This window comes from Planococcus notacanthi (assembly GCF_030407825.1).
GTDB lineage: Bacteria > Bacillota > Bacilli > Bacillales_A > Planococcaceae > Planococcus > Planococcus notacanthi.
Window position 1 is genome coordinate 115,343 of record NZ_JASDCQ010000001.1, and the last position, 57,671, is coordinate 173,013.

General features: G+C 44.6%; 50 protein-coding genes (2 of these 50 running past the window's edge). 43 read left to right on the top strand and 7 right to left on the bottom strand.

Annotated features, from left to right (window positions below; all coding sequences use genetic code 11):
* The 6 genes from QMA01_RS00485 to QMA01_RS00510 form a co-directional block, all read left to right on the top strand.
* Positions 1 to 278, top strand: the 3' portion of a protein-coding gene (locus QMA01_RS00485; RefSeq protein ID WP_290214076.1) for a VanZ family protein. Its footprint begins 208 nt before the window's first position; only the last 278 of its 486 coding nucleotides appear in the window; its start codon lies beyond the left edge, outside the window; the stop codon is at positions 276 to 278.
* 176 nt (positions 279 to 454) lie between these two features.
* A complete protein-coding gene (locus QMA01_RS00490) occupies positions 455 to 727 on the top strand; it encodes a hypothetical protein (RefSeq protein ID WP_290214077.1) in 273 nt (90 codons plus the stop codon).
* Between the two features lie 135 nt (positions 728 to 862).
* The gene (locus QMA01_RS00495) at positions 863 to 1,993 is read left to right on the top strand and encodes a right-handed parallel beta-helix repeat-containing protein (RefSeq protein ID WP_290214078.1); all 1,131 of its coding nucleotides are present in this window, start codon (positions 863 to 865) and stop codon (positions 1,991 to 1,993) included.
* Positions 1,994 to 2,247: 254 nt separating this feature from the next.
* Positions 2,248 to 3,213 carry a UDP-glucose 4-epimerase GalE gene (gene galE, locus QMA01_RS00500; RefSeq protein ID WP_290214079.1) on the top strand — a complete coding sequence of 322 codons (966 nt, stop codon included), beginning with the start codon at positions 2,248 to 2,250 and terminating at the stop codon, positions 3,211 to 3,213.
* A gap of 302 nt (positions 3,214 to 3,515) precedes the next feature.
* On the top strand, positions 3,516 to 4,481 hold the full coding sequence (locus QMA01_RS00505) for a glycosyltransferase family 2 protein (RefSeq protein WP_290214080.1): 966 nt from the start codon (positions 3,516 to 3,518) through the stop codon (positions 4,479 to 4,481).
* Between the two features lie 40 nt (positions 4,482 to 4,521).
* Positions 4,522 to 5,991 carry a lipopolysaccharide biosynthesis protein gene (locus QMA01_RS00510; RefSeq protein WP_290214081.1) on the top strand — a complete coding sequence of 490 codons (1,470 nt, stop codon included), beginning with the start codon at positions 4,522 to 4,524 and terminating at the stop codon, positions 5,989 to 5,991.
* A 6-nt stretch (positions 5,992 to 5,997) separates the two neighbouring features.
* Here the strand turns inward: QMA01_RS00510 and QMA01_RS00515 are convergent, their stop codons facing one another.
* Positions 5,998 to 7,005 carry a GNAT family N-acetyltransferase gene (locus QMA01_RS00515; protein WP_290214082.1) on the bottom strand — a complete coding sequence of 336 codons (1,008 nt, stop codon included), beginning with the start codon at positions 7,003 to 7,005 and terminating at the stop codon, positions 5,998 to 6,000.
* Positions 7,006 to 7,387: 382 nt separating this feature from the next.
* Here QMA01_RS00515 and QMA01_RS00520 point away from each other — a divergent pair, with 382 nt between their 5' ends.
* The 21 genes from QMA01_RS00520 to QMA01_RS00620 all read left to right on the top strand — a co-directional run bounded on the left by QMA01_RS00520 (position 7,388) and on the right by QMA01_RS00620 (position 33,547).
* The gene (locus QMA01_RS00520) at positions 7,388 to 8,515 is read left to right on the top strand and encodes a right-handed parallel beta-helix repeat-containing protein (RefSeq protein ID WP_225218313.1); all 1,128 of its coding nucleotides are present in this window, start codon (positions 7,388 to 7,390) and stop codon (positions 8,513 to 8,515) included.
* 199 nt (positions 8,516 to 8,714) lie between these two features.
* A complete protein-coding gene (locus QMA01_RS00525) occupies positions 8,715 to 9,626 on the top strand; it encodes a glycosyltransferase family 2 protein (RefSeq protein ID WP_191713707.1) in 912 nt (303 codons plus the stop codon).
* A gap of 621 nt (positions 9,627 to 10,247) precedes the next feature.
* On the top strand, positions 10,248 to 11,726 hold the full coding sequence (locus QMA01_RS00530) for a lipopolysaccharide biosynthesis protein (protein ID WP_191713708.1): 1,479 nt from the start codon (positions 10,248 to 10,250) through the stop codon (positions 11,724 to 11,726).
* Positions 11,727 to 11,764: 38 nt separating this feature from the next.
* A complete protein-coding gene (locus QMA01_RS00535) occupies positions 11,765 to 12,916 on the top strand; it encodes a DegT/DnrJ/EryC1/StrS family aminotransferase (RefSeq protein ID WP_290214083.1) in 1,152 nt (383 codons plus the stop codon).
* 17 nt (positions 12,917 to 12,933) lie between these two features.
* Positions 12,934 to 13,824 (top strand): glucose-1-phosphate thymidylyltransferase RfbA, encoded by an 891-nt coding sequence (rfbA, locus tag QMA01_RS00540; protein WP_191714472.1) that lies wholly within the window; start codon positions 12,934 to 12,936, stop codon positions 13,822 to 13,824.
* A gap of 12 nt (positions 13,825 to 13,836) precedes the next feature.
* On the top strand, positions 13,837 to 14,853 hold the full coding sequence (rfbB, locus tag QMA01_RS00545; protein ID WP_290214084.1) for a dTDP-glucose 4,6-dehydratase: 1,017 nt from the start codon (positions 13,837 to 13,839) through the stop codon (positions 14,851 to 14,853).
* 48 nt (positions 14,854 to 14,901) lie between these two features.
* The gene (locus QMA01_RS00550; RefSeq protein WP_290214085.1) at positions 14,902 to 17,016 is read left to right on the top strand and encodes a protein kinase family protein; all 2,115 of its coding nucleotides are present in this window, start codon (positions 14,902 to 14,904) and stop codon (positions 17,014 to 17,016) included.
* Positions 17,017 to 17,037: 21 nt separating this feature from the next.
* Positions 17,038 to 18,513, top strand: coding sequence for an MOP flippase family protein (locus QMA01_RS00555; protein ID WP_290214086.1), 1,476 nt, complete (start codon positions 17,038 to 17,040; stop codon positions 18,511 to 18,513).
* Between the two features lie 297 nt (positions 18,514 to 18,810).
* Entirely contained in the window at positions 18,811 to 19,761 is a 951-nt protein-coding gene (gene fcl / locus QMA01_RS00560; RefSeq protein ID WP_290184211.1) for a GDP-L-fucose synthase, read from the top strand.
* A gap of 11 nt (positions 19,762 to 19,772) precedes the next feature.
* Entirely contained in the window at positions 19,773 to 20,837 is a 1,065-nt protein-coding gene (gene gmd / locus QMA01_RS00565) for a GDP-mannose 4,6-dehydratase (RefSeq protein ID WP_191713714.1), read from the top strand.
* 36 nt (positions 20,838 to 20,873) lie between these two features.
* Positions 20,874 to 21,845, top strand: a complete 972-nt coding sequence (locus QMA01_RS00570) for a glycosyltransferase family 2 protein (protein ID WP_290184213.1) — start codon at positions 20,874 to 20,876, stop codon at positions 21,843 to 21,845.
* A gap of 70 nt (positions 21,846 to 21,915) precedes the next feature.
* Positions 21,916 to 23,295 (top strand): hypothetical protein, encoded by a 1,380-nt coding sequence (locus QMA01_RS00575; RefSeq protein WP_290184215.1) that lies wholly within the window; start codon positions 21,916 to 21,918, stop codon positions 23,293 to 23,295.
* A gap of 66 nt (positions 23,296 to 23,361) precedes the next feature.
* Positions 23,362 to 24,471 carry a glycosyltransferase family 4 protein gene (locus QMA01_RS00580; protein ID WP_290184217.1) on the top strand — a complete coding sequence of 370 codons (1,110 nt, stop codon included), beginning with the start codon at positions 23,362 to 23,364 and terminating at the stop codon, positions 24,469 to 24,471.
* Between the two features lie 50 nt (positions 24,472 to 24,521).
* Positions 24,522 to 25,829 (top strand): glycosyltransferase family 4 protein, encoded by a 1,308-nt coding sequence (locus tag QMA01_RS00585; protein ID WP_290214087.1) that lies wholly within the window; start codon positions 24,522 to 24,524, stop codon positions 25,827 to 25,829.
* A gap of 421 nt (positions 25,830 to 26,250) precedes the next feature.
* The gene (locus QMA01_RS00590; protein ID WP_203339193.1) at positions 26,251 to 27,636 is read left to right on the top strand and encodes a sugar phosphate nucleotidyltransferase; all 1,386 of its coding nucleotides are present in this window, start codon (positions 26,251 to 26,253) and stop codon (positions 27,634 to 27,636) included.
* Between the two features lie 54 nt (positions 27,637 to 27,690).
* A complete protein-coding gene (gene manA / locus QMA01_RS00595; RefSeq protein ID WP_191713720.1) occupies positions 27,691 to 28,644 on the top strand; it encodes a mannose-6-phosphate isomerase, class I in 954 nt (317 codons plus the stop codon).
* A 254-nt stretch (positions 28,645 to 28,898) separates the two neighbouring features.
* The gene (gene galU / locus QMA01_RS00600) at positions 28,899 to 29,789 is read left to right on the top strand and encodes a UTP--glucose-1-phosphate uridylyltransferase GalU (protein WP_290214088.1); all 891 of its coding nucleotides are present in this window, start codon (positions 28,899 to 28,901) and stop codon (positions 29,787 to 29,789) included.
* Positions 29,790 to 29,804: 15 nt separating this feature from the next.
* Positions 29,805 to 31,130 carry a UDP-glucose dehydrogenase family protein gene (locus QMA01_RS00605; protein WP_191713722.1) on the top strand — a complete coding sequence of 442 codons (1,326 nt, stop codon included), beginning with the start codon at positions 29,805 to 29,807 and terminating at the stop codon, positions 31,128 to 31,130.
* Between the two features lie 19 nt (positions 31,131 to 31,149).
* A complete protein-coding gene (locus tag QMA01_RS00610; RefSeq protein WP_301611061.1) occupies positions 31,150 to 31,863 on the top strand; it encodes a sugar transferase in 714 nt (237 codons plus the stop codon).
* Between the two features lie 249 nt (positions 31,864 to 32,112).
* Complete coding sequence (locus tag QMA01_RS00615; protein ID WP_290214089.1) at positions 32,113 to 32,838, top strand: YveK family protein; 726 nt, start codon at positions 32,113 to 32,115, stop codon at positions 32,836 to 32,838.
* Positions 32,839 to 32,842: 4 nt separating this feature from the next.
* On the top strand, positions 32,843 to 33,547 hold the full coding sequence (locus tag QMA01_RS00620) for a CpsD/CapB family tyrosine-protein kinase (protein WP_290184222.1): 705 nt from the start codon (positions 32,843 to 32,845) through the stop codon (positions 33,545 to 33,547).
* A gap of 59 nt (positions 33,548 to 33,606) precedes the next feature.
* Here QMA01_RS00620 and QMA01_RS00625 read toward each other — a convergent pair whose 3' ends face one another.
* The 3 genes from QMA01_RS00625 to QMA01_RS00635 form a co-directional block, all read right to left on the bottom strand.
* On the bottom strand, positions 33,607 to 34,053 hold the full coding sequence (locus QMA01_RS00625) for a GDYXXLXY domain-containing protein (protein ID WP_203339198.1): 447 nt from the start codon (positions 34,051 to 34,053) through the stop codon (positions 33,607 to 33,609).
* Positions 34,050 to 35,225: a DUF2157 domain-containing protein gene (locus QMA01_RS00630; RefSeq protein WP_290184225.1), complete on the bottom strand. Its 1,176-nt coding sequence runs from the start codon at positions 35,223 to 35,225 to the stop codon at positions 34,050 to 34,052. Before QMA01_RS00630 ends, QMA01_RS00625 begins: the two co-directional genes overlap by 4 nt.
* A 121-nt stretch (positions 35,226 to 35,346) precedes the next feature.
* A complete protein-coding gene (locus tag QMA01_RS00635; protein WP_290214090.1) occupies positions 35,347 to 36,879 on the bottom strand; it encodes a glucosyltransferase domain-containing protein in 1,533 nt (510 codons plus the stop codon).
* Positions 36,880 to 37,286: 407 nt separating this feature from the next.
* Between QMA01_RS00635 and QMA01_RS00640 the strand changes: the two genes are divergently transcribed.
* A complete protein-coding gene (locus QMA01_RS00640) occupies positions 37,287 to 37,931 on the top strand; it encodes a flavin reductase family protein (protein ID WP_191713729.1) in 645 nt (214 codons plus the stop codon).
* Positions 37,932 to 38,000: 69 nt separating this feature from the next.
* Entirely contained in the window at positions 38,001 to 38,546 is a 546-nt protein-coding gene (locus QMA01_RS00645) for a GNAT family N-acetyltransferase (RefSeq protein ID WP_203339201.1), read from the top strand.
* Positions 38,547 to 38,619: 73 nt separating this feature from the next.
* Here the strand turns inward: QMA01_RS00645 and QMA01_RS00650 are convergent, their stop codons facing one another.
* Positions 38,620 to 39,330: an MBL fold metallo-hydrolase gene (locus tag QMA01_RS00650; RefSeq protein WP_290214091.1), complete on the bottom strand. Its 711-nt coding sequence runs from the start codon at positions 39,328 to 39,330 to the stop codon at positions 38,620 to 38,622.
* Positions 39,331 to 39,635: 305 nt separating this feature from the next.
* Between QMA01_RS00650 and QMA01_RS00655 the strand changes: the two genes are divergently transcribed.
* The 7 genes from QMA01_RS00655 to QMA01_RS00685 all read left to right on the top strand — a co-directional run bounded on the left by QMA01_RS00655 (position 39,636) and on the right by QMA01_RS00685 (position 47,129).
* Entirely contained in the window at positions 39,636 to 39,911 is a 276-nt protein-coding gene (locus QMA01_RS00655) for a YciI family protein (protein WP_191714473.1), read from the top strand.
* A 33-nt stretch (positions 39,912 to 39,944) separates the two neighbouring features.
* The gene (locus tag QMA01_RS00660) at positions 39,945 to 40,490 is read left to right on the top strand and encodes a glycerol-3-phosphate responsive antiterminator (RefSeq protein WP_191713732.1); all 546 of its coding nucleotides are present in this window, start codon (positions 39,945 to 39,947) and stop codon (positions 40,488 to 40,490) included.
* Positions 40,491 to 40,667: 177 nt separating this feature from the next.
* Positions 40,668 to 41,501: an MIP/aquaporin family protein gene (locus tag QMA01_RS00665; protein ID WP_191713733.1), complete on the top strand. Its 834-nt coding sequence runs from the start codon at positions 40,668 to 40,670 to the stop codon at positions 41,499 to 41,501.
* An 18-nt stretch (positions 41,502 to 41,519) separates the two neighbouring features.
* Positions 41,520 to 43,022, top strand: a complete 1,503-nt coding sequence (gene glpK / locus QMA01_RS00670) for a glycerol kinase GlpK (RefSeq protein ID WP_290214092.1) — start codon at positions 41,520 to 41,522, stop codon at positions 43,020 to 43,022.
* A gap of 283 nt (positions 43,023 to 43,305) precedes the next feature.
* Complete coding sequence (locus tag QMA01_RS00675; protein WP_290214093.1) at positions 43,306 to 44,982, top strand: glycerol-3-phosphate dehydrogenase/oxidase; 1,677 nt, start codon at positions 43,306 to 43,308, stop codon at positions 44,980 to 44,982.
* Positions 44,983 to 45,136: 154 nt separating this feature from the next.
* A complete protein-coding gene (locus QMA01_RS00680; RefSeq protein ID WP_290214094.1) occupies positions 45,137 to 46,285 on the top strand; it encodes a S8 family peptidase in 1,149 nt (382 codons plus the stop codon).
* A 145-nt stretch (positions 46,286 to 46,430) separates the two neighbouring features.
* Positions 46,431 to 47,129 carry a DUF998 domain-containing protein gene (locus QMA01_RS00685; RefSeq protein WP_191713737.1) on the top strand — a complete coding sequence of 233 codons (699 nt, stop codon included), beginning with the start codon at positions 46,431 to 46,433 and terminating at the stop codon, positions 47,127 to 47,129.
* Positions 47,130 to 47,170: 41 nt separating this feature from the next.
* Here the strand turns inward: QMA01_RS00685 and QMA01_RS00690 are convergent, their stop codons facing one another.
* Together QMA01_RS00690 and QMA01_RS00695 are read right to left on the bottom strand one after the other, a co-directional pair.
* On the bottom strand, positions 47,171 to 47,605 hold the full coding sequence (locus tag QMA01_RS00690; protein ID WP_191713738.1) for a GtrA family protein: 435 nt from the start codon (positions 47,603 to 47,605) through the stop codon (positions 47,171 to 47,173).
* A 59-nt stretch (positions 47,606 to 47,664) separates the two neighbouring features.
* The gene (locus tag QMA01_RS00695; RefSeq protein WP_290214095.1) at positions 47,665 to 50,331 is read right to left on the bottom strand and encodes a YfhO family protein; all 2,667 of its coding nucleotides are present in this window, start codon (positions 50,329 to 50,331) and stop codon (positions 47,665 to 47,667) included.
* A 271-nt stretch (positions 50,332 to 50,602) separates the two neighbouring features.
* Between QMA01_RS00695 and QMA01_RS00700 the strand changes: the two genes are divergently transcribed.
* The 7 genes from QMA01_RS00700 to QMA01_RS00730 all read left to right on the top strand — a co-directional run.
* Complete coding sequence (locus QMA01_RS00700; protein ID WP_191713740.1) at positions 50,603 to 51,154, top strand: divergent PAP2 family protein; 552 nt, start codon at positions 50,603 to 50,605, stop codon at positions 51,152 to 51,154.
* A 327-nt stretch (positions 51,155 to 51,481) separates the two neighbouring features.
* Positions 51,482 to 51,883, top strand: coding sequence for a hypothetical protein (locus QMA01_RS00705; protein WP_191713741.1), 402 nt, complete (start codon positions 51,482 to 51,484; stop codon positions 51,881 to 51,883).
* Between the two features lie 335 nt (positions 51,884 to 52,218).
* Complete coding sequence (locus tag QMA01_RS00710; RefSeq protein WP_290214096.1) at positions 52,219 to 53,616, top strand: S1C family serine protease; 1,398 nt, start codon at positions 52,219 to 52,221, stop codon at positions 53,614 to 53,616.
* A 186-nt stretch (positions 53,617 to 53,802) separates the two neighbouring features.
* On the top strand, positions 53,803 to 54,816 hold the full coding sequence (gene galE, locus QMA01_RS00715) for a UDP-glucose 4-epimerase GalE (RefSeq protein ID WP_290214097.1): 1,014 nt from the start codon (positions 53,803 to 53,805) through the stop codon (positions 54,814 to 54,816).
* A gap of 37 nt (positions 54,817 to 54,853) precedes the next feature.
* Positions 54,854 to 55,645: an ABC transporter permease gene (locus QMA01_RS00720; protein WP_290214098.1), complete on the top strand. Its 792-nt coding sequence runs from the start codon at positions 54,854 to 54,856 to the stop codon at positions 55,643 to 55,645.
* A 26-nt stretch (positions 55,646 to 55,671) separates the two neighbouring features.
* Entirely contained in the window at positions 55,672 to 57,303 is a 1,632-nt protein-coding gene (locus QMA01_RS00725) for an ABC transporter ATP-binding protein (RefSeq protein WP_290214099.1), read from the top strand.
* A gap of 22 nt (positions 57,304 to 57,325) precedes the next feature.
* On the top strand, positions 57,326 to 57,671 hold the 5' portion of the coding sequence (locus QMA01_RS00730) for a glycosyltransferase (protein WP_290214100.1). It continues 830 nt past the right edge of the window; the window shows 346 of its 1,176 coding nt (coding positions 1-346); its start codon is at positions 57,326 to 57,328; the stop codon falls past the right edge of the window.

Genomic DNA, 57,671 nt, shown 5'->3' on the forward strand with positions numbered 1-57,671 from the left:
TGGCGTATTTGTTTTTGAGCTTGTTAAGTTTGAATGCTTGGAAAAGCAGTGGATATCGAGGTTGGAGACAATTGTTTTTGGGTTTTGGGATGTGTGTGTTGTTTGCAGCGACCGATGAAATCCACCAATTGTTTATCGAAGGGCGGAGCGGTGAAGTTAGAGATGTTCTAATTGATAGCACAGGTGCTGCGGTCGGAGTCGTGGTCTACATGATTGCTGCTAAAGTTGTGGGCTTATGGAAAAATAGCGATGATAAGCAGAAAAAAGCGGAATTGTAGTAATTGCCGCTGCCTGTCTTATGTCATTAGATTCATCGATATGCACCTTTCTGTGACAAATGAACCTAGTAAATGCCAAAAATTTATCGTAAGATGGTATAAATAAGAAAAGCTTTATACTTGTTTGGGAGCAGTTTTCACCAAACTAGTATTTTGAAAATCACAAGGAGTAGAGTATGAATGACATCAGCAAGGTTGGAACAAAAGAGGTGGATCGTATGTGGGCTTTAATTACCGGCGGCTTTTTGTTTGTCCTGGCCGTTGTCTTTTCTTTAGGAAAAGCGAGCTCGAAGAGAGAAGATGTGGCCCGTGGCCATCGTCAGGAATTGCTTGCACGAGGAAACGAAACCATGCAGGAAAGCATAGTGGAAACATCCCTGATTGAAGAAACTGAACCCACTAAACTTCATAAAGAGAGAAAAGCGCCACATCCATCAGAACAACTCTAATGGATGTGGTATTTTTTAGGGCTAATTTACTGAATAAATTATAAACATTGAATTTTCAGTTATATAACTGTGATTTTGCACCTATATTCTGTATGATAAGAAGGAAGGCTATTCTGCCTCAAGGAGGTGCATATCATGAAGAAAAACAAAAAAATAGGATCTGTTTTGCTGATGCTCTTAGGAGTTGTGGGACTCGGCTATTTCTTTTTGATGATTGAAAAGTTAACGCAAGGAAATGAAGAAGAGAATGGCCAGGAAAGTTATAGTGCCAATTTAGAAGAAGCAGTTGATAAAACGGTGGAACTTCAAACCGCCATTGATGAGACTCCAGCAGGAGGTACGCTGGAAATTCCGCCAGGCGTCTACAAACTCAGTAAAAACCCTGATAATTTAGCCGTTACTGAATATGGCGAAAGTTATTTTGCTCTAAAGATCTCAAAACCAATTACTATTTTAATGGAGGAAGTCATACTCCAAACAACGGCAGAGGAAGAATATGGGGTATTTTTGATCAATGAAACTGAGGATGTCCATTTAAAAGGCGGCGTTGTAATGGGAGAGCGTGAGCCGACAGAAGGAGAATTAACTTCCCATGTGGGAGTATTGTTTTTTTATACAAACGATAGCTCAATTGAAGGCACCTATCTGAAAAACTTTTCTCAAGGGGTCCACCTCAATCATTCAGATAATAATGTCGTCCGAAAAGTAACTTCAGAGTTCAATCATGGATCAGGCATTATCAGTTTCGACTCCAATAGAAATCTTATTGATTCTTGTGTGGTGAGGAATTCCGGTGACGGCCATTTATCTTTGTATGGAGGTGGCGAAGAGAACCATGTAGTCAATTGCATGGTTACTGAAGACCGCCCGGAATTTACCGATCAGCAGGGCATTACGGTAGAAAGTGAAAAAGGCAGTTTGATTGAAAACAACACCGTCAGCGGTTTTTATTACGGCATCGATGTTAAAAATGGATCGGAAGGGAACATTATCAAATCGAACATCGCTTACGATAATGAGTACAATATTGCTGTACGAGGCGGGGATGGCGGTGCAAATCTCCAACTGCCTAGTTACAACACGCAAATTTTGAACAATATGGTAGTCGATCCACGCGATAAATCTTCATACGGCATCTATGTCGGGGCGGGTGACGGGCATGTCGTGACTGGCAATACCTTGAACCCGGGCAATCTAATTCTGCCTGAGGAAGATTTAGAACTTTATGAAAGCCAAAATTATTTTGTGACGGAAGATGGAAGCTGAACACGTATCCTGTTGGGGCCAGCAATGGCATCAAGGGGAACGTGTTTTTTTATGGACAAAAAGGGGGGCGGCAAAAGAGTATGGAGGTGCGCTCTTTGGTTAGTGAGGTGCGGAAATCGGCTGTTGAGGTGCGCTTGGAGCCAGTTGAGGTGCGTTCAGCCAATTCTGATGGAAATACTTTCATGCAGATTTCCTTCAAATGGTATAATTGAGGCAATAAACATCTTTTATGAGGTAGAGGAGGAAAAAAATTTATGGCAATACTGGTTTGTGGAGGCGCCGGGTACATCGGCAGCCATACAGTGAAGGAATTGGTCGATACATATGAAGTGGTGGTGCTGGATAATTTGACCACCGGTTTTGAATCGTTAATTGATGAGCGGGCGACTTTTGTCAAAGGGGATTTAGGTGATGGCGCGGTGCTTGATCGCATTTTTACGGATCATGCGATCGATGCCGTATTCCATTTCGCGGCCAATAGCCTGGTAGGCGAATCGGTGGAAAATCCGTTGAAGTATTACCGCAATAATGTCAGCGCGACGCTCGTGTTGCTCGAGAAAATGATTGAACATAATGTTAAGCGCTTCATCTTTTCATCAACCGCTGCCACTTACGGAATTCCGGATACGGAGATGATCACGGAAGAAACCGCCAATAAGCCGATCAATCCATATGGCCGCTCTAAACTGATGGTGGAACAGGTTTTGGCTGACATTGCCCATGTCCACGATTTCCAATACGTTGTGCTCCGTTACTTTAATGCGGCAGGCGCGCATGAGTCAGGTACGATCGGTGAAAGCCATGACCCTGAATCGCATTTGATTCCGATCGTGCTTCAGCATCTTTTGGGCCAACGTGAAAAAATTTCAGTATTTGGAACGGACTACGACACGGCTGACGGCACTTGTGTCCGGGATTATATCCATGTCACCGATTTGGCGCGTGCGCATATCCTGTCCTATGAGGGAATGGCCAAAGGGGAAATTGCGAATGAAACGTATAACCTTGGCAACGGAGCAGGCTACTCGGTGAATGAAATCATTAAAGCTTGCGAAGCGATTGCAGAACGGAAAGCGACGATTGAGTATGCCGATCGGCGCGCAGGAGATCCGGCTACATTGGTCGCTTCCTCCACTAAAATTGCAGCGGCTTTGGGGTGGAAACCGGCATTCGATTTGGAAGCCATCATTTCCAGCGCCTGGGCATGGCATTCAAAGTAACAACTAGCAGTTAAAAGAATCCCTTGAGCAGCCAATCGCTCAAGGGATTTTTTGGGCACATAAACGGAGGGCAATTAAATACTTTTACTGATTAAAAGCATGAAAATTAAAATGACATAATTTATTTTCTAAATAGAGCGAATTATCTATATTTAAGACTAATGTTTGTGATAGAATAGGAAAAACAAAGCGAAACTGAGTATATAGTAACGGTTTCGGCTGTGTTCGCTTTCTCCATTTTTGAAATAGCTATTAACCCCCTTTCGCTCAATCCCCAAACTACATTAAGAGGAGAGAAACTTATGAACAAGAATCCGTTAGTCAGCATCGTCTGCACCAGCTATAATCACGGGGATTATATTGCCGAAGCGATCGACAGTTTTTTGATGCAGAAGACAAATTTTGATTTTGAAATTTTGATTTATGACGACGCCTCAACCGATCAAGGACCGCGTGTCATCCAAGAGTATGAAAATCGCTATCCTGATCTGATTAAGCCGATTTACCAAACTGAAAATCAATACTCTAAAGGAGTCCGTGTGGAAATGTTCAACCACAACCGGGCGAACGGAAAGTATATCGCTGTTTGTGAAGGGGACGATTATTGGACAGACCCTTATAAATTGCAGAAGCAGATCGATTATATGGAGGCACATCCGAATTGCAGCATGACTGTCCATGCGGCCGACCGGGTTTTATCGGATAAGAAAAAAATCCTTTCAACTGTGCGGCCCGAGAAGACCAATGCCATTTTATCCATGGAACGTGTAATAGAAGGCGGAGGAGACCTAGTGGCAACAAATTCGATGGTTTATTCAAAGGAAAAAATCACGGAATTGGCTCCGTTTTATTTAAATGCGACGGTAGGGGACTATCCGATGGTTATTTTGGCTGCGCTTCATGGGACGGTGGATTATTTGGATGACAATATGTCCGCTTACCGTGTCGGGGTGAAAGGTTCCTGGACAGAACGTGAGCTGGCCACCAGTATGAAACGCATCAATCATTATCACGACATGGAAAAAATGTTTGATGAGATCAATGAATATACGAATTTTCAATATAGCGATGCATTGGAAAAAGCGAAACGGGGATACCAATTTTCGCTTTTGGTGGAGCAGAGGAAATTCAAAGAAGCGAAAAGCGGCGAATTTCGGCAAATCTATTTGGAACTTGGCATAAAACAACGTGTCTTGATGGGGATGAAGCGCTATTTCCCGAATGTTACTGAAAGCATCCGCAAAGCAAAGTGGAAATTTGTCCAGTAAATAGAACGGCAAGAAGGACTGGGGGATAGGAGACCGTTAAATGGAACCACAACCATCGTTGAAGAAAAAAACAATTGGCGGTCTGATGTGGAGTTTTGGAGATCTGATAGGCAACCAAGGCATACAGTTCCTCATCCAGATTATTTTAGCGCGGTTGTTGTTGCCCGAACATTTTGGATTGATCGGTATGATTCTGGTATTTATCGCCTTGTCGAATTCATTGGTCGACAGTGGATTTACACAAGCTTTAATCCGCGAACGCCACGCCAACCAAACGGATTATTCGACCGTCTTTTATTTTAATCTGTTTGTGTCACTCTTGATTTATTTGATCTTGTTCATGGCTGCTCCGGCCATCAGCCGTTTCTTCGACGAACCGCAGCTGGTGGCATTGGTCCGGGTACTATCGATTGGAATCGTCATTAACGCATTTGCCGTCATTCCAAAAGCTATGTTCGCCAAAGAAGTAAACTTTAAAACGCAGGCCAAAATCAATTTAAGTTCCAGTATCTTGTCCGGTCTTTTTGCGGTGGGATTGGCATTGGCAGGCTACGGGGTTTGGAGTCTGGTGCTGCGGCAATTATCGATGAATGCCATCCAGTCTCTGTTGTTCTCGCTGACGAAAAAGTGGTTGCCTTCTTTGGTGTTCAGTATGTCTTCGTTCAAGCGTCTATTCGGATTTGGCTGGAAACTTCTCGTCTCAGGATTGATCGATACCTTCTATACGAATGTCTATTTCCTGATTATTGGCAGGCAATATTCAGCGGCACAGCTGGGCTATTATACCAATGCCTCCCGTTTCAGTGAAATCGTTTCGCAGAATTTGGCGGCGACTATTTTGCGGGTGACTTATCCGGTGCTCAGCAGCATCCAGGATGAACACGAACGCTTGAAACAATCCTATAAAAACATCACCAGGCTTGCCGCTTTCCTCATTTTCCCGGTAATGGTTGGCATGGCTGCAATAGGGGAACCTTTAGTATTGTTGGTGTTTGGCGAAAAATGGCTGCCGATGGTGCCTTATTTCCAATTGCTGTCCATCGCTGGGATGCTGTACCCCATTTTGGCGCTCGATTTGAGTATTCTGCAGGTGAAAGGGCGATCGGACCTATATTTATACTTAGAGATCATCAATAAACTTTCGTTGACGATTCTTTTGTTCCTTGCAGTATGGCTGGAATTGGGGGTCATTGGATTGATCGGAGCAGCTATTTTAAATACGTACTTGGAATTCTTCGTCAACAGCCATGTCTCTAAACGGGAAGTGGCTTATCCGGCTACGGAAAAATTAGGTGACCTCCTTCCGATTTATTTGATTTCGTTTGGGATGGGTGCTGTAGTGTGGCTGATCGGTCAGCAAGTTGAAGGGAATCTTCTTTTCCAAATGGTCTTGCAGGTAACTGCTGGAATCTTTATTTATATCGCCGTTTGCCGGATCGCAAACATTGGCGAACTGAGAACGGTTTATGGATTGATTAGTTCCGTTCTTGCTCAAAAAAACAAACGGTAAGCAGGATTATCTGCTTACCGTTTGTTTTTTGGGCCACCGATATGCTGGGAAAAGTTCGCTTTCTGTATCGGTATTTGTCAGCTGATTCAATTGCTCGTATATTTGTTCGTTCCAGATTTTATTGCCTACGTAATAGTCGAATTCGGTATTTTTACCAAATCTTTTTTTGAATACATAGAGGGAGTCGTCCGGACCGGGATGGACGCCGCCGCCGGAATGGATATATTCCACTCCATGTTCTTTTGCCCACTCGACGATGGCGTAGGTCATGACATAAACAGGGGATAAATGATTGAAGCCGTCCACAGTTCCTGATAGATGTGTATGGACAAACGCCCCCGTGTGAAAATGCATTTCTGCTCCAATCACTTGGGAGTCGTAGATGGCCTCAACTATTATCAGGTGTTCGCCTAGATTATCGATGATTTTGGAGAAGTACTGCTTGTCGAAAAAGTAGAAGTCTCCAGCGCCGACGCGCTTCATCGTCGTCAAGTAGATGTCCTGAAACTCGTCTAAATTAGAAGGATTTCTGGTGATCCGGTAAGTCACGCCGTCCTTTAACGCTTTACGGATTCTCTTTCGGGTTGAACCTGAAAACTCTTCCTGCACCGGATCTTCGAAACCTTTCAAAGTGACGCCGGTGGTGTGGCGTCTGAACAAAACGTTATAGCAGGATTTGAAATCCAAAGCATTGTCAATAAGCGGGTGGAAGCGGACAAATTCCGTAACAATCTTATGGCCATCGCAATAAACTTGAAAAGCCTGACAAAAATGTTTGACCAGTTCATCTTTGCGCGTGTCATCTTTCAGTTCCGTGATGACTGGCCCCCCATAACCGTAGGGGGTGAGCAGATCAAAGTATGGCCCGCCTTCCAGTTGGATAGGAATTTCCCGTTTAATGAATTGATGATAAACAGACCCCAAAGGATGTTCGAATTCGAAAACTTCACAAGTTCCTCCTTCGATATGCTCATACAACTGGGCATAATCTTTTATGAAAAATAAATCTCTCAAATCAAAACCTCATTTCTTCGTATATTTTGATGTGGATTCACGCCTTCACGAGTAGTGCAGACTGCAATCTAAGAGAAAATTCTGCTATGTCAGCAGCTGCATACTGAAGATGATTGATATTACTAAATTTTCAATTAAATTTAACTTCATACCGATTGTAACGAAAAAAATAGGTAAATGCTAGTGGTAATTTTGTTTTTGTCAAATTCATATAAGGAAAAGTAAGCAGTAAGAAAGGAAAAATTGTAATTTAAGTTTTTTATGAGGTATTAGTATTCAGAAAAATGTGCATTTTTAGAAAAAATATTCTATACTAAAGAATATGAAGTTCAGGGTGGATCGGCAATTTTAATCTTCAATTGCATATAAGAGGAGAATGTGAATGATTTCCAATAATAACTACAGCAAATGGCTCTTGTTTCTTTTGGGGATGATCGGAGTGGCACTCATTTTTTTTACCGGGAAACTTTTTTTACTGGAGGAAAACAGGATCGATGCAGGAGTACAATTTGAGGCGGAAGGTGACGGCGTGACGGATGATACAAGAGCGATACAGCGCGCGATTGATGAAACTCCGATTGGCGGGACGATGCATATTCCTCCTGGCATTTATAAATTGAGCAAAAATCCTGATTTCAAAGCAAGCACTGGATACGGAGACAGTTACTTTGCATTGAAGGTATCCAAACCTATTACGATTATCATGGAACAAGCGATATTCAAAACAGAATCCGAAGGCGAATACGGTGTATTTTGGATTACGGATACGGCGGATGTCCATTTGAAAGGCGGATTTTTGCTGGGGGATGAATTACCGAAGAGCGGGTCGTTGATTTCGAACATTGCCATTTTGCTTCAAGACAGCCAGAAAAGCTCGATAGAAAATGTGTATACAAAAAATTACTCTCAAGGCATCCACTTGCATCACGCCAATGACAATATCGTCCGGAACGTGACGAGCGAATTTAATTATGGTTCAGGCATCATTAATTTTGCGTCGGACTATAATACAATTGAATCTTGTGTTGTCAGAAATTCGGGAGATGGCCATCTTTCCTTATTCGGTGGTGGCAAACAAAATCTAGTCAAAGGCTGTGTAGTGACGGAAGACCGCGAAGGCTATACCGATCAGCAGGGGATTACGATTGAAAGCGAAAAGGAAAGTGTGATCGAAAAGAATTCAGTCAGTGGATTTTATTATGGCATCGATGTTAAAAATGGCGCGGATTCCAATATCATCGTCGGTAATCTGACGTACGACAATGAATTCAATATTGCGGTCAGACCCGGTGATGGAGGCAATAATTTGATGACCCCAAGCCACAACATACGCATTTTTAATAATTTGGCCATCAATCCTCGTGAAGATTCCGAGCGGGGCATCTATGTCAATGTTGGGAAGGGACACCAGATACAAGGAAACACGGTAGAAGAAAATAATTTAATCATTCGCGATGAGAAGTTGCGGAAAGTTTATAAAAAAGATAATTTTTTTGTGAAAGGCGAATAACCTGAAATAGGTTGCAAAATTGTTAAGTTATGGTTAATATTTCTGAATAATGCGTTTATTCAGTTAAGTTCATGTTAAGATGTAGTATGTATAAAAGTTTCAGAGGCATTCCATTCAGCTGAAGCAGGCACGTACTAGTGAACCGAGGCACTATAGCTGGTGACGGAAACTTACTTAAATGAAGAGGAGTCTGTGACTTATGGTAAACGAAATAATGGTGAGCGTTGAGTGCAACAGCTATAATCAGGAAGATTTCATAGCGGAAGCATTAGAGAGTATATTGATGCAGAAAACAAATTTCGCTTTTGAAATTCTAGTCCATGACGATGCATCGACTGATCGGACAGCTGATATCATTAGAAGTTATGAACAAAGATATCCGGATATCATCAAACCCATTTACCAGACGGAAAATCAGTATTCCAAAGATGTTCCGTTTGAGACGTTCAACGATGAACGGGCGCGAGGAAAATACTTGGCGATTTGTGAAGGTGATGATTATTGGACCGATCCGGAAAAGTTGCAGAGGCAAGTCGATTATATGGAGGCGCACCCTGAATGCAGCATGTGTGTCCATGCTGCAGAAAAGGTCTCTGCGGTAAGCAAGAAAAAAGTCGCGACTATACGGCCGAGCCATAAGGATAAACTCTTTTCAGTAGAAGAAGTGATTGAGGGTGGGGGAGACCTGTTCGCCACCAACTCGATTTTGTATTCTCGCGAAAAAATACCTAAGATGCCGGAGTTTTATTTGAATGCCACCATTGGCGATTATCCGTTGGTTATCTGGGGGGCATTGAGAGGTACTTTCTATTACATGGATCGAAATATGGCTGCTTACCGGGTAGAGGTCAAAGGTTCCTGGACGGATATGCAAGTCTCTGATGTTGCCGCAAAACAAAAACACCTCCAGGAAGTCGCCGTTTTGCTCGACGAAATCAATACTTTCACTAATTTCAAATATGATTACGTCATCAATCGCACGAAAAGACGAAACCGCTTTTATATCTTATTGAAACAATTAAAAATAAAAGAGACCTTGAAAAAAGGGTACCGGCAGTTCTACATGCAACCGGAATTTTTTAAGCGGGTCTTCAAACGGATTACGATCTGAAAAATGTCTGGATATAATCCTGAACAAATAAAAGGCGGTTCCTGAAAGTTGGCATGGCCAATTCTCAGGAATCGCCTTTTGCTATTAATTCTCATGCATTGGAATTAGTTTAAAGCGGCTATCTGGCGGGATCTCTAGAGAAGAATTTTAGACGCGAAATTTGATCAAATAGAAAGGGTTGGATGAACTTTAATCCGGCTCTTTTTTTAATGGGAAAGGCGAAAGCCGGTTTTAACAATTGGAATAATCTCCTTATTCAACTTTTCTAAAAAACAGGAAGGATATAACAGTTAAATGAAGAGTCTTACTTAGAAATTTGTAGAAATAGCTACGAAACTTTTAGTTTTCTAAAAGATAGTGGAATAATTTTCATATTAAAAATACAAAAATAATCTAAATTATCTGTTATTTATGACTTATAGTATGTTAGAATGAAATTCAAGAAGTGAAAATAAGCATAAAGTATTGTATCTAAAAAGGAGGTAAGTTCTTATTGGCGTAAAATAGATGTTATTTACCTACCTTTTATGATTAAATAATAGTTGAATTACAAATATCTGAACATTTAGGCACTTCGGATAACGTTCTATATCAAAAGTTTTCATTGATAGGAGCCGGCAGATGAAACAGGAAAAGTCATTAAAGAAAAAAACAATCAGCGGTCTGTTGTGGAGCTTCGGAGACATGTTAGGAAATCAAGGCGTGCAGTTTATTATTCAAATTATCCTGGCGCGGTTATTGGCTCCTGCCGATTTTGGGTTGATCGGAATGATTCTGGTGTTCGTTGCACTTTCGAATTCACTTGTCGACAGCGGCTTTACACAAGCATTGATACGGGATCAAAAAGCCAATCAAACCGATTATTCAACGGTGTTCTATTTCAACTTGGCTGTATCGATTTTTATTTATGCAGCGTTATTTGTCTCGGCGCCCCTGATCAGCAACTTCTTCGATCAAGATCAATTGACGTCGATTATCCGGGTACTGGCATTAGGTGTCATCGTGAATGCGTTCTCGATCATTCCTAGAGCGATGTTCACCAAAGAAGTGAATTTCAAGGTGCAGGCAAAAGTTAATATGGCAGCAAGTGTGCTGTCGGGCATTGTAGCAGTTGCCATGGCACTGACTGGTTTTGGTGTGTGGAGTTTGGTTATCCGGATGCTGGCTTTGAATCTTATTCAAGCGCTGTTGCTGGTTTTCTCCAGGAGATGGATGCCTTCACTGGTTTTCAGTGTAGAATCCTTCAAGCGGCTTTTTGGTTTCGGCTGGAAATTGCTTGTGTCAGGTTTGATTGATACAACCTATAACAACATTTACTACCTCATCATCGGCAAGCAATATACGCCCACTGCTTTAGGCCATTATACGAATGCTTCGAAATTCAGCGATGTCGCTACACAAGCGATGACGGCGACCATCCAGCGGGTAACTTACCCGGTATTGAGTGGGATCCAAGAGCAGCACGATAGGCTGAAGCAAAGTTTTAAGAAAATCATCAAACTTTCCGGATTTCTCATTTTTCCGGTTATGGTCGGTGTGGCGGCAGTCGCGGAGCCGCTGATTTTACTGGTTTTCGGCGAAAAGTGGAGAGAGATGATCCCTTACTTCCAGCTATTGTGCATCGCCGGAATGCTGTATCCGATACACGCATTGAACTTGAACATTCTTCAAGTGAAAGGGCGTTCGGATCTATTTCTGTATTTAGAAATCATTAAAACCATTGTACCGACAGTGCTGATATTTATTGTCTTCTGGATGGATTGGGGCATTACCGCCTTAGTGGCCACAGTGGTCATTGACTCGCACATTTCCTTATTCATCAATATCTATTTTTCTGGCCGCGAGATTTCATACAGCGTCAAAGAACAGATTCAGGACTTGTTTCCGATCTATGGCATTTCTTTGGCGATGGGCGCAGTAGTTTACGGCATCGGCGGATTTTTGCCCTTTTCCAATCTACCGACCTTGCTTTGCCAGATTGGAATTGGTGTAGTGCTCTATATCTCGATTAGCAAACTGTTTAAAATTCAGGAATTCGATACCGTTCTTGACTTATTGGTACCTGTCATAAAAAAGATTAAGCCCGCTAAGACGGGTTGATTGGCAGAAAGTGGATTTAAACCTTGGGAGGGAATGTAATGGCTAAAGCTTTTGAACAACCGATTTATGTGACACGGCCTTTGTTGCCGGATATCACCGATGTCACAGAACGGATAAAAAAGGTCTGGGACAGCAAACAATTGACGAATTTCGGTGCGCAACATGATGAATTGAGCCGACAGCTCGAAAATTATCTGGAGGCAGAACATATTTCCATGTTTTCAAATGGCACGATGGCTTTATTGCTCGGCTTGAAAGCGTTGAAACTGACGGGGGAAGTCATTACGACGCCGTTTACATTTCCGGCTACGGTACAAGCTTTGGACTGGAATAATTTAACGCCTGTGTTTTGTGACATCGATCCGGAGACCTTCAATATTGATGCCGATAAAATCGAAGCGTTGATCACCGAAAAAACAAGCGCCATTCTGGGTGTCCATGTTTTCGGAAATCCGTGCGATGTGGAAAAAATTCAAGCCATTGCCGATAAGCATAACCTGAAGGTCATCTATGATGGCGCCCATGCGTTCGGTTCCAAAATCAATGGGGAGCCGATCAGCAGTTTCGGCGATATGACGATGTTCAGTTTCCACGCCACCAAATTGTTCAATACGATCGAAGGCGGTGCCTTAACTTACAATGATCCAGAACTCGGCAGGCAGTTGGATTTGCTGAGAAACTTCGGGCTTGCCAATGCTGAAGAAGTGGTGTTATCGGGATTGAACGCCAAAATGAATGAAGTCCAGGCGGGTGTCGGGATTGAAGTGCTGCAAGTGGTTGAAGGCGAACGAAGAAAACGCCATACCATCAAAAAAGCCTATGAAGAGAATTTATCGGATATTGACGGCATCCGGATTTTAACGGGGCTTGAAGACGAATCCAGCAGCTACCAGTATTTTGTCATTGAAATAGACGAAGCGGTGTTCGGGCAGTCGAGGGATACTGTCCATCAGGAACTCCAAAAATACAAGGTCTTTGCCAGAAAGTATTTCTATCCTTTATGCAGCGATTTCGAGTGGTACAGCGAACTGCCATCCGCGCGACCTGAAAATCTGCCGAATGCGAAACGGGCGGTCCAACAGGTTCTTGCGATGCCTTATTACGGTGATTTGCCGATTGAATCAGTCAAAGCCATTTGTGAAATTATTCGGGAATTGCATGTTGCTCAGGAAAGTGTATCTCAACTATAAGAAATGAGGGATCGATGATGAAGGGAATTATTTTAGCTGGTGGAACGGGAACGCGCCTTTACCCGTTGACCAAATCAATTTCAAAACAAATGCTGCCTGTCTACGACAAACCGATGATCTATTATCCATTATCTGTGTTGATGCTGGCGGGAATCAAGGAAATCCTGATTATTTCAACGCCAAGAGATATCTCCGGCTTTTTGAGTTTGTTGGGCAATGGACAAAAACTGGGCATCAAATTGGAGTATGCGATTCAGGAAGAGCCGAATGGATTAGCTGAAGCCTTTACAATCGGTGAAAGTTTTATTGGAGATTCGCCTGTGGCACTGGTACTCGGCGACAATGTCTTTTACGGATCGGATTTCGGAAGCCGTCTGCAGGAATCAGCTGAACTGACGAATGGCAGCATCATTTTCGGCTGTCATGTAGCAGATCCGAGAGCTTACGGTGTAGTGGAAGTGGATGACGAGCTGAATGTCATTTCTATTGAGGAAAAGCCGGAGAAGCCGAAATCCTCTTATGCGATTCCTGGCCTTTATTTCTTCGACAATAAAGTCGTTGAGATTGCAAAAGGAGTCGCACCTTCCGCGCGTGGAGAAAAAGAAATCACTTCCGTTGTTGATGAGTACATGAAGCGCGGCGAATTGCAGGTCAATATTATGGGGCGCGGACTGGCTTGGCTCGATACCGGAACACATGAAGCTTTACTGGAAGCTTCCAATTTCGTAGAAGCTATCCAAAAGCGGCAAGGGCTGTATGTGGCATGCCTGGAAGAAATCGCATACCGGAAAGGCTATATCAATCAAGCGCAATTGATCGAGTTGGCGCAATCTTTGAAAAAAACGGATTATGGCCAGTACCTGCTGGATATTGCTTCTGAAAAATCATTATTACCGAATAACTCATAAAGGGGCGCCTCCATGGAAAATATACTAGTAACCGGCGGAGCGGGATTTATTGGAGGGAACTTTGTCCAATACATGGTCGAGAAATATCCGCAATACCATATTTATAATCTGGATTTGCTGACGTATGCAGGAGATCTGACAAAGCATCAGCAGATCGAAAACAAAGAAAACTACAGTTTTGTACACATCGATATCGCTGACCGACAGGCAGTGGGCGAATTATTCGAACGGGTGGATTTTACTTATGTCGTCCACTTTGCTGCTGAAAGCCATGTCGATCGGTCGATTACAGATCCGGAAGTATTTATCCGAACCAATGTGCTGGGCACGCAAGTGTTGCTGGACGCTGCTAAATCGGCGGAAGTCCGAAAGTTCGTCCATGTCTCGACTGATGAAGTATATGGCGAACTGAGCTTCGATCCCACAACATTCTTTACGGAAGAAACACCGATCCAGCCTAATAGCCCGTACAGTGCCAGCAAAGCATCTTCGGATCTATTGGTCCGGGCTTATCACGAAACGTATGGGCTGCCGGTCAATATTACGCGCTGCTCCAATAATTACGGCCCGTACCATTTTCCGGAAAAATTGATTCCATTGACGATTTCACGGGTGCTGAATGACCAAAAAGTTCCGGTTTACGGCGACGGCAAAAATGTCCGTGACTGGCTCCATGTGCTGGATCATTGCTCGGCGATCGATTTGGTGATGCATAGTGGAACGGTCGGCGAAGTGTATAATATCGGCGGCCACAATGAGATGACCAATCTTGAAGTGGTGCGCACCATCATTCGGGCTTTAGGGAAGACCGATGAGTTGATTGAATTTGTCGAAGACCGTTTAGGCCATGATAAACGATACGCCATCGATCCAACGAAAATCGAAGAATTGGGATGGCGACCGGTTTATGACTTTGAAACAGGCATTGCCCAAACCGTTGATTGGTTTCTTGAAAACAAGGAATGGTGGGAAAAAATCATCAGTGGAGAATACCAGCAATACTTCAATAGGCAATATGCACGCAAATAGAGAGATGGGCCAGATGTTGTATGCCGGTGGACAAGGGGGAAGAGCAGCTTGAGCAATCAGTCGACAATCAGTGAATATATAAGGAAATTGTATCCGGATAAACAGGCAGTGAAAGTCCTGGAATTCAATGCTGAAACCAGCGGCCTGAAAAAACAGTTGGCAGCTTCGGGTTATAAAAATTATTTGGGGATCTGTACAGGCGAGCCAATGGGCAGCCGGGATCCTGATCTGTATTACGCGAATGAAAAGACGTTGACCTATAAAAACAATGCAGAAGTATTAATCATCAACCGGGCTGATTTTATGGATCTGAAAAATGCATTTCATTCTTCTGCGGATGTGATCTTGTTTGTTCCGTCCAAAATCATTGACCGTGCCAGCTTCCTGCCGCTTTGGGCATATAAACTGGCCAGAAAGAAAAAATGGTCTTTTCATTTTGAAGCGTTTGCCGGCGGTGCAGGTGAAACCCGGACCGTTATCGTCTTCAAGCGCAATCACCGGAAAGAAAAGGCAGCTCGGCAATACCTATCTCCTGAATTGGGATTGGAAAATTTTTTCGATTTGTTGAATGAGCGGAAACTGGATTACGTCATTTTGCGCTGGTTTGATGAATTGCCTTTTTTGGATCTGGATGAAGACGTGGACTTGTTGGTTTCAGACACCCATATCGAAAAAGTCAGAGACTTGTTAAATGAAAAAGTCGGCATATTGCCGTTTGATATTTATAGTGCAGGCGGGTTGCCGGGAAGCAACTTCAATAATATCGCCTATTATCCGCCTTACATCGCGGAAACGATTCTGGATCAAAAAGAATTGTGGAACAGCAAGTATTTTATTCCGTCTAAACGGCATTATTTTCTTAGCCTCATGTACCATGCGGTTTACCACAAAGGCGAGAAATCAGGGATTCCAGCCAAGGCTGGAGGTGTCGTCAAAAAGATTCCGCAGGATCATGATTATCCGGGAGTCCTCCAGGACCTTGCTGTCCAAACGGATGACAGGCTGGAAGAAATCAGCCTGGAATATTTCCATCATTTTCTTGAAGAAGAAGGGTGGGCGCCGTCGACTGACACGATCCGGAAACTGATCGGCGTCAGTGGCAGCTGGCTCGAGTCGACCATCAAATCAAATGAGCACAATTTTGAAAAAGATGGGGAACTGATGGTATTTGTTGTGCGGGAATGGGCGGAAGAGCGGCAGTTGACCCATAAGATCATCGATTGGTTTGAGCGCAACGGCCTGTGCCTGATTCGGGCGGTCAAATTGGATGAAGAACAGAAAAGAAATGCCTCCCAAAGCATGCGCGGCGGTAATTGGGGGCAAGGTCCATGGCCAGTGAGCGGCGGCAAGCCGTCGACTTTGCTGGTCATGTATGATTACCACCCGAAACCGTTAAGTGCAAAGATGAAGAAAAAATACCCGCATGTCTCGAATGAACATTATTTGCTGAAAGAGCAGTTGCGTTCGGAAATCAATTTTTCCTTATCCAAAGATGAGCGGGCCAATCCGCTTCACAGCGCTGACGATGAAATTGAAGCTTTGGATTATATTTCTGCAGTCGCACCGGACCTCATTGGTGATATTGAAGCGATTGTCACTGAATGGGACAATGCTTACCGGACGCCGGAAAAAGTGATAGCGGACGTGTCTGAAAAAAAGCGGCGCGCCAAAGTGGAAGTCATTGAGTACCAAGGAGGAAAAGCGGTAAAGAAAACCTATAAAGCGGGCAAAGAACGGTTTTTGGAACGTGAAAAGTTTGTCTATGGCGAATTGAGCAAGGAATGTGATTTTATTCCGAAGCTGATCGACAGCGGCGAGAACTACATCATCGTTCCATACTTAAAGACCAATAAAGTGACAGAAAGCTGGCACATCAAAAAGCAGATTCTGAAGCGGAAGCATAAACAGGAGATTTTCAAGATCAATGAATTCTTCTACAACAAAGGGTACGCACTGATCGATTTCCATCCGGGCAATATCCTTTTGACATCTGAAGGGTTGAAACTCATCGATTTCGAATTTCTTTATCAATATGAAGAAAAGCCTTTGGATGTCCGTGAATCGTTCGACTTGAATGGGTTTCCGGAAGATTTTACGGAAGATAAGCCATACGGGATATTTCCAAAGCAACGCCGCAATATGTGGAAAAAGATATTATATTAAACGCGATTAGAGGAATGGCCTATGGCGTCTTTAAAAAACCAAGCGGTGAGCAGCGTCAAGCTCACTTCAATATCGATGCTCGCAACGAGTATCCTGCAGATCGGCCAGTTGCTGATTTTGGGGAGGGTGCTGGGGCCAGCTGTCTTTGGGCTGATCGCCATGGTGCAGATCGTCATCCAGTTTTCGCAATTGTTCCTGGAGATGGGCATCACGGATGCCATTATCCAAAAAGAAAAAATTTCTAAACTCGAACTGTCCAGTCTCTACTGGTTTTCCATTTTCGTCGGGCTGGTGCTGTTTCTCGTTTTATTGATAGCGGCGCCTGTTATTGCCCTGTTGTTTGATGAGCCTAGCCTGACACCAATGATTCAAGTAGTCGGCATCAGCTTTTTGATCTTGCCGTTCGGCCTGCAGTTCCAGACGCTTGCTACAAAAAAACTGGAGTTCACCCAAATCACCAAAAACGAAATCCTGGCGACGGCAATCGGTGTGCTGCTGACCATTTATTTGGCAGCCTTTACAACGCTTGGTGCGTGGTCACTGGTGTACGGACATATTGCCATGTCGCTGGTCAGAAGTGTCCCGTGGGTGGTCGGCGGTTACCGAAATCCGGAAACCAGGCCGCAGTTCGTATTTTCGTGGAATGCCATCAAAGGTTTCGTTTCATTCGGCATGTACCGGCTCGGATCAACGAGCATCAATTATTTCACTACAAAAATCGATCAGGTGATCATCGGCATCACATTGGGGTCGGTGGCACTGGGTTATTACAGTATGGCCATGAACCTGATCATGCAGCCTGTCCAGAAATTGAATTCGATGATCAATCGGGTAGCGTTTCCGGTATTTTCAAAAATTCAGCTGGACAGCGCCAAGTTGCGCAGAGCTTATCTGTTGATCACCAATATGCTGACTACTTTTAATGCCCCTCTGCTGGCAGGAGTGATTGTCTTGGCTCCTTATGCTGTGCCGCTTTTGCTTGGAGAAGAATGGCAACAAAGCATTTTGATCATTCAAATCCTTTGCCTCTATGCTTTGTTCAAGGCATTGGGAAATCCGAGCGGCAGCTTATTTATCGCCGTTGGAAAAGTAAGGTGGAGCTTTTACTGGCAGCTGGCTCAATTGGGGATCATACCCGCCGTCGTTTTCCTGTCCAGTTTATCCGGCAACATCTTCGTGGTGGCGTTGTCGGTTGGTTTGCTGAGGCTGGTACTGTTCTACGTCAGTTATTTTGTGCGAATCCGTCACATTATCGGTGAAAGCTTAGGTGAGTTGACGATGTCGATCGTCAAACCGATGGCCCACTCGGTTATTATGCTGGCTCCTTTATACGCCATCAACGCCCAGTTAACAGGAGTCGGACCAATCGCCATCATTGTTATTGACGCCTTGATCGGCATGCTGGTGTATGGTTTGTTGCTGATTTTCAATCAACGCGAATTGGTGGTGGAAATAAAGAGCTTTTTTCAAAAGCGGACAGCGGTTAAAGGGGCATAAGCACTCGTTGCAATAAACTTGCTTCATTAAAAATAAACAGATACTCGGTAATTGTATGGAAGTATCTGGTGCGGAAAAATAAAAATAATATTAATTATCAAATAATCAAAATAATCTGTAATATTTAGACTATTGTATGGTAGAATGGAAAAATAAAATCAATTAATAAGTATATAGTCTTGGGTATATTGATATCTTTTGATTTTTTATTTATTCATAGCTGTATATAAACATCAAAAAAGACACCAGCATCCATAAATTATCTATGGCATTCGCTGAGAAAAAGGTGGGGTAATTATGAATTTGGATTCAAAGATTTACGTGGCGGGGCATAGAGGCTTAGTGGGATCGGCGATTACAAGAAATTTGCAGGAAAATGGTTACACCAATCTTGTGTTCCGGACCAGTGGGCAACTGGATTTGACGAAGCGTGATCAGGTGGATGCATTCTTCGAAGAGGAACAGCCGGAATATGTGTTTCTGGCAGCAGCGAAAGTGGGAGGCATTGTAGCGAACAATGATTTTCCGGCAGACTTTATCCGGGATAATTTAATGATTCAAACCAACGTCATTGACGCAGCCCATCAGAACCATGTCAAAAAGCTGTTGTTCCTTGGCAGCACGTGCATCTATCCGAAGTTGGCGGCGCAGCCGATGCGGGAAGATTCACTATTGACCGGCGAACTCGAGCCGACCAATGAAGCTTATGCCATTGCGAAAATTGCGGGAATCAAAATGTGTCAGGCCTATAACCGGCAGCATGGGACAAATTTCATTTCCATCATGCCGACCAATCTATACGGACCAAATGATAACTTTGATTTGAACAGCTCCCATGTTTTGCCGGCACTGATCCGGAAATTCCATGAAGCTAAATTGAACAATGCGCCGACTGTTGAAGTGTGGGGAACCGGGACACCGAAACGTGAATTCCTCTATTCGGATGACTTGGCGGATGCTGCGATTTATTTGATGAATACGTACAATGGCAGTGATTTGGTCAATGTTGGGATGGGCAAAGACATTTCCATCAAAGAGCTCGCAGAGAAAATCGGAAAAACAGTCGGTTACTCCGGGGCAATCGTCTTTAATGCTTCCAAACCGGATGGCGCTCCACGAAAGCTGGTCGATGTCAATCGCCTGAAGGACCTTGGCTGGACAGCGAAAATCTCGTTGGATGAAGGATTGGAAATGGCCTATACATGGTTCTTGGAAAATATAGAAAAAAATACAATGATGACGAATTGAGGGGGAAAATCATGAAGAAAGCATTGATTACTGGAGTTAACGGGCAGGATGGATCGTTTCTATCGGATTTCTTATTGGAGAAGGGTTATGAGGTTCATGGCATTATTCGCCGCAGTTCAAGCTTCAACACCAGCCGCATCGAACATTTGTATATTGAAGAATTGAAGTCGAGTGAGAATTTTTATATCCATTATGGGGATATGACTGATACCTCGAATATCATCCGGTTGATCAGTGAAATCAAACCAGACGAAATCTACAACTTGGCAGCGATGTCTCATGTCAAAGTGTCGTTCGAAACGCCGGAATATACAGCAGACGTTGATGGTATTGGCACGTTGCGCATCCTGGAAGCGGTCCGCATCCTAGGTTTGGAGAAAAAGACGCGCATCTACCAGGCTTCGACTTCTGAACTATACGGCAAAGTGCAGGAGGTCCCACAAAGGGAAACCACGCCGTTTTACCCACGTTCACCTTATGGCGTAGCGAAGCTATACGGTTATTGGATTACAAAAAATTACCGGGAGTCATATGATATGTTCGCCGTGAATGGCATCCTCTTCAACCATGAATCGGAACGCCGTGGCGAAACGTTCGTAACGCGCAAAATCACGATGGCGGCTGCCCGCATCGCCCATGGCAAACAGGAAAAACTATTGTTGGGCAACCTGGACGCCAAACGCGACTGGGGCTATGCCAAAGATTACGTAGAATGCATGTGGCTGATTCTTCAGCATGAAACACCGGAAGATTTCGTGATTGCCACCGGGGAAATGCATACTGTCCGTGAATTTGCGACGCTGGCTTTTAAACATGCAGGGATTGAAGTGGAATGGCAAGGTGAAGGAATTGACGAAAAAGGCATTAATGTGAAAACGGGTGAAGTGGTGGTTGAAGTAAATCCTGACTACTTCCGTTTAGCAGAGGTCGAGTTGCTGTTGGGGGATCCTTCAAAAGCGAAAAAACTGCTTGGGTGGAACCCGACTTCCACATCGTTTGAAGAACTCGTGGAAATCATGGTGACACACGATTGCAATTTGTTGAAAGAAGAAAAAAGTGCCATCACTGAGTACTGATCTAAGCGGGTTCCTTATCGGGTGGGGGGAAATCTAATGGTGACCTTAAATGATAAAGTCAGTGTGATTATTCCGACGTATAATCGTTCGGAGTTGCTGAAAAAAGCAATAGAAAGCCTGGAAAACCAAAGTCATCAGAACTTCGAAATCATCATCATCGATGATTGCTCGACAGATGATACGGCTGAAGTCGTGAGGGGGATGGATGATGAGCGCATCATCTATCTCAGACACGACACTAACAAAGGTGGATCGGAAGCCAGAAACACTGGAATCAAACAAGCCACGGGGAGTTTTATCGGCTTTTTGGATTCGGATGACCAATGGCTGCCGGATAAATTGGAAAGGCAGCTCAAACAATTTGAAGGCCAGCCCGATGTTGGAGTGGTTTATACGGGAGTGCAGGTTGTCGACGAACACAACCAGCCTACCCGTAAAATCGTTCCGGCATACAAAGGGGAAATTTTGCCCAAACTGTTTGAATCCAATTGCATTGATACCACATCGTCGGTTTTGGTGAAGAGGGAAGTGTTGGATCAGGTGCAGGGCTTTGATGCCAGTTTGCCGAGTTGCCAGGATTGGGATTTATACATAAGACTGGCGCAGGTGACAAAATTCGATTTTGTTAAAGAAAGCCTGGTGCTATTCTATCACCACAGCGGCGAGCGGATCACCACCAATAAAAAGTCGGTGCTGACTGGGCATATGAGTATTTTTGAAAAGTATAAAGAATTGGCGAAAAAACAGTCCAAATCGACTTTTCATCGTTTTACGTTAACCATTTGGAAAGTGATTTTCAGGACCGCCATCATCAGCGGAAACAAAGAAACCGTTCGGCTGTCACGCAACGTATTGGCAGAAGGATTTAAGAATAATCGTACCTCATTGAAGTTCCTGTTCTACTATCTGTCGACTTTTTTGAATATGAAGATCTTATCTTATCTTTATACGCAATCCAAAAAAAACAACAGGAAATCCCAGCTGTTATCCGTAACTACTCCGTCCTGAGGATTGAAGTAGCCGGAAAGTGTGCGGTTGGCAATCGGGAAAAGGACATCACGAATAAAGGACTGAGACGATGGAAAAACAACTTGAGGCCGATGATCGATTTGAAAAAGTCCTGTATATCATCGTCAATTTATTAACCGGGATTTCTGTGATTTATTATCTGCTTCGTATAGGCCAGGTTTTCAATCCAGAAGATCCGTGGAACTTGTTCATTTTAATTATTTTTTCCTTTAAATTCCTTTTAGATATTTATGTCTTTAAGGTGGGATTTGCCACTTTTTCGCTGGTCCTGCTATTTTTGCCGATCATCAGCATATTGGGTTTCGGGCCAGTAGGAGAAGTGCAGCCATTATTCAATGACCGCACCCATCTCATTGAAAAACATTTCTACACATTGGCATTCGGTGCCTTGTTTTTCTACTATATCTGGTCAATTCTGCTGTGGCTGACCAATAAAACATACCGCAGTTACGATGCGAAGATTTTGGCGTTTTATTCAGGGACGGTCCAAAGCTTATTGGCTACCTGGTTTTTCAGTGCAGTAGCCATCGTTTCTTCCATTATTTATTTGCCGGATCTGCCGGGGAAGGCCTATCATGAGATGTCGCCCAGCCTGCTTCCCGGAAATGCCTGGAACTCTGTGGTCGTCATCTCGTATTTCTTCGTGTTGATGGGCGTCAAAGGCAGTGCGATCCGTAAGTTCGCCATTCTGTTTGTACCTTTTTGGCTGCTCGCGCATTATGCCAGAGTTGATATCTTGGGCTTGTTGCTGATCCTGTATCTGCTTCTGACAGCTACCAAAAAAGCGGATGTCATCCGGTCGAAGTTCTCTTTTAAAAAAGCGGCATTGATTGTCGGCGGTTTGCTGGTCTTCTCCTATTTGGGGCTGGTTCGGCATACTGGGTTGATTTTTGACGTGGAAGCCATTACGGAATCGTTCTTCATGCTCATCAACTATCCCACTGTACAAGACCTTGTCTATTCGACAGCCGCTGCAATGGAAGTGACACATACGTATGGCAACTATAATACGCTCATCGACTATATTCCGCAGTTGATTCCTTCGTTCTTTGGAATCGAGGCGCAAAGTCCACAGGCGGCCCACTTGGTGGCATCGCTGATCCATACCAATTATGGATTGTTTGTCTACGGGGAATACTATTTGAATTTTGAGGTTATCGGATTGATCGTGGCACCTTTTGCAACTTATGCTGTTCTGTTTGTACCGGCGATCTTGCTGAAGAAATTTTTCGGCAATATGGGGATGGCTCTGGGGTATTACTGGATTGTGCTGACGATTGCCCGAGTGTTCTGGTACGGCTATATCTATTATATCAAGCCGTTGATCATCATCATGCCGATTTTCATCATCCTGTATCTGGTCATTGCATCTTTTGAAAAAGATTTGGTGGACAAGCCTGCATTGAAATCCACTGATCCACATGCATAGGTAATTCCCTGCTTGTCCATGAAATTCTTTGGCAGGCAGATGTCATTCAATGAGAGGTGAGTCAGTATGGCTGGAGTAAAAAAAGGGAATTTAATCTTTGTAGGCCCGCTTCCTCCTCCCATTTTGGGAGAGAGTATCGCTTTGCAGTCTTTGTACAAATCCGAAAAACTTCACCAGCGGTATAAAGTGAAGAAAATCAACTTGAGCCGGAAGGATTTTGAACATCCGGGGGCTCTTTCTTTTGATAAATTGTTGACCGATACCTTGGCGATTCTTTACTCCGGTTTTTTATCGGCCGTGATGAAAAATCCGATTTTGTACATTTCCATTTCCCAGACGAAAATGGGCTTACTGCGGGATTGCGTCATGATCCAAGCATGCAAATTATTGGGGCGCGGGAAAGTGGTGACGCATCTGCATGGCAATAATTTAGGCGGCACGATTGATGCGACTTCCGGGATCGCCCAAAAGTTCATCATCAATTCATTGAAGAAAATTGATGTTGGCATTGTATTGGGCGGTAAGTTGGCCCCCAATTACCGTGGCTACGTCGACCGTGTAGAAGTCGTATCCAACGGCATTCCGGAAGATTTCATCCTTAAAGATGAAGTGGGGCAACGTAAAAAAACAGGACCTATTTCGTTATTGTATTTAAGCAACCTGATGTTTGAAAAAGGTTATGTGGAATTGATCAAAGCGACAACTGCCTTAGTTAAAGAAGGGCATAATCTGCGGCTGGACCTGGTTGGGGGGATTCAAAATGAAACCGAATTCCAGGAAGTGAAACAGTATATTCAAACAAATGACATGGAAGAACACATCCAATACCATGGGCTTAAACAAGGCGAAGAGAAAAAACGCTTTTTCCTGGAATCGGATATGATGGCCTTGCCCACCAAGTACAAAGTGGAAGGACAGCCCATGTCCATCATTGAAGGGATGGCGGCCGGGTTGCCGATCATTTCATCAGACCGAGGAATTATCGCCGAACTCATTAAAGATTGCGGCGTCATTATCGAGCCGACTGTCGAAGGCGTCAAATCCGCTATTAAGAATTTGGTGACGGATGATGCAGAACGCCTTCGCCTTGGAAAAGTGAGCAGGGATACATTTGAAGCGTTCTACACGGAAGATAAATACACCGATTCGTTAATCGCTATTTTTGATGAACTTTAAAGGAAGACTGCACGTATTGCGGCATGTTCTTCGGGAAAGGAAGGCTCAGAATGCTACGTAAAAAAAAGATCACCTTTGTCATCAATTATTTCTATCCGGATCTCGCAGCGACCAGCCAATTAATGACAGAGTTGACGGGACGCCTCCAAAATAATTTTGATATTACGGTTATTGCCGCGCAGCCGGGATATGCCGGAGAAAACCATGATAGCAACCGCTTATTCGAGGTGGATTATCTGGAGAGCATCAAAGTGGTCCGGATCAAACTGCCTGAGGTCGATAAGAATTCCAAAGTCAGTCGGATGAAATACATTTCGTCCTATTTTTTATTGGCGAATATCGCTTTGCTGAAGGAAAAAGGGACGGATGTCATTTTCACGATTTCGCAGCCGCCGGTATTGGGCGGTTTGATCGGTACCATCGGCAAGTTCCTGAAGCGTTCGCGCCATATTTACAGCGTCCATGATTTTAATCCGGAACAGGCGGCAGCAGTTGCTTATACGAATAACCAGACCGTCTTTAAAATCGCCAAAGCTGTCGATAAATTGAATTGCAGCTACGCGGACCAAGTGCTGCTGGTGGGTGAAGATATGGCTGAAACCTTGAAAGGGCGCTTTGTCGGCCAAAAGGTGCCGCCTCATACCGTCATCAGCAATTGGACCGATGAAGAAGCCGTGGTGCCGCTGGACAAAGACGAACCAGCTATCCGTGAGTTTTTGGAGACTAATGGGCTGCAGGATAAATTCATCGTTATGTATTCCGGAAATCTTGGCCTATACTATGACTTGGAGAATTTAATCCAAGTTGCCAAAGAATTTACGGACCAGCCCGATATTGTCTTTTTGTTTATCGGTGAAGGTGCTGTAAAACAACGGATACAGGATTACGCGGCTGAAAACCAACTTGAAAACGTCAAGTTCCTGCCGTATCAGCCCAAAGAATTTCTTAAGTATTCGTTGAATGCGGCAGACGTCCATCTGGTGGTCAATCAAAAAGGCATCAAAGGGGTTTCGGTGCCAAGCAAAATCTACGGGGTCATGGCTGCTGGGAAACCGGTGTTGGGCGTTCTGGAACAAGGCAGTGAAGTGCAGCGCCTGATTTTTGAAAGTGGCGCAGGTGTGGTCATTGAACCCCAGGATTATCGAGGAGTCGTCCATGCAATCCAATATTTGCGAAGCCTGGATCCGAATGAATTGAAGGCGATGGGACTCAAAGGGCGCGTTTATCTTGAAGAGAATTTGACGCGGGATACATCCATCAATAAGTATCGGTCTGTCTTCCAGGAAGTCGCTGGTACTCCCCAACTGGAGGCGGCTTATCAAGCGGATCCGTATAATGAAGTGATCAATAAAAAGTGAATATCCTTTTTCGAACCGTCTCTCTAAAACAGGAGAGACGGTTTTTTTTGTGTGCAGATAGTTAAGGGATGAAAAATTTGACAGTCTATTAGTTTCAATTAAAAATTTTAATGTTTATAATTTCTAAAAAAACAGAAAAATTAAATAACTATTAACCTATTGATTTCAAAGGTTCCGGGTTATAAAATAGGTAAATATATCTGACATTTCTAATTAATTAGAAAATTATATTGAATTATTAGGTATTTATATATATAATACGGGTATACCTTTTTCAATTGATGTGAAAATATGATTACTTCGTTTTTGTTACAGGTATATATTACCTATAAGTTTTTTTGGTTAATTATATTTTCTGAAAAGCGTGATTAATATGAACCATCCACAACTTAGAGTTGCAGATGGAGAAGGAGGACGTAATATGCGATTAGTAATGTTATCAGGGGGATCGGGAAAACGCCTATGGCCGCTATCCAATGATGCGCGCTCAAAACAGTTCCTCAAGGTTTTAAGTGATGAGGAGGGCAATAAGGTTTCAATGGTGCAGCGTGTCTGGAAGCAAATAGAAGAAACGGGCATGGCTGAAAACTCTATTATTGCCACAAGCAGTTCGCAGGTGGATATGATAAAAGCTCAATTAGGCCAGGATGTACATGTAGTAACTGAGCCCGAGAGAAGAGACACTTTCCCTGCAATCGCCTTGGCAGCAGTTTATCTATATTCTGTCCAAAAATGCGGATTGGATGAAGTGGTTGGGATGCTGCCGGTCGATCCATACGTTGAAAACCGCTTTTTCAATCGTGTTCAAGATCTGGAAGAAGTCCTGCTTTCATCCGGTGCCGATTTGGCATTGATGGGTGTAAAGCCGACTTATCCTTCTGCAAAGTATGGCTATATTATTCCGGACAGCCAGTCGCACGATTCCTATTTGACGGTTGATTACTTTAAAGAAAAACCGACGGAACAGCAGGCGGAAGAATTGATTGAAAAGAATGCCTTATGGAATTGTGGGGTATTCGCTTTTAAATTGGGGTATATTATCGGCTTGCTGAAAGAAAGAGGAATGCCGATTGAGTATTCCCAGTTGCTCAGAAACTATCACCGTTTGCCTAAAAACAGTTTTGACTATGAAGTGGTCGAGCGTGCAGAACATATCATCTCCTTGCCTTACGACGGGTATTGGAAGGATTTAGGGACGTGGAATACGCTGACGGAAGAAATGGCGGTCCAGGTAACGGGAAAAGGAATCATTGGCAAAGGAGTGGAAAACTCACACATTGTCAATGAATTGGATATTCCGATTACGTTACTGGGATTGGATAACGTGGTGGTTGCTGCGAGTCCGGATGGCATTTTGGTTACAGACAAAGACGCCAGCACCAAGGTGAAGGAATACGTTGAAGGCTTCAACAACCGTCCGATGTATGAGGAACGCCGTTGGGGTTGGTACCGTGTATTGGAGTACACGCGCTACGCAGAAGGCAACGAAGTGCTGATCAAACGCCTGGGCATAAACGCCGGAAAAAACCTCAGTTATCAGATGCATTATAAACGCAGCGAAGTATGGACGATCGTTAAAGGGGAAGGGATTTTTGTATTCAATGATCAATTGAGCCACGTCAGAACAGGAGATGTCATCCATATTCCGTTAGGCGCTAAACATACTTTAAAAGCGACGACCAATATGGAAATCATCGAAGTACAGACAGGCAGTGAGCTGATCGAAGAAGACATCTACCGCACATCCAATGAGTGGGAAGAAATAGAAGCGATCTGCAAAGTACGCCAAACCGCCCGCCACGGATAATGGATGGGCAGCGCATATGATTTGCTTGTCATTTCCATAGTGGGAGGGAAGATTATGTACAAGGAGCCCGTTTTCTTAAAACCGGTTTTTCAGGAACGCATTTGGGGTGGAGAGAAGCTTCAGAAACTATTCGATTATGATATTCCTTCAGAAACCACTGGAGAAGCATGGGTCATCTCTGCCCATGAAAATGGACCGTCGATTGTCATGAACGGTGAATTAAAAGGGATGAGCCTGCTGGAGGTTTGGCGGAACTATCCTGGTTTATTCGGCTCAGAAACAACTGGCAGTGATTTTCCGTTATTGGTGAAAATTTTGGATGCCAATGACCAGTTGTCTGTGCAGGTGCATCCGGATGATGCATACGCCAAAGAGAAAGCGCAAATGCCCTATGGCAAGACAGAATGCTGGTATATTCTGGATTGTGAAGAAGGTGCTGAGATTATTATCGGCCATCAAGCCAAGTCCCGTGAAGAGTTTCAGGAATTGGTCAGCAAAGGTGAATGGCAAAAGCTGTTTCAGCGCATTAAAGTGAAAAAAGGCGATTTTGTCTATGTTCCGAGTGGCACCTTGCATTCCATCGGAAAAGGCATCGTGATTCTTGAAACTCAGCAAAGTTCTGATATTACTTACCGTCTGTACGATTACGACCGTGTCGATCAGGAAGGCAAAAAGCGGGAGCTTCATTTAGAGGAAGCAATGGCGGTCATGACCTGTCCGCATCAGCAGGTCATGCAGGAGAACCTGAAGGAACAGCTGAATAACCTGCAATCAACCCGTTTGGTTGAAGGGGAATACTTCACTGTCTACCATTGGATGCTGGGCGGAAAAGTTGAAGTACCGGTAACCACCGCGTTCCTGTTGGTTAGTGTCATCAGTGGTTCAGGGCAGATTGTGACAGAAGAAAGCGTCTCGACGGTGAAAAAGGGCGACAACTTCATCGTGCCGGCGACGATCGGAAATTATTTCATCGATGGCGAGCTCGAAATGATTGTATCCCATACTTAAAACCGTCTTAAATTATCAGAATATTAAAATATATAAATCACGGTAGATAAGTGTATTTAATTGATGGAAAATAGGTATTTAAAACTATTTATTCTGTTAAAATTAAAAATTCTTAATACTTGAACTATATTTCGGGGACTATCGATGTTACAATGGGACAATATTTGAGGGTTTTGTGTACAAAAAACTTATTCTGTCCCATTCGTAGAGATAGGAATCGAGGATTCGGAAACTATCAAAGGCGGGTGGAGTTTATGGCAAAGAAAGTGACAAAGGCAATTATTCCAGCAGCGGGGCTTGGCACTCGATTTCTTCCAGTGACAAAGGCAATGCCCAAAGAAATGTTGCCGATCGTAGACAAACCGACAATCCAGTACATTGTCGAAGAAGCAATTGCTTCCGGGATAGAAGACATCATCATCGTAACGGGGAAAGGCAAGCGCGCCATTGAAGATCATTTCGATAAAAACTTCGAGCTGGAAGACAATTTGTTCAGAAAAGGAAAATTTGATCTTCTTGAAAAAGTTCAGCATACCTCAAACGTGGAGATTCACTACATCCGCCAGAAAGAACCGAAGGGCTTAGGGCATGCAGTCTGGAGTGCACGTAAATTTATCGGCAATGAACCGTTTGCGGTATTGCTGGGAGATGACATTGTTAAAGCGGATAAACCATGTCTCAAACAATTGATCGACCAATACGACAAAATGCAGTCTTCCATTATCGGTGTCCAGCAAGTCCCTGATCAGGAAACACATCGTTACGGCATCATTGATCCGAGTGCGGTCGATGGACGCTGCTATGAGGTCAGCAATTACGTAGAAAAACCAAAGCCAGGAACAGCTCCTTCCAACCTGGCGATAATGGGACGCTATATTCTGGTTCCTGAAATTTTCGATTTCCTGGGCACCCAGCAAGCTGGTGCAGGAGGAGAAATTCAATTGACGGACGCCATCCAAAAACTCAATGAACTGAAAAAAGTTTACGCATATGATTTTGAAGGAAAACGCTACGACGTAGGCGAGATGCTAGGGTTCCTGCGGACAACCATCGAATTCGCTTTGGAAAGCCCGGAATTCGGAAAAGACGTGGAAAGCATCATTAAAGAATTGATGGCTGAGAAATCAGCTTCACCATTATTTTAAGTTGGGGGCGTCCGTATGAAGATTTCGGTAATAGGAACTGGGTATGTCGGATTGGTAACAGGTGTGAGCCTGTCTGAGATCGGCCATCATGTAACCTGTATTGATGTCAACCAGGACAAGGTCGCTAAGATGCAACAGGGGATTTCGCCTATCTATGAACCCGGTCTCAGTGAAATGATGACAAAAAACATCAATGAAAACCGTTTAAGTTTTACAACAGACCACCGTCAAGGCCTTAAGCATTCGGATGTGATCTACATCGCGGTGGGTACACCCGAAAACCATGACGGATCTGCTGATATGTCCTATGTGATCCAGGCTGCACGTGATATCGCTGAAAATATTCAACAAAATGTAATTGTGGTGACAAAAAGCACCGTTCCGGTAGGCACCAATGACATGATCAAGCAGACCATCCAATCGCATATGGCAGCGAACCTGCAGATGGAAGTGGTTTCGAATCCTGAATTCCTGAAAGAAGGGTCGGCGATCCATGACTCGTTCCATGGAGACCGTATTGTGATCGGAGCGGAAAGCGAGTATGCAAGCAATGTCATTGAACAGATCAATCAGCCTTTTGGCGTCCCTATCTTCAAGACGGATATCAAAAGTGCAGAAATGATCAAGTATGCCTCGAATGCATTTTTGGCGACCAAAATCAGTTTCATCAACGAAATCTCCAATATTTGCGAATTATTGGGGGCCAACATAGAGAATGTATCAACGGGCATGGGGCTGGATCAGCGAATCGGCAGCCAATTCCTGAAAGCAGGAATCGGCTACGGAGGATCTTGTTTTCCAAAAGACACAAAAGCCCTGATCCAAATTGCGGGGAATGTCGAGTATGAATTCGAGCTGTTGAAAGGTGTAGTCAATGTCAACAAAAAACAGCAGGGGATTCTGATCGGGAAATTAAATGACTGCCTGCCGATCCTTACAGGCAAAAGAATAGCGGTGCTTGGACTGGCATTCAAACCGAATACTGACGACATGCGGGAATCAGCATCCATTCGGGTTACTGAAGAATTGATCAAACAAGGTGCGCATGTAATTGCTTATGATCCGATTGCCATGGGAAATGCGAAGTCCATCCTGAACCCACTTGTTGAATATGCTGATTCAATTGAAGAAGCGATTGCCGATAGTGAAGCTGCACTGATATTGACCGATTGGGATGAAATCAAAAATATTGAGCTGGCTCTATTCAAGACCATGAAAAAGCCACTCGTTATTGATGGAAGAAATTGTTTCTCATTGGAAGCTGTGGAGAGCAATGGAATCGAATATCATTCAATCGGCAGACCTGTTGCTACAAAGGTGATTGAAGCAGCGCCCATCTGATTGATAAGGTGAATTTAAGATGAAAGTGGTGATTCAAATGTCAGTGTCCGCTCCTGAAAAAGAAGAAATGGATATGAATACTAGATACAGTGACATGGTGTTTGAGAGCGTCAAAACAAATACCAGCAATGGCTATTTATATACAAAACGCTTTTTGGATATCGCTGGTTCGCTGATGGGGCTGATTATCCTGATTCCCCTATTCCTGATCGTGAGCTTGATGATTAAAATAGAGGACCCTAAAGGTCCTGTATTCTTCAAGCAGAAACGAGTCGGAAAACATGGCAAGACCTTCAATATGTACAAATTCCGTTCGATGGTCTGCAATGCAGAAGATTTGAAAGCCTCGTTGCTCAAGCAAAATGAGGCGTCAGGACCGGTATTTAAAATCAAAAGCGATCCGCGAATCACTAAAATCGGGAAGTTCATCAGAAAGACCAGCATCGATGAATTGCCGCAATTGGTTAACGTATTGAATGGAGATATGACCATCGTCGGCCCAAGACCCGCTCTCCCCGATGAAGTAGCACAATACACCAACTACGAAAAACAGCGCATCAGCGTGACACCTGGATTGACTTGTTTTTGGCAAGTGAATGGAAGAAGCAATATCAGCTTCCAGGAGTGGGTTGAGATGGATCTGGATTATATCCGAAACCGCAATACGATGATGGACATCAAGTTGATTTTAAAGACCATTCTCGTATTGTTCGGTTCGAAAGATGCATATTGACGAAGCGAGCGATGATTGCATAAACCATGGGCTATCCGGCACATGGGCATTACATATTTTGATTGTCGCTACTCATTCACAATAAGCCGGCCCTGGGACATCAAACATTCAAATTGATGTCCCATAGCTGGGTAATCAGCGAAAAACCGATTCGCCATTTAAAAGGCCCGGTTTGGTATATAAACAGCGACAATAGATCCCTTGTCCCCGTGATTAAGATTTCTCTTCATTGAAAGGAGGGGTGGCGAAATGATGGAAACCATCAGCCTGCGTGAAATTTACGGAATTTTGAAGAATCGAATTCGATTGATCCTGACCATCATGATTGCATTTATGGTCTTAACCGCATTAGTGTCTTATTACATGATCACCCCTATTTACCAAACATCTACACAACTCCTGATCAGCCAGCAGCAAGCTGGAGCAGCCCTGGACAATCTGAGCATCGAGACTGATCTTCAATTGATGGGTACATACAGTGAAATCATTGGAAGTCCGGTCATACTCGAACAGGTCATCAGCCAATTGGGGCTGGATATGTCTTATGAAGAGTTAGCAGAAAAAGTGACAGTGGAAATTGCGGAAAGCTCCCAGCTCCTTAATATACAGGTGCATGATGCTGATTTGGCTGCAGCAGTAGAAATAGCGAATCGGACGGCTGAAATATTTGAAGTGGAAGTTACTGAATTAATGGGTGTAGACAATGTTTTTATTTTGTCGCAGGCCGTCGTGATGGATAATCAGACACCAGTGTCTCCGAATCCGCCATTGAATATTTTATTGGCAGCAGTTGTAGGGCTTCTCGTTGGAGCAGCTGTCGCCTTTATTCTCCAATATTTGGATACAACTCTCCGAGGTGAACAAGACATTCATGATGTACTGGGCATCCCGGTTTTGGGGGCCATCTCACCGATGAATGAAGAAGAAGACATCCCGGCAAACGAGCCGATAGCTTTTAAACGCAGGGAGGCTTAACTGAATGGTGAAAAAGAAGAGCAAGTCTGAAGTAGAAAATAGAAAGCTGATTGCATTCACCAATCCTCGGTCGCGCGTATCTGAACAATTTAGAACGCTGCGGACGAATATCCATTTCACTTCACCTGATGGAGACATCCGTTCGTTGGTCATTACTTCGGCTTCCCATTCAGAAGGCAAGTCGACCACAGCTTCAAATTTAGCGATTGTCTTTGCACAGGAAGGCAAACGCGTGTTGTTTATTGATGCCGACATGAGGAAGCCGACTATGCACCACACATTCAAAATCAATAATTCCAGAGGGTTGTCGAATGTGCTGGCACGTCAAATTGCATTAAAAGTGGCAATCCAGCCAGCTGAAATTGAGAACTTGGATCTTTTGCCGTGTGGTCCGATTCCGCCGAACCCGGCAGAGTTGCTGAGCTCCCAAAATATGGACCTGCTGTTCGAACAGGCATTGGACGTCTATGATTTGTTGATTTTTGATACGCCTCCTGTCTTATCCGTCACAGACAGCGTCATCCTCGCGAATAAATGCGAAGGCACCATTCTGGTGATCAATTCAGGAAAGACTGAGAGAGACCACGCCATCAAAGCAAAAGAAGCCATTACGGCTTCCACGAAAACCCGGTTGCTTGGAGCGGTCATCAATAACGTGAAGGTCCAGAAAGATACTGCTTATGCACAGTATTATGGAGCAGACGGATAAAGAAGATTTGAAAGCAAAAAAAGTTCAATCAGAAGGCTGATTGAACTTTTTTCATGCATTTATTCTGTGCGTTCCCGTAAGTCGATGGGGCGGATGGTTCCCCAACTGGAGACGTCAATGGTCACTTGCAAGTCACGGGCCGATTCGAGATCCGGACCAGTACCTTGTTCTACATAGAACTGTTCCAATTGTGGGGCGGTGACACTGCCGTCATAGACAGATCCGGTGATGGCTCCGAAGAAGGGCTCGTTTTCGATGCGGTCTATGACGGCGTATCCATCCTCCGCTCTTTTCAGTGTGAAATAGATGGAACTGTCGTTTGTGATTTCGCTCGATTTGAGATCTGGATATTGCAGCATGACGTATTCGCCGTAAAAGGGATCAAACGGGTCAAACGGTTCGGCCCGCAGAACATATTGTTCGCCAAACCAGGATGCGGCGTAATAACTCACGAGCAGCAAGACGACGATGAGTGTTTGGGCAATCGGGAATATCCAGGATTTCATCGCTCTACACCTTCTTTCCGGCGATTGATCCACCAGGCGATAGCTGATAACAAGAACAACAGCAGGGCTCCAATCAAGAAGAACAGCGACATATCGAGCCGTTCCCAAGCGTAAATAATGTAGATGACAAACTGTACAACGATAAAGTATACAAAGCCGAGTCCGAGTGGTTCATTTTGCCGCTGGGCGATAATCAGGTATCCAAGAGCGGACAATTCAGCAACTACTGCGAGACCGATCGCGGTTTCGTCGAACAGCAACAGGCCGATGAGACCGGGGACGGCGATCCATAAGAGTGAGCGAAATTTGAAAAAACTCAATACCAGCACACCGAAAGCGGCAGCTGCTAAAGCGATAGCTTCTGCCATATGGCTTTCATCCACCAGACTGATGAACGTCTGTCCGCGAACAGCCAAATAAATGACTAGCAACATGCCAGCTGTCAACAGATAAAATGGACGAATCTGTCGTTGTTTGTTCTCTGGGACGATCAATAGCAGGAGCACGAGTGCAAACAAAGTCCAAATTGGCCATAACAGGCTGTCGTATTCCACTAGCCCCCACAACATGAATCCCGAAGCGAACAGCAGAAGCCAACTGAAGGCTACTGGGGCAAAAGTTTTACTGAAGTAAAACCAGGTGACGGCCACGGCGATGAAGAGGACCCATTCGACCCAGCCGATATCGGGAAGAAACGACAGCAAAACGGTTGCGCCAAAGAAAAATCCAATGACGGAATAGATGAGATTCCGCCAATAAAAATAATGGGCAAGCGCAGCCAAGAACATGATCCATGGAAGCAAGGAGTTTGCCAGCGGAAAGTGGAATGTCTGAGCAGCTACGAGTAATGTAGCTCCGAACATCGCAAGGCCAATCACCCTGAAGAGAAGCGGAGAGCCAAACGCTTTCTTTTCAGAGAAATAAGCGATGGTATAGAAAAGCCACATCAATGCAAGCATCACCAGCACTTTTGCCAAATCCGGTATGGCCTGCCAGTTGGCAGCGATAAAACTGAAAATCGCCAGTGAAAAGAAAATCAAGCCGATCATCAAAAGAAGCGGCAGCTTTTTAGGGGCAGGCTGGCGTTTTTCAAATACTGAAATTCGTTCGGCAGTTTCGGAATCCAGTAATCCCGCTTCCTGCCATTGTTTCAGTTTTTGTTCGGTGTCCACGTTAATCCCCCCATTCTATTTGCTTCTATTATAGCCCTAAATAATCAGGCTAGATAGGTAAATGATACGAGATTGAAAAAACCGAACGACGGATGATTCTACCCGTGTTCGGCTCGTGTCATTATTGAAGCTTTACGACGATTACGTCGTCAATTACGCGGACTGCATTCGAAGATGGCCATGCCTCCATCTCTGCAAACCATTGCGAAGCAGCAATTTCCTGGCGTTCCTGTTCAGAAATGAATTTGTAATTGACGCCAAAATGGCCTTTCATCATGGCGTTGTAATGGTAAGGGAGCGGAAGGATGCTGTCTCCTAAAGAACCCATAACTCTAGGTATGCTTTGGGGGATGATCTCTTTGCTCAGTGGGGATCCCAATTGAACTCTGCCAATCAACGCCAGTTTCGATTCCGGCGTCACTCCTTCGGTTTGTTCAATTCTGCTGATCAGCCGGTTTACAAATGCAGTGGACTTTTCATATCTTAATTCCATGTTGAGGTAGGAAATGTTCGAGATGACGGCAAAATTGAATACGACAACGAATGCACTCACTACAGCTAACCAAGAGAACCCTTTGGCGGCTACGGTCGGAATGGTGAGATGTTCATAAAAAAGCACAGGCAGCAGATAGAAACCGACAAGCGGCAGCACCATCAGCATATGGTACACCACGTCAGGAGAAACAAAATACAGGATATAAGAGCTTAACGGCATCAACAGCAGCAACCCCAATGAAATTAAGGCCATGGGAACATTGGTGAATATGCGATTTTGAATGAGCAGCAGGGCAAATCCGATAGCGGTCAGCAAGAAGACGGCGGCGTTCAACCATTCAAACAGCTGGACCGGGAAGTCTGTCATGAATCCGCGGAAAAAGAAAAACGTGAAAGCCTCATGGACCTGTTCAAAACCATCAAAAAAGGAGCCGCTGCTTTCGCCGACCGAGTCCAACCCTTGGTAACTGGTGATCGTTCCGGCAAATAAACTTGAATAGAATTTGAAGTTGGTGGCATATAAAGCCATGCCGAGGGCTCCCATTCCAAAGATGCGAAGGATGTAGCTTTTGAATTGCTGGAAAGAGATGTTTTTTCCCAGGATTTCACTGATTAAAAAGACGATTACGATCGTTAATAAGAATGGCAGGTTGGCTTGGTAAACGCCTACGGCTATGTAAAAAACGATGGAACCTGCAATGAATCCGTAGGTGTATTTGATGGTGATGAGCAAAGCCAGCACGGTCAGCAACGAAGCGAACATGTAGCCGTCTGCTGTAAACATATAGGAAAAGGTGGAAGCGATGGTCGGAAATGTAACGATCAGACCGCTGACTGCCACAATGGAAAAGGTTTTTTTCAATTGGAACAACTCAGCTAAAACCACGGCGGTCAATGCCAAATAAAAAACAGAAAGTGTCCCGTTGATCCAAGGCAAGTCGAAATAGGAGCTGATGCCACTGACAGGAGACAGGAAAAAACGTCCAGACTCTCCTTTTAGTTGAGGGCTGTGCATATTGACCAAGCTATCATGGTTGGGAAGAGTATTGGTGAACACAAACATATGGCACAAAAAGCCGATGATGGCCGCAGATAGAAAGGCGGTTTTCCATTGCGGTTTGATTGCGGATTTCCACTTCGACATGAATTCTTCAGGCATTTCAATCGGCTCCTAATCTCTTACAAATTTCTACGTGCATTTGGTTAATAAATTCCATTTCCAATCATAGCAAACTTTGTATGTGTAAAACAGAGTATTTCTTAATTCCGGAAGAGTGCGCCAGTGAAATCAAGAGATCTAGAAAAATTGAGAGGCAAATACCTTTTGAAATGGTAAATAGCCTAATCTTGTAAATAACAAGTTGGAAACCTGAAACGACGGGGGTTTCTGCCTTTTTATTTTCCATATTCCAAAAACTAGACAGGGATACAATCAGCTAGTATCGAATAAACGAAAGACAGCTGATTGGTGGGATGTGAAAGGTGATTTTCGCATTGAAAGCAGGTTCGGCATGGTCCGAAAAGGGAAAAGAATAACAATAGAGATTGTTAAAGGGGGAAACGGCAATGATCATCGATCCGCTGAATATGACGGCCAAGCAAAACTATAAATTATTGATCGGCAGTGTGGTGCCTCGGCCGATTGCCTGGGTGTCGACATTGTCCCCAGAAGGCATTGCCAATTTAGCGCCTTTCAGCTTCTTTACAGTGGTATCGCGAAATCCGCCGATGCTGGCATTTTCTGTAGGGGAAGGGGTGGAGGAACGCGCGGGCACGGTCAAAGATACTTTGCAGAACATCCGGGACAACCAGGAGTTTGTCATCAATATTGTCACAGCATCGCTGGCCAACGAAATGGCCAAAAGCGGGGAACATGTACCGAGTGAAGTCGATGAATTTGCGTACGCGGGATTGACGGCGACGGAATCGCTTGCTGTATCGGTACCGCGCGTATTGGAAGCGCCCATCAATATGGAATGCAAACTGCATGACATCATCCAGTTGGGGGACGACCATCTCGTGATTGGCCGACTGGTCAAGTTCCATGTGAAAGACGAGCTGTATCAAAATGGCCGCATCAATTTGGAGAAACTTGCGCCGATTGGCCGGTTAGCCGGAAATTATGCGCCGGTGGAAACCATTTTTTCATTGCCGACTGAAAATCTGGAAGACATCTTGAAGACGCCTGTGGACAAATCAATGAAACCGTGAGTTTTTGTTTGTGGCATAGAATAAAGCACAGCAGTTTTTCTTTCTAGAAAAACAGAAAGGGGTGTTGGGATGGGCTTGGATATACGGAAAGTCAGTTTTCGTCGATTGCGGCGTGAACATTTGCCGCAGCTCTATGATTGGATTACTAAAGAACCACCAACAAATCGCTTCTGGGGTTATGTACAAGGCCATACGTATGGCCAATTTCTGCAGGAATTCACAGCCAGCATCAAGGGCAAGGATTCGACCAAGCCCTATATCATCTATTACGAAGAGACGCCCATCGGCTATATTCAGACATATCACTGGAGTGATTATCCAGGCAATGAAAAATACGAGGAATTGCAAAAAGCTGCCGGTCTGGATATATTGATCGGCGCAAAAAGCTATCGGAACAAAGGGCTCGGTTCCAAAGTACTTCAAAAATTCCTGAAAGAAATCATTTTTACAGATCCAAAAATCCAGTTCTGCGTCACTGATCCGGACATCCGGAATACAGTTGCCATCCGTGCTTACGAAAAAACAGGATTTGAAAAGACGCGGCAAGTTGATGAAGTACTGGATGAACCGAGGCCCGTGATGCTGATGCGTGTGAGCCGCAAAAAAGTCATTTGACTAAAACCGTTTGCCCGGAGAATTGCCGGGCAAACGGTTTTAGTTTGTGTAAATAGCTGTTGTTCATCAGCAGCTAGGAATGCAGGCTTTTCTCGCTTTCCATGATGGCTAAATCGATGGCATCAAGCGGTTTGTCGATCATCTTGCCATGTCCTACAGCCAATAGCTGTGGATTTAATTGCCGGATTTTCTTGGCACTTTCCAATGCGGTTTGTTTGTTCCATGTGGCAAAGGCCGGAAACGGAAACAACGGTTTAAATGTACCGGAAACAGCTATGCCGCCGCGTGTTTGGAAAGCGTCTCCAGCGATCAGGAAATGAGAGCGTGTGTGCAGCAAAGAAATGGAACCCGGCGTGTGGCCAGGTGTATTGACCACTTGCAGGGAGCCGGCGGAATCTCCTTCTTCAAGCAAGCGGTCGGGCTGTGTTTTGACGTTTCTGGGAACGCCGCCTTTGATCGGCGAATCAGGTTCGCCAGGCAGCAAGCTCGTGTCGCCTGCAAGCAGACGCGCATCACGTGGCGACATGTAGACGACGGCATCGGGCCATTCACGTTTAATGGCATCAAGCGCGCCGATATGGTCACTGTGGGCATGGGTGATGATGATGCGGGTCAACGGCTTTTCCATAACCTTGATGGACAATAAAATCTGTTTTGCGTTGAATCCCAGCGCAGCATCCACAAGCGTCAATTCCGTTTCTTCGTCGACGATATAGCAATTAACCGGGAAAAATCGGGGCATGAATGTCAATTGATAGACAGGTCCTTTTTTCGTCATCTGCACAGCCAACCAGCTCCTTAACGATTAATGTATAGTAGTTCCAGTTTACCCGGTTTGTGAGTTTGAAATCGGTGTTCATCCGATGTTTAGGCTGTTGGAATGAGTTTTATTCGTCGTGGACAGTATTTTTTGAGTTTGGACAGTGTGGTAATGGAATTGGACGGTATTTCATCAATCTGGACTGTATTTGAATGAAGCCGGACTGTATATCCAATTAACTGGAATTCCGCGCGGATTTCCATAGAAATGATGGCAATGAAAGACTTTTTCGGGCGTGCTCCTTATAATAGGAGAAAGGGGGCATGATCATGAAATATTTCGCCGTGTTATTGCCGATGAAAGAGGCAGACAAGAGCCGGGATTTTCGGCCGCAGCATCTGGCGTTTCTCGAGAAAATGCGCAATAGCGGACATGTGGCAGCCAATGGCAAGTTTGCAGACGGTTCGGGCGGATTGGTCATCTACAAAGCTCCATCGTTTGAAGCCTGTGAAGCGCTGGTCATTACAGATCCGTATATTGTGGAAGGCGCCAGGCGATATGAAATTTTTGAATGGGAAGCCGTTTGGGCGGAGGAAGCTCCGTAAAGGATTCTGGAATTTGATTGAGGGGGAAACTCGGTGCATGAGTTAAAAGGCGTTTTGCCGGTTTTGCGTAATATGAAAGAATTTGAACGCTTGTTGAAGAGCGATCACGAATACATCATCTTTTTGGAAATCCGCTTGGCGCAGCTTAAGCAATTGGTGCAAGTCGCGAAAAAAGCCAAAAAGAAAGTCATCCTTCATGTCGATTTGATTCAGGGACTGAAGACAGATTCTTATGGCTTTGAATACCTTGTGAGGGAAGTCAAACCGGATGGCATCGTTTCGACACGCAGCAATGTCATCGCATTGGCCAAGAAAAATAACTTGATGACAATTCAGCGGCTATTCTTGCTGGACAGCCAGGCGCTGGAACACAATATCAACTTGATCAATCAAGTGAAGCCGGACTATATTGAAATCTTGCCTGGAATCATTCCATCCGTTATCAAGGAAGTTTTCGATAAAACCGGCATTCCGGTAATTGCCGGCGGGTTGATCCGCACAAAAGAAGATATTTTATTGGCTTATGATGGTGGAGCCAAAGCAATTTCAACTTCTCAGCCCGAACTTTGGGAGTTATAAAACGTTGACAGCGTTTTCATGAACTGGTAACTTAGTATTTACAAGTTAAGAACTGTGTAGGAGAAATGGAGACCCACACTGGAACGAGCGCTTCTTATGGAGAAGTCGCTTGGTTCAGCGTGGGTCTTTTTATGTTTTCCTGATAATGGTTCAAAAAATACAAAGGGGTTTGTGACAATGACGGAATTTTTAGCAGAATTGATCGGCACGATGATTTTAATTATTTTCGGTGCGGGTGTGGTAGCAGGCGTGGCATTAAAAGATTCCAAAGCTGAAAATGGCGGCTGGATCGTCGTTACGATTGCTTGGGGATTGGCAGTAACGATGGGCGTTTATGCGGTCGGCAGTTTTTCAGGAGCACACTTAAATCCGGCGGTGACACTTGGATTTGCAGCTGTAGGCGATTTTCCTTGGTCGCAAGTGCCCGTTTACATAGCCGCACAGATTTTGGGGGCGATCATCGGGGCAACGATTGTCTTTTTAAACTACTTGCCGCATTGGGAACGCACCAAAGATGCAGAAACGAAGCTTGGGGTATTCGCGACAATTCCAGCGGTCCGCCGGCCATTTTCAAATATGGTCAGCGAAATCATCGGCACAGCCGTATTGGTCATGGGCTTGCTGTTTATCGGTGCCAATGAATTCACGGAAGGCTTGAATCCGTTGATTGTTGGTGCATTGATTCTAGCAATCGGGCTGTCGCTCGGCGGAACGACGGGTTATGCCATCAACCCGGCACGTGACCTCGGACCGCGTATCGCGCACGCATTGCTGCCGATTCCTGGCAAAGGAAAATCGGACTGGTCATACGCTTGGGTACCGGTTATCGGACCCATCTTCGGCGGCGTTTACGGAGCGTTGTTCTATAAAGCATTGTTCACTGGTGCATACGGGTTGCCGTTTTGGATCATGAGCGCAATCTTGTTCCTGGTTTTATTCGGTGCAGCAAGTGTAGAATTGAAAAAAGAGCGGACCACCGCTGATAAATTAGAAGAGAAAATTGTTTCATAACCATTGGAGGAGATCGTTTTGAGTAAAGATTATATTTTATCCATAGACCAGGGCACAACCAGTTCGCGTGCCGTATTACTGAACCACAAAGGTGAAATTTTTGAAACTGCCAAACAGGAATTTCAACAGTTTTTTCCGAAACCGGGCTGGGTAGAGCATGATGCCAATGAAATCTGGACGTCTGTTTTAGCTTGTATTGCAGAAGTATTGCGCAAATCGGACATCGACCCGAGCCAGATTGCCGGCATCGGAATTACGAATCAGCGTGAAACGACAGTCGTCTGGGACCGCAACACAGGCAAACCGATCTATAAAGCAATCGTCTGGCAGTCACGCCAAACAGATGGCATCTGCAACGACTTGAAAGAGCAAGGCTTAAACGAATTGTTCCGCAAAAAGACAGGCTTGCTGATCGATGCCTATTTCTCCGGGACGAAAGTGAAATGGATTCTGGACAATGTGGAAGGCGCACGCGAAAAAGCGGACAACGGCGATTTGATGTTCGGAACGATCGATTCGTGGCTTGTCTATAAACTGTCAGGCGGAAAAGCGCACGTCACGGATTACAGCAATGCATCCCGTACATTGATGTACAATATCTACGACTTGGAATGGGACCAGGAGCTTTTGGATATCCTGACAGTGCCGAAGAGCATGCTGCCTGAAGTCCGCCAGTCTTCTGAGGTCTATGCCAACACTGTTGATTATCATTTCTTCGGCCACCAAGTGCCGATCGCCGGGATCGCCGGTGACCAGCAGGCTGCACTTTTCGGCCAGGCATGCTTTGAAAAAGGCATGGCGAAAAACACATACGGCACAGGATGCTTTATGCTGATGAACACCGGTGAAGAAGGCGTCGTATCGGAGCACGGTTTATTGACGACCTTGGCATGGGGCGTTGACGGCAAAGTGGAATACGCATTGGAAGGCAGTATTTTTGTTGCCGGTTCAGCGATCCAATGGCTGCGCGACGGATTGCAGGTCATCGAAAATGCGCCGGAAAGCGAAGACTACGCCATGCAAGTCGACTCAACTGAAGGCGTCTATATGGTTCCAGCCTTTGTGGGCCTTGGAACACCCTACTGGGATACCGATGCACGCGGCGCTGTTTTTGGCTTGACACGCGGCACGACGAAAGCACATTTCATCCGTGCGACGCTTGAGGCGCTCGCATACCAGACAAAAGACGTCGTAGATGTTATGATAGAAGATGCAGGGATCGAATTGAAGACCTTGCGCGTTGATGGCGGAGCGGTCGGCAATGATTTGCTGATGCAATTCCAAAGTGACATCCTGGATGTTCCAGTAGAACGTCCGGTGATCCAGGAAACGACAGCACTGGGTGCAGCTTACCTGGCAGGACTCGCAGTCGGTTTCTGGAAAGACAAAGAGGAGATCGCCCAGCAATGGCAGATCGATAAGACCTTTACACGCGACATGCCGACTGAACAAAGCGGAACGCTTTACGAAGGCTGGAAAAACGCGGTAACTGCAACACGTACTTTTAAACCAGTGAACTAACCTACAAGTTAATAAATGAGAGATATACGGCCGGAGACTATGAGAGACCAAGCCAGTTTTGCAGAAGAAATTCTGCAGCTGTGCCTTGATCTCTCTTTTTATATGGGAAAATGGTGATTCAAGCCGAGTGAGAACTTACCTTCCACACTGCTTCGAGTCATCCGAATCAGCTTAGCGCCTTACAAAATAGGGTAGTGATGCAGTATCAGAAAGAATGAGATTTCACTATCAAGCATCAACATATTTTCTTTAACCTACACACAAAAAAGGAGCAGATCAACTTATGAAATTTTCAAGCTTGAATAGAAACGAACGTTATGAACAAATGAAACAAGCGCAATTGGACGTCCTGGTTATTGGCGGCGGAATCACGGGTGCGGGCATCGCGCTTGATGCGGCTGTACGCGGCATGGATGTGGCGGTTGTGGAGATGCAGGATTTTGCAGCGGGGACAAGCAGCCGTTCCACTAAATTGGTTCACGGCGGATTGCGTTACTTGAAGCAATTTGAAGTGAAGATGGTCGCTGAAGTCGGCAAAGAACGTGAAATCGTTTATGAAAATGGGCCACACGTGACAACTCCTGAATGGATGCTGTTGCCGTTCTATAAAGGCGGGACATTCGGGCCTTTGAGCACTAACGTCGGCCTGCGCGTCTACGACTTTTTGGCAGGCGTCAAAAAAGGGGAGCGCCGCAAAATGTTGAGCAAGGAAGAAACCTTGCGCCGCGAGCCTTTATTGAAGAAAAAAGACATTAAAGGCGGCGGCTATTACGTGGAATACAAAACCGACGATGCACGCCTGACAATGGAAGTCATGAAGAAAGCTGTTGAAAAAGGCGCGTTGGCAATGAACTACGCGAAAGTGAAAAACTTCATCTACGACAATGGCAAAACAGTCGGCATTCAAGTGGAAGACCAAATTGATGGCACCATCCACGAACTGTACGCGAAGAAAATCGTCAATGCAGCAGGGCCATGGGTAGATACATTGCGCGACAAAGACCATTCGAAATTCGGCAAGACGCTTCAGCTGACAAAAGGGATTCACTTGGTCTTTGACGGCCGCCGCTTCCCATTGAAACAGGCGATTTATTTTGACATGCCGGATGGCCGTATGGCGTTTGCGATTCCTCGCCAAGGCAAAGTTTATGTAGGGACAACAGATACGGTCTACAAACAGGACATTGCGCATCCAACGATGACTTTGGAAGACCGCAATTATGTTTTGAAAGCAATCGACTTCATGTTCCCTGAAGTGAATATTTCAGAAGCGGACATCGAATCGAGCTGGGCTGGGTTGCGTCCGTTGATCCATGAAGACGGCAAAGATCCTTCCGAGATTTCACGGAAGGATGAAATTTTCGTATCGGATTCAGGGTTGATTTCGATTGCAGGCGGCAAATTGACCGGCTACCGCAAAATGGGCGAAAGCATCGTCAACTTGGTAGCAGAGCAATTGCAGAAAGAAGAAGGCGCGAAGTATCCGAAGAGCTCGACTAAACGTTTGCCGATTTCAGGCGGTGAAGTAGGCGGCTCAAAAGGATTTGAAACCTTTATGGCAGATCGTGTCAATCAAGCTGCAGGCATGGGGCTGACTCCTGATGCGATGCGGATGCTGGTAAACCGGTATGGCGCAAATGTCGATAACGTTCTGCGCTTCTACACGGCTGGATTGGACGAGGCGGCACATGCTGGACTTGATCCGCTGGTGTACGCAATGCTGCGCTATTCGATGGAATATGAAGCTGCCTACAAGCCGATCGATTTCTTTATTCGCCGTACCGGTGCCTTGTACTTTAACATCCACTGGGTGCATGCGCATAAAGAAGCGGTCATCGCCTATATGGGCAAGACGCTCGCTTGGACCGACGAACAAGCGAGAGATTATACTGCTGAATTGGAAGGGTTGCTTTACGAAGCCGTCCATCCGGTGGAAGTATCTTCTCAAAGCTTAAACTAATGTCTATAAAATCCCATCTGCTCTCATTAGATTGAGAACAGATGGGATTTTTTTCATATAAGCTTGGAAAATAAATTTTTAGGGTTTATAATTAATAAAAATATCTTATTATACATAATATTCAGACTATAAAACGATGGGGTGGGGAATAGTTATGAAGAAAATCATCTGTATTTTTACAACTTTGCTGTTGGTGTTCACGGCATTTATGGGTAACGGCAATGAAGCTTTTGCAGAAGCAGATCCGCAGCGGGTGATTGTAAAGTTTAAAGAAGGGGCCCAAACAGGAATCGCAGCGGCCGATGTGGCGGCTAGTGATGAAAATGGAGAAGCGGAGACCGCAGCATTTGAAGTGCCGGAAGGTGAATCCATGGAGAACTACATGGAAGAACTGGAAGAACGGGACGACGTCGAATTTGTCGAACCGGATTACCAGATTGAACTTGCCTATAAACGGAAGGACCCCGAATTGGCTACCCGGCAATACCATCATACACAAATTCAGACAGCTGCTGCATGGAAGCAGACCAAAGGCTCAAAAAAAGTGGTCGTAGCGGTGATTGATGACGGCATGGATGTGACGCATCCGGAACTGAAAAAACAATTTGTCGCTCCTTACGATGCACTCAGCAAGAAAAAAGGCACCATCACTGCAGGCAAGCACGGAACACACGTAGCGGGTCTGATTGCCGCTTCAGCAGGCAATGGGATTTGGGGAGCGGGAGTAGCGCCGTCGACGAAGATTATGCCAATCGACGTCATTGATCAAAGTGGATACGGCTACACCTCTACTTTGATTCACGGCATCGAACATGCCATCAAAGCGAATGTCGACATCATCAATATGAGCTTGGGCTCGTATTATTACAGTGAAGCTTTGGATCAAGTAATCCAAAAAGCACATAAACGGGGCATCGTCATTGTGGCCGCCGCAGGAAATGAAGGAACGCGTAACGCCCATTATCCTTCTTCTTTAAATAATGTTATCTCAGTCGGTGCAGTGACCCGTACAGACGTCAGCGCTTTGTTTTCCAATAAAGGGCCGACTGTTGATTTAACAGCGCCAGGAGTGGATGTCTATTCCACATTGCCTTCCAATCAATTCGGTCCATTGAGCGGAACTTCCATGGCGACACCGATCGTTTCGGGTGTGGCAGCATTGATCAAAGCCAATCAACCATCCCTCAGCAATAAGGAAATCGAAAAGCGGTTGTTTTCTTCTTCGGATGATTTAGGGAAGGCAGGCAGAGATGATGTTTACGGGCATGGACGCGTCAATGCCAATAAAGCGTTAAAGAAATAAAATGCAGCTGCATGAGTCTTTCTTGAGGAAAGCCCCATGTAGCTTTTTTCTGTCAAACTTTAAAATGATGCTTTGGAAATGGGAAAGTCTGTTCCAAAAAGTGTATAATGATAGAATATTCAGAAATAAATTTGGCGGTGAAAATATGAAATTCGGAACACAAAAAAACTACTGGCAATTCATTGCGTTAAGCGGCGCAATTGCTGCGCTCGTTTATATTTCCCACGTGGTCATGGGCGGCGTATTATGGGTTGGCTATAGCCATGTAAAACAGACAATCAGCGAACTGACAGGAAACGGTGCACCCGATGCAGAAATGTTAAGGATCTTTACACTGGGCTATGGCATTCTGGCAGTTCTTTTCTCAATTGCGCTTTATGTGCTTTTCCGTAAATACAAAGTGGACGCAATCGCCCGATTTGGCGCCCTTCTGCTGCTGACTATGCATACGGCTTCGCTGGTGGGTTATGGTTTATTTCCGTTGGAGCAAGGAGGGGAAGTACTGACCTTCGGGAATTTTATGCATTTGGCCATTACAGCCATCGTTGTGATTGCGACGGTGGGTGCATTGTTTGCCATCGGCTACGGCCTCTGGCTCACTAAGAATTTCAAGGGGATCGGGGTATTTACACTGGTCTGTGCCGTCGTAATTGTTTTAGCGGGAATTGCGACTCCGATTGTGTTGAACTATGATCTGCCCTATGCCGGGCTGGTTGAACGTGTGACCGTGTTCACTCTTCAGCTATGGACTTTCGTGCTGTCGCTTTACCTCTACCGGCTGCCGAAAATCATCGATATGGAAGTGAAGAGGATGGGGCTTGTGGAAGTTTACAAAGAACCATGAAAATGCCGGATCAGGAAATATCCTGTCCGGCATTTTGAGGCTTATTGAACTTTTTCCGCTGCTGGAGCTGAACGGTCTTTAAAGATGAATTTCTTGCTGAAGATGTAATTCGCGACCAACACAATCACATTGGCCAGGATTTTTGATATGGTGCCATTGATGCTCAACAACCCGACTAAAACCATCATGGTGCCCAGATCCATAAAAAACGACAAGACACGGAACCCGAAAAACGAACCCATTTCAGCAAAGCGGTCGCGCCAAGTGTTAGTGACGCTTTTGAAGACAAAACGCTTGTTGACGACGTAAGCGAAAACGACGGCGAATACCCAGGCAATCGTGGTTGAAATGCGGTAATCGAGGTGGAACAGCTCTTCACAAATCCAATAGACGACGATATTGACGACAGTGGTCCAGCCACCCATGATGAGGTACATAAGGATGCTGCGCCAATCTTTGGTTAAAATTTTTTTCATTGAAATCTCCGTTCTTTCTACTGATGTGATGAAGGTTCAACAACCCACGGAAGTTTTTATTAGCTGAATCTTAGTTTGCGGATCTGCAGGAAAACGGCTCCGAGAAAACTGATGATGGAAATGAATAAACCAGCCGTGAATCCTTCCGGTTTATATCTTAACGCAATTGCGTGCTCACCGGAAGGGGCAAGTATTCCGGTATAGGCTGAATGGACAGGGAACGTATCGACCGGTTGCCCGTCGATATTTGCTTTCCAGCCTGGTGAATAGGGAATGGATAAAAATAAAACCGCATCCAGCTCTGCCGAATAACGGCCATTGACGTAATTATTGCCGTAATCGATGTCCTGCAAGCTGCTGTTCTGATAATCCCGTATGATTTCTTCATAAGTTCCATAATCTGCAGCAGTCACCTGGATATCCTTGATTAAAAATTCGCCAGGTTGGATGGTCAATGCAATGGCTTCCGTTTCCGAGTCCATTCCAAAACGGAACAGCACTTGATTTTTGGCTTCCATATACGTGTATTGGTCAACTTCGTAATGGTTGTTGCGCATATTCTTTTGGAGAACATAACTGGCGCCAAGATTGCTGGCAGCCTTGATTGTCAATCCTTCATTTTCTGTATAAGGAAGGACATCCGCATAAACAGTCAGTTCGGAAAGCGTGTGGTCTTGAACAGGAATGGTTAATTCAATGGGGGTATCAGACTCCACCCAGACGCCATCGGCCCGGGTCTCCACCTGCGTCTCATCGTCAAAAACAGCGTCTGCCAAAGAGCCGATAGTTTGAGAAGCGGTAGATTCGTCTGAGTCCAGACCCGAGGCATTGAAAACATCATCCGGCAGTACGGCATTTCTCAGCAGCCGTTCATCGAGCAGGGGATCCCTTGTGTCATCCACTGCAGAAATCGGCATAGCTGTTTCGTATAAAAAACCGATAGGCAAGGAGAACTGGTTTTCCTCGATGACGATATTTTCATTTTCGTAAATGGTTTCGTAGCCGTAAAGATTATAAGGCTCAGCAAAAGAAATCGTGTATTTATTAGTTAGCAGGGTATTCAGAAACGTGTTGGTTGGAAAGCCGTTGACCACATTCAATCTTCGCGTTCCTGCAGTTGCCAAATAGTCCATTTCGAACTTCTGCAAGTTCCATTTGGCTAGAGATTGATAGGTAAGGTATGACCGGTACCCGTAGCTCATGGAGGCGTTATAGCCGGATACGCCGGGATAATTGATGTTGATTCGATAAAGATCTTTATCTTCTTTAAGTTGTGCAAGCTCCTTTTTGATTTCATCGTTATCAAAATGAGTTTTGTAATCGTCTTTGCTCATGAGCGACAACACGCCCCAAACCCCTTTATGTGTTTCTTCAAGTTCCTCACCTTCGGATTTCATGATCAGATCGTTCACCAAACTGAAGGGCAGCAACAAACTATAGAGCAGGATCGCCAGCGCTGAAAATGAAAAAACGGGTGCTTTTAGCCGTCTATTCGAAACGAATTGCCCTGCTATAAATAGGATTGCGAAAGCTAAAGGCATGAATTTGATGACATTACCGTAATGGGTAAACGGATTTTTATCAAGCCAAAGGTAGATTAATAGTGAAAAAAAAATGAGCACGATGCTGTTTTTAGCTTGTTTAAAGTTCATTTCATTTAAAGCGACGGCTGAAAGCATGATGAAAAAAAGGTTGAAGACAAACAATGCCCTGAATTCGTCCGGTGTACTGAAACCGCCCAGCAGCGAATTGAGTTGCTGGACCATCAACATGAAAATGAGCAGAACCCCTGCAAATCCCAAAATCAGAAAACGTTTTTTGAAGCCGTTGATGAAAAAAAGAGGGAGTGCCAGAAGAACGACAAAATTGATGCCGCCTTGCCACAGTAGTTTTTGGATCACTTCATTGAAAGTCAATAAAGCATCTTCGATTGGCTGTCCTGCCCGGTAGAAGGCGTTGGACTGAAATAAGCTGTATACAGATGGCAACAGAATGACCATAGCGGTTCCGAGTGCCAGTAAATAGAGCGTAGCTAATCGAAAGTGGAAAAAAAGAAATGCCTTTACGGTCTTTTCGGAATGGCTGGCAACAAAATAACGGACCCCGCTGTAGAAAAAAAGGCCAAGCGTAATCATGAAGAGAAAATAGAAATTGCTGATGCTCGCCAAGAACAAAGCAACAAAGAGCACTGCCGGTTTGTTGGCGGATAAAAACCGCTCGAATCCCAAAAGAATGAACGGAAAGTAAACCGTCGCATTCAAGAAAAAATAATGGGTATAGAAGTGATCGAAGTTGAACAATGCAAAACTATTCGCAATCCCTCCTATCAAAGCGATGTTTTTATTGACGCCCAATTTCTTCAGTAAAAGATAGGTTCCTAAACTGATGAGGAAAATTTTGAAGATAGCCATAGGAATAAAGGATAAGGGGAACCAGGCTTTAGGAAGCAACAGGAGGGGCCAGATGAAAATATCGCCCAGCATGTAATAGCCGAAGTCATTCCAAAAGCTGCCGCCCGGACCGTAATTCCAGGACCAAAAAGGCATTTCTCCGCTTCTGGCAAGGTCGTGGAACAAGTTGAAGAAGTGGATATATTGATTGAAAGGGTCGCCGCCTAATGAAATATAGAGAAAGCCATTGACAGGAATCCGAAAAAAAATAAGGGTGCCCATGAACAGGACCAGGAGTGTTAAAATAATCACTTGATAGTCAATTTTTTTTGCCATTCGTAGAACACCTCGATTAAAAATATAGCGGGTACAAAGTGCCATCAGGCATTTCTTCCAATATACAGGAGTCTGATTAATTTATCGATAAAGTTTATTGAAAATTCAATATATTTATCTGGAAAGAGTGAATTTATGGTATTGGACAGGCTTAAGAAATAAACTTGAAATTATATAGGCCTCTCTTTACATATTCTGCTGCGATAATGGGTAAAGAAGTATATTGAACGGCAACTGTGTGGTTGCCAAGCTGAAACTGGAGGATGAGCAGATGAGAAAAATGAACCGGGGAATGATAACCTCATTAGGAGCAATCGGAGTGGCGCAGGCTTTAAAGATCGTCACGCATAAATCGGTGACAGGACAATGGGATTGGAAGCAGGCCTTTACAACAGGCGGCATGCCAAGTTCCCACTCAGCCGGTGTATCGGCACTGGCTTCGTACGTAGCTGCCAATAAAGGAGCGCGTCATACAGAAACGGCATTGGCCATCGTATTCGGCGTTATCGTCATGTACGATGCACAAGGCATCCGCCGCCATACCGGCGAGATTGCGCGTTTGGTCAATGACTTGGAAGACAGCTTCGTGAAATTTTCTGGAGAGTTCCCAAGCTTTGAGTTTGTGGAACGTGAAAAGGAATTGAAGGAATTGCTTGGCCATCAGCCAGTTGAAGTATTAGCAGGCGCTGCTTTTGGGACCGTCCTGGGACTGGTTTCCGCAGCGATTGAAAACCGTGAACGTGAAATCGAAGAACAAGAAGAACGTTCCAAAAAACGTCTGCCCCACAACGGACGCAGCCGCCGATTGACACGATCCCATTAAAAAATGCAGCCATTCCTTTGGGAAATGGCTGTTTTTTTGTTTATTCGAGCAGAAAAATCGACAAGCGCACCTCAACGGGCTGGGAGCGCACCTCGCGGCGGGACAAGCGCACCTCAAACGGCCAAGAGCGCACCTCACAACCCGACAAGCGCACCTCAAAGCCCCGAGAGCGCACCTCAAACGCCCAACACCTTTCCTCGTCAATAAACGCCCCAATTGTTAAGCACAGATTAAGAGTTTCTAAAGACTCCGGATAAAGGATTGCGATGCGTGGCATATGGTATAAGCTAAGTGTAGCGCCTAATCATTTTGAAGGAGGAAGATCATTTGAAGACTTCGTTTTTGAAAATGTCAGTTCCTGTATTCGCCCTTGGATTTGTTTTGACGACGCAAGTGGACACGCAAGCATACGTGGCAACAAACGCGCCAGCATCTGAAAAACAAAAACTGGCCTACGAACCGGGTGCAGGAGTTTTGGAAAGGTTAGGCCCCTACGAACAACAGCTAGCAGAATTGGAAGCAGACCTTCAGTCATTGATTGAAGAACTGGATGGCGAAGAAACCATCAGCTTCGAACAATATCAAGACTACCAGTCCACATTGGACGGGCTGATCCATCAATTAAACACGGTGTCTCATGAAATTGAGGAAATGTCTCCGGCTGTAAACGCTAACTTCAAAGAACTATTGCTGATTCAAGAGCAGATTCACGGAATTGATGTGCAGTAGCAGATGAATCAATAAACTAGAAAAAGCGCAATTGTCATGGCGACAATTGCGCTTTCTTTTCGATTCTAATTTCCTGAAAATAGTATTTTGCTAATTCAATTATACTGTTTGGAAAAACTTAAGTGTACTCTCTATTTAAGAATATTTTACATTTCGATGGTTTTAGTGAGTGTAAATCTGCTATCTATGATAATATTACCTTCTGAATAGATAGATTTATTACAAATACGAAGACTTTATTACATCTTGCAACCCTGAGTAGTTGTTTGACGTTATAAGGTTTATAATGGAAGAAATTAAGGGGATTTTTGCTAGTCCATCAGGAGGTACAATTCATGCAAAGAAGAAACAGAAAGCAAAAAAAACGCAGCTTCATTTATGCAACCGTATTGATATTGACATTACTTGGCGTCGGAATCGGTTCAGCACAGTTCTTGGGGGATGAGCCAGAACAAGCAGAGCCGCCGAAACAAGAGCAACCTGAAAAAGAGACACAACAAGCGGCACCTGAGATAAAAGAAGAACCTAAGGAAGAACCGAAAGAAGAAGCCAAAGAAGAACCGAAAATCGAACCCGGTACAGTGGAAAAGGTAGAAGAACCTGAAGAAACCGTGCCAGCAGAAGAACCGGTTGAAGGCAAAGTCACCAAGGTGGAAAATGTTGTTCCGCCTTCTGAGCAACCTGAAAAAGTAGAACCGAAGAAAAAAGAAAAGACAGCGATCATCAAAGAATCTCAGCAAAAAGTCTATACGGTTTTGACTGAAGGCGGACAAGGATCCGGATTCTTGTTTTCAAACACAGGTATGGTTGTCACGAATGCCCATGCTGTTGCAGGATTCACTGATGTAGTGGTCCGCAATATCAATGGACAGGATCACCCGGGTACGGTTGTCGGCATTTCTGGTGAATCCGATATCGCATTGATCCACGTGGAAGCATTCGAAGGCATTGCGCCATTGGAAGTGGAAATGGGAGCAACTGATGTGGGCACTGAAGTCATAGCACTTGGAAGCCCGGCAGGTTTAGAAAATACGGCTTCCATCGGTTATTTGACTGGAGTGGACCGTGATTTCTATCAGGAATTCACTTACGAAGATATCTATCAAATCGATGCTAAAATTGCGCCTGGCAGCAGCGGCGGCCCATTGGTCGATGCGACAACAGGAAAAGTGATCGGCATCAACTCGTTGGTGATTGAAGAAGGCGACTCGATCGGTTTCTCTATTCCGATGTATTCAATGTACGACCAATTATCGCAATGGGTAGCGTCGCCAATGGCTGTAGAAGATGTTGCAGCAATGTTTAAGGCGTATGACGACTTCAGCGGCTACGAAGACGAAGATTATGAATACGATGTTGACTTGGAAATGAAATTCGATGAAACCAACTTAAGCGAGTTCATCGGCGATTTCCGTTATTATTACGAAACGGCATTGAAAGAAGAAGATTTCTTCTACGTGCAGAACCTTCTTGTCTACCAAAGTGATATCTACAACGGCATTGCCGAATACATCACCGATATCTCTGGACAAGGAAGAGAGTTCAACTTTACGAAGCTGGACATCTCAGGCATTGAAATCTTTGAGGATCATGCCCTCGTGCATACAGAAGAAGCATTCGACTTTAAAGATACAGCTGGTGTCTGGTCTGTACAGGAACGCAGCAAAACCTACACCATCGTAATGGATGAGTATGGATTCTATTATGTATCGGATATTGTTAACAAAGAGTAAGGGGAATAGTAAAGCTAAAGTTGTTCGTTTGAATCCTGGGATTCGAATGAGCAACTTTTTTTTATTTGAAATAAAGCAAAAAGTCTCATGTTTAGGTGGCGAATAGAAGTTTTTGAAGTATAATAGTAAAGGAATCAATTAACTAAAAATTCTAATTTATAAAAAACTTTTAAAAGAGGGATGTATATGACGATACTTGTCACAGGGGGAGCAGGATTTATCGGCAGCCATGCCACGGTAGAACTGCTTGAGAATGGCTATAAAGTGGTAGTGGTGGATAATCTGTCAAACAGCCAGAAAGCATCCATTGACCGCATAAAAGAAATGACGGGTAAAGATTTTGCATTCCATCAAGTGGATTTATTGGATTCACAGGCCTTGGATGATATTTTTTCTAAGTATGACTTTTCAGCTGTTATGCATTTTGCCGGATATAAAGCTGTCGGACAATCGGTTGAAATGCCTCTCAGCTATTACCACAATAATATTAGCGGTACATTAACGTTATGCGAAATGATGCTGAAGCATAACGTCCAGAAGTTGGTCTTCAGTTCGTCCGCCACTGTTTACGGTCTTCCGGAGCGTGTTCCGATTGAAGAGTCGTTTTCGTTATCTGCAACCAACCCTTATGGACGAACGAAGCTGATGATTGAAGAAATACTGCGCGATCTTGCTCTATCCAATCCTTCAATCCGTATTGCGATTCTTCGCTACTTCAATCCAATCGGAGCTCATCCAAGCGGAAAGTTGGGAGAAGATCCACGAGGGATTCCCAATAACCTGATTCCTTACATTACGCAGGTGGCAATCGGCAAGCAGCCGGAACTGAAGATATTCGGCGGAGATTATGAGACAAACGACGGGACCGGTGTCCGTGATTATATCCATGTCATGGATTTGGTGAAGGGGCACATTAAGGCGCTGGAGTATCTGGAAAAGCACGAAGGAGTAGAAACGTTCAACCTTGGTACTGGAACAGGCTACAGCGTATTGGAGATCGTCAATAGTTTTAATGATGTGACAGGAAAACAGATTCCTTACCAAATAACCGATAGAAGACCCGGAGACATTGGGGTCTGTTACGCCAATCCGGAAAAAGCCAAAAAGCTGTTGGGGTGGCAGGCAGAAAAAAGTTTGAAGGAGATGTGCAGGGATTCCTGGAACTGGCAGGTCCAAAATCCTGACGGCTTCACGCAATAGGCGATTATTTATACGCAAGCTGCAGAGGAGAAGAATTATGTTCGATATTTATAAAGAAATGTGGAGAAAAAGAGGAATGATCCAGTCTCTTTCCATTCAGGAAATCAAAAGAGAATACGCAGGCACACTATTGGGCTTCGTCTGGGGGCTTGTCAATCCGCTGATGCGCATTGCAGTTTTCTGGTTTGTTTTCAGTATTGGAGCGAGAGCCGGTGGTCCAGTGAATGGCGCTCCTTTTTTTGCTTGGCTGGCGATTGGAATGGTGGCTTGGTTTCTCCTGAACGATGGATTTCGGCTGACGCAGAAATCGTTTCGCAGCAAGAGATCGATCATCAAAAATACGCCTTTTCCCATCGCTATTCTTCCGGCCGTGCAGATTCTATTTTCGTATTACATCCATTTGATCCTATTGGCAGTGATATTCGTGTTGATGGCTTTATCGCTTCAGACAGTTTCGCTCTATAACTTCCAGTTGATTTATTACGACTTTGCGGCTGTCATGCTGCTTTTGGGAATCGGTTCGGTGACTGCTCCATTGGTAGCTGTAAGCAAGGATTTCGGGCGTTTTCTCGACACCATCCTGGTTTTCCTTTTTTGGATGACGCCTATTTTTTGGTCAGCGGACAATTTGGGCATGTATGAGTGGATCATCAAAATCAACCCGTTCCACTACGTCGTCCAAGGCTACAGGGATTCCTTTTTCTATGACATCGGATTTTGGGAGCAGCCGTTGTATACTTTATACTTTTGGATCCTGGTTCTCGTCTTTTTCCTGCTAGGAAATTACCTGCATAAACGGATGAAGCCTATTTTCCTGGATACCTTGTAATTTTTATTCCTGAAAGGCGGATCGTGATGGATGTAGCAGTCAGCGTCAAAGAACTCACAAAAAAATACAGTCTCTACAAGGATCCTTGGGGGCCTATCAAAGAAGTGGTGACACGCAAAAAGCTGCACAAGGATTTTTATGCGCTTCTTGGCGTATCGCTCGATTTCCCGAAAGGGGAGTCTATTGGGATACTCGGCAAGAACGGTTCCGGCAAATCGACTTTGTTGAAAATCATCACAGGCATAACCGAGCCGACTTCAGGCCAAGTGAATGTACATGGCTCCATCGTATTTTTGGATGTCAGTTCAGGAATCGATTCGGAATTGAGCGGCTACGATAACATTTTTATGAAAGGCACATTGCTGGGATACACAAGGCAGGAAATGCTGGCGAAAATCGATGACATCATCGAGTTCTCAGAGCTTGGTGAATTTATCGGCCAGCCTGTCAAAAATTATTCTTCAGGAATGAAGGCCAAACTAGGCTTTGCCATTTCAGTAAATGTTGATCCGGATATTCTGATTGTCGATGAAGCATTGGCCGTGGGAGATTCAGCATTTCAAAGAAAATGCATGAATAAAATGAATGATTTCAAGCTTCAGGGGAAAACCATCATCTTTGTCAGCCATGATAATCGCGCGGTCGAATCATTTTGTTCAAAAGCAGCGTGGATTCACCAAGGAGAACTTATTACATACGGCGACTCCAAGTTTGTCGGTTCCATGTACGCAGAGTTCATGGGCGGCCTGAAGGCCATTGAAGCCATTCAAGCGGAAATACAGTATGAACATGCGATTGAACAATGTACCTACGGAACAACAACAGATGGCTTCAGCATCCAATTGAAAGGCTACGTACGGAATCGGCAAGGACTTGATGCCCAAGAGCATTTCCAGTTAGTTGTTCGGGATGACCGCACAGGAGAAACGGCTGCAAAAAAACTGCAGCCTGCAGGCAAAGAATTCATGGTCAGCTTTACGGATCAAGAATTTCCATTGTTTTTTAAGCCGGGCAAATACAGTTTTTGGCTCCGTGAAGAACGGCCGGATGAAAAAGTGGTGGAGTTCTCCATTTGGGGAGGAAAGGCTGTTCTTAATGAACAGCCGACAAACGGTACTGGCCGATTCTCCTATGAGTTCGCTGTTCAACAAAATAGCCTGGAATTGGCCATCGAAAACCTTATGAAAGTTGAGCAACAGGTCAACCGAATGTGGGTGGAAGGCGAAGTGCTCCATATTGAAGGTGTGGCTTTCGTAAGGGGCTATGAAACCAGGTCCGCAGATGCTGTCTCGATGGATTTTTATTTGACGGAACTGTCCAGCTTTGAGCGGTCTGCATTTTCCGTCAGCATCAGTGAAACGGAAGAAATTACAGAAAATCCATCTTACAATCCACAAGGGAAAGTCTATAATTATTCCCAATTCGAAATCGCCATCGACCTTGCAGACTTGAAGGCGGGCAAATATGAAAGCCATTTAAGCTATAAAATGGCGAATCATCCGCATCATGATCTGTTGAATCTGGTCTGGGCATCCAAAAGGCAGGAATATCCGGTTGGACCAACTGCAGTTGAGTCCTATACAGTAGAAGTCCAAACCGCGAGCAAATACTTGCGGCTTGAAAAGAAACCGGCAAACGGTGTCTCTGCCGAACGTTAATCTATTCACAAGGAGTAATCATATGGAACGTAGAAATATCGTTTTTTTAATCAATGAATTCAATGATCACGGCGGCGCTCAACGCGTGGCTTCTATTTTGACGAAGGAATTTATAGCGGATGGGCATCATGTTTCCATCCTGAGTGTCAACCAACAGAAAAATGCGCCAAGCTATTTTTCAGAAGAAGTTCCTGTCACCATAATCCATAAAGACAACTACCGTCCGCCGGCGGCAATCGAGCTTTCCTCGAACTTGAAACAGCGGCGGTTCGTTAAATTATCAAAAGAATTGAAGCGGCGTTACCGGCTTCAAAAGCAAAGGAATGAAGTGAAGACGTTTTTTGAGGCTTTTGGTGAAGAAGAGGTAT

Coding starts and splice junctions, on each gene's coding strand:
- QMA01_RS00525 (WP_191713707.1), top strand. CDS start 8,715: ATGGTAAACGAAATAATGGTGAGCGTTGAGTGCAACAGCTATAATCAG.
- QMA01_RS00535 (WP_290214083.1), top strand. CDS start 11,765: ATGGCTAAAGCTTTTGAACAACCGATTTATGTGACACGGCCTTTGTTG.
- QMA01_RS00555 (WP_290214086.1), top strand. CDS start 17,038: ATGGCGTCTTTAAAAAACCAAGCGGTGAGCAGCGTCAAGCTCACTTCA.
- QMA01_RS00575 (WP_290184215.1), top strand. CDS start 21,916: ATGGAAAAACAACTTGAGGCCGATGATCGATTTGAAAAAGTCCTGTAT.
- QMA01_RS00625 (WP_203339198.1), bottom strand. CDS start 34,053: ATGAAATCCTGGATATTCCCGATTGCCCAAACACTCATCGTCGTCTTG.
- rfbA (WP_191714472.1), top strand. CDS start 12,934: ATGAAGGGAATTATTTTAGCTGGTGGAACGGGAACGCGCCTTTACCCG.
- QMA01_RS00490 (WP_290214077.1), top strand. CDS start 455: ATGAATGACATCAGCAAGGTTGGAACAAAAGAGGTGGATCGTATGTGG.
- QMA01_RS00680 (WP_290214094.1), top strand. CDS start 45,137: ATGAAGAAAATCATCTGTATTTTTACAACTTTGCTGTTGGTGTTCACG.
- fcl (WP_290184211.1), top strand. CDS start 18,811: ATGAATTTGGATTCAAAGATTTACGTGGCGGGGCATAGAGGCTTAGTG.
- QMA01_RS00495 (WP_290214078.1), top strand. CDS start 863: ATGAAGAAAAACAAAAAAATAGGATCTGTTTTGCTGATGCTCTTAGGA.
- QMA01_RS00520 (WP_225218313.1), top strand. CDS start 7,388: ATGATTTCCAATAATAACTACAGCAAATGGCTCTTGTTTCTTTTGGGG.
- QMA01_RS00620 (WP_290184222.1), top strand. CDS start 32,843: ATGGTGAAAAAGAAGAGCAAGTCTGAAGTAGAAAATAGAAAGCTGATT.
- QMA01_RS00605 (WP_191713722.1), top strand. CDS start 29,805: ATGAAGATTTCGGTAATAGGAACTGGGTATGTCGGATTGGTAACAGGT.
- QMA01_RS00570 (WP_290184213.1), top strand. CDS start 20,874: ATGGTGACCTTAAATGATAAAGTCAGTGTGATTATTCCGACGTATAAT.
- QMA01_RS00615 (WP_290214089.1), top strand. CDS start 32,113: ATGATGGAAACCATCAGCCTGCGTGAAATTTACGGAATTTTGAAGAAT.
- QMA01_RS00710 (WP_290214096.1), top strand. CDS start 52,219: ATGCAAAGAAGAAACAGAAAGCAAAAAAAACGCAGCTTCATTTATGCA.
- QMA01_RS00505 (WP_290214080.1), top strand. CDS start 3,516: ATGAACAAGAATCCGTTAGTCAGCATCGTCTGCACCAGCTATAATCAC.
- QMA01_RS00725 (WP_290214099.1), top strand. CDS start 55,672: ATGGATGTAGCAGTCAGCGTCAAAGAACTCACAAAAAAATACAGTCTC.
- QMA01_RS00695 (WP_290214095.1), bottom strand. CDS start 50,331: ATGGCAAAAAAAATTGACTATCAAGTGATTATTTTAACACTCCTGGTC.
- gmd (WP_191713714.1), top strand. CDS start 19,773: ATGAAGAAAGCATTGATTACTGGAGTTAACGGGCAGGATGGATCGTTT.
- QMA01_RS00590 (WP_203339193.1), top strand. CDS start 26,251: ATGCGATTAGTAATGTTATCAGGGGGATCGGGAAAACGCCTATGGCCG.
- QMA01_RS00690 (WP_191713738.1), bottom strand. CDS start 47,605: ATGAAAAAAATTTTAACCAAAGATTGGCGCAGCATCCTTATGTACCTC.
- galE (WP_290214079.1), top strand. CDS start 2,248: ATGGCAATACTGGTTTGTGGAGGCGCCGGGTACATCGGCAGCCATACA.
- rfbB (WP_290214084.1), top strand. CDS start 13,837: ATGGAAAATATACTAGTAACCGGCGGAGCGGGATTTATTGGAGGGAAC.
- QMA01_RS00585 (WP_290214087.1), top strand. CDS start 24,522: ATGCTACGTAAAAAAAAGATCACCTTTGTCATCAATTATTTCTATCCG.
- QMA01_RS00610 (WP_301611061.1), top strand. CDS start 31,150: ATGAAAGTGGTGATTCAAATGTCAGTGTCCGCTCCTGAAAAAGAAGAA.
- QMA01_RS00645 (WP_203339201.1), top strand. CDS start 38,001: ATGGGCTTGGATATACGGAAAGTCAGTTTTCGTCGATTGCGGCGTGAA.
- manA (WP_191713720.1), top strand. CDS start 27,691: ATGTACAAGGAGCCCGTTTTCTTAAAACCGGTTTTTCAGGAACGCATT.
- galU (WP_290214088.1), top strand. CDS start 28,899: ATGGCAAAGAAAGTGACAAAGGCAATTATTCCAGCAGCGGGGCTTGGC.
- QMA01_RS00655 (WP_191714473.1), top strand. CDS start 39,636: ATGAAATATTTCGCCGTGTTATTGCCGATGAAAGAGGCAGACAAGAGC.
- QMA01_RS00700 (WP_191713740.1), top strand. CDS start 50,603: ATGAGAAAAATGAACCGGGGAATGATAACCTCATTAGGAGCAATCGGA.
- QMA01_RS00720 (WP_290214098.1), top strand. CDS start 54,854: ATGTTCGATATTTATAAAGAAATGTGGAGAAAAAGAGGAATGATCCAG.
- QMA01_RS00635 (WP_290214090.1), bottom strand. CDS start 36,879: ATGCCTGAAGAATTCATGTCGAAGTGGAAATCCGCAATCAAACCGCAA.
- QMA01_RS00510 (WP_290214081.1), top strand. CDS start 4,522: ATGGAACCACAACCATCGTTGAAGAAAAAAACAATTGGCGGTCTGATG.
- QMA01_RS00580 (WP_290184217.1), top strand. CDS start 23,362: ATGGCTGGAGTAAAAAAAGGGAATTTAATCTTTGTAGGCCCGCTTCCT.
- QMA01_RS00640 (WP_191713729.1), top strand. CDS start 37,287: ATGATCATCGATCCGCTGAATATGACGGCCAAGCAAAACTATAAATTA.
- QMA01_RS00675 (WP_290214093.1), top strand. CDS start 43,306: ATGAAATTTTCAAGCTTGAATAGAAACGAACGTTATGAACAAATGAAA.
- QMA01_RS00685 (WP_191713737.1), top strand. CDS start 46,431: ATGAAATTCGGAACACAAAAAAACTACTGGCAATTCATTGCGTTAAGC.
- QMA01_RS00665 (WP_191713733.1), top strand. CDS start 40,668: ATGACGGAATTTTTAGCAGAATTGATCGGCACGATGATTTTAATTATT.
- QMA01_RS00530 (WP_191713708.1), top strand. CDS start 10,248: ATGAAACAGGAAAAGTCATTAAAGAAAAAAACAATCAGCGGTCTGTTG.
- galE (WP_290214097.1), top strand. CDS start 53,803: ATGACGATACTTGTCACAGGGGGAGCAGGATTTATCGGCAGCCATGCC.